Consider the following 57671-nt stretch of genomic DNA (forward strand, 5'->3'; position numbering starts at 1 on the left):
GTCTGTTATACCCTTAGAAGATGAGAAGTAAATCCCTGTTTTGCAGTTTGATGATGGTGTTTTTAATAGTTGGAGGTAGCACCAGTGTAAAAGCACAAGCGTTGATCAGAATGAGTAAGTATTATGTGGACAGCCAGAATGGAAATGACGAACATTCCGGTAAGTCGCAGAAATTGGCCTGGAAGTCTCTGGCCAAAGTGAATGCACAAACCCTGGTTGCCGGTGATAAAGTCTTTTTCAAAAGAGGAGGTAAATGGGAAGGTCAGCTTCTGCCAAAAGGTTCAGGGATGGAAGGTAAGCCCATTGTGATTAGCGCTTATGGCAAAGGGGATTTACCGGCAATCGCTGCTAATGGTAAATTTAAAGATGCAGTATTGCTTAAAAACATCAGTTATATCAGTTTGGAATATCTGGATATTTCTAATCTGGATACGGCAGTTAAAGTTCAAAAAACAGGCCCTACCGGAGTTAGGATTCTTTCAGAAAATATCGGAACAATTCGCAACATCCGCCTGTCTAATTTATATGTACACGATGTAAATGGCGACAATAAAAAAGGAAGTAATGAGGGCAATGGGATTTTCTGGGATTGTCAGGGACCTAAGCCAAGTAATATTGAAAACCTGCTCATTGAAAACTGTAAAGTGGTTAAGGTAGACCGGAATGGGATTCGTGGAAATGGCACCTTTGGATTTCGTAACAACTGGTTCCCAAACAAGAACCTGATCATTCGTGGCTGTACCTTGGAAGATATTGGCGGAGATGGTATTGTGGTTAAAGCTTTTGATGGTTCTTTAGTGGAGCATAATAAACTATTTCATATCAGAACCCGTGCTAAAGACAATGCGGTGGGCATTTGGCCACACAGCAGCGACAATACCATTATTCAATACAATGAAGTGGCTTACACTAAAAATCTGGACTGGTCTAATGATGGGCAGTCATTTGATATTGATGGGAATTGCAACAATACCATTATCCAGAACAATTACAGTCATGATAACGATGGTGGCTTTATGTTGGTGATTTCAGATGCTATCAATGCTAAAAGCAGAATGACTACTAATAGCATCATTAGGAATAACCTTAGTATTAATGATGGAAATAAACGCAAGCGCCTGTTCAATTTTGCTTTAGTAACAGATGACACTAGAATCAGCGGAAATGTTTTCTATAATAGTGGTTTAGATTCTGTGAAAATGGAATTGATAGATATCGAACATGGTGTTCCTAAAAACGTGGTTTTCGAAGATAACATCTTTGAATATGCTGGGTTATCTCAGGGGATTTTCAACAAATCTGCAAAACAATATGGAGCATTGAGCTGGACTGGAAACGTGTTTAAAGGAAATGTTATTGGAAAGGAGAAGCTATTAAATGTTAAAGAAGGGGCTCCTATAAAGAAAAAAAATCTGAAAGAATTTCCATGGAATTTCATAAAGGTGTTGAAAATTGAAAACGTTCTCTAAATTATTATATTTAAAGTATATACATAATCAATCATCCCTAAAACAAATTTATGAGAACCAAAATTTTAGCCCTTTGCCTCGTCCTGGCAACCAGTTTTGTTGCGTGTAAAAAATCCGAAGTCGCAACAGAACTAAGCACTGTAGAATTATCGACTGATACGGTGTACAGCAGTCCGCAATCCAGGAATTTGAACCTGGTTTATTTTGTGCCTAATGATCTGGATACCCTTCCTGCTTACGAACGACGCTTAAGCGAGTTGATGTTATGGACACAGAATTACATGAAGGAAGAAATGCTCCGCAATGGTTATCCAAACAAGACCTTTGGCATGTTTGCAGACCTGGCCATTAATCGTGTAAAGATCATCACCATCCGGGGTACTAAGCCGAAGAGCGATTATTCCTACTCTGGTGGTGCCGGCAATGTACAGGCAGAAATTAACGCCTACTTTACAGCCCATCCTACGGAAAAAACAAGCGAGCATATCCTGGTGATCCTGCCTAGATATGAATTCCGACCAGATGGTACCCCTAGTGGTGGACCATTCTACGGTATGGGAAAATGGTGTTTTGCCTTAGATTATGAAGGTATGGACATCAAGAACCTTGGGAAAACCGACACAGAAGGCAACCGATTCAGCGTATGGTTTGGTGGATTGGTGCATGAACTTGGTCATGGATTAAACCTACCACACAACTGCCAGAAAGTTTCTGAAAATGCTACGCTTGGTATGGCTTTAATGTGGGCAGGAAATGGAACGCTGGGTAAATCCAAAACCTTCCTGACCGCCGCAGATTGTGCGATTCTTAACGTCAACCAGATCTTTAACAACGACAGTAAAACCTATTATGGTGCTGTTACAGCAAGGGTAACTAAAATCCATGCAGACTATTCAGCTTCAAAAGCAGCGATTGTGCTTTCCGGTAGATTTACCAGTAATACCAAAGTAAACAGCATCGTTTATTATAATGACCCGAATGTGAACAACGAAGGAGTAGGGGTAAACAAAGATTATAATGCGGTAACCTGGGAGTCCAAAGCAATTGGCACAGACAGTTTTTATGTGGAAATGCCCATTACTGATTTTAAATATAAAGACGGTAGTCCTTATGAATTGCGTTTGAAATTGGTACATGAAAATGGTACGGTTACTGAGAATAGCTATGCTTATCAGTTTGTGAATGCTTTGCCGGTTTTAGACTTCAGTACTAAAGATGAAATCAGTAAAACGGGTTGGTCTATTGCGGGCTTCAGCTCTCAGCAAACCACTGCTGTTGCAGCAAATGTGATTGATAATAACTTGTCTACCGGATGGCATAGCCAATGGTCAGTGTCACCAGCCGCAAGTTACCCTCATTTTATTACCGTAGATATCGGATCTGTTAAAACCCTGGATGGCTTTACCATATTAAATGGCGATAGACGTGCCATTAAAAACACAGATATCTTGTATAGTACTGATGGCATCAACTTTACCCTGGCTTCGAATTTAAACATCCCTAAGCTGGGTTCTATTCAAAACTTTGCCTTTAATGCTCCATTAACCTTTAGATATTTTAAAATTCTAGCCAAATCAAGCTGGGATGGCGAACAATTCGCACAATTCGCCGAGATAGGCCTTTACAAAAATTAATATAATGCATCGACAAAAAATTATTGCCACGATCCTCTTCTTTCTGTTTCAACTGGCTGTGACTACAGCAAAACCTATTTCTAATGTACTAAATGGACGGGAAACCATTCCATTTAATACCAACTGGCAATTTTATTATGCTTACAATTTTGAAACTGGTATAAAAAAAGAAAGCGTAAATCTGCCACATACCTGGAATGCCAATGAGGTATTAGAAGGAGTGGCGGAGTACAAGCGAACTTCTGCGATTTATGAGAACAAGCTAAATGTTCCACAGGCATGGGCTGCTAAAAGGCTGTTTCTTTATTTTGAAGGCGCCAATAGTGTGGCTACCGTATTTGTAAACAACAAATCTGTGGGCGAACATAAGGGCGGTTATACAGGCTTTGCGGTAGAGATTACAGACTATGTAAAACCTGGCGACAATTCAATTGCTGTGCAGGTGAGTAATGCCTACCGTCTGGATGTGATTCCATTGCATGGCGATTTCAATATCTATGGTGGCCTGCATCGCCCGGTTTCCTTGATCGTAACGGAAAAGAATTGTATCAGTCCGCTGGATTATGGTTCTTCAGGAGTTTACCTGACACAGAAAGCGGTTTCAGAAAATTCAGCGGAATTGGAAATACTGACAAAATTATCTTTGTCTGATGCTAAAAAATTAACGCTTAAAACTACCCTTTTTGATCAGGAAGGGAAGGAAGTACGTTCCATCAGTACACCTGTAAATGGGGCTACGGAAATGAAAACAGCGATGCGCATTCAAAAACCGCATCTATGGAATGGGAAAGCAGATCCTTATTTGTATCGCGTATCCGTAGAACTGCTGCAGGATGGAAAAGTAATTGATCATATTGCTCAACCTCTGGGTTTACGCTATTATCGCGTAGACCCGGATAAGGGCTTTTTTCTGAATGGGAAATACCTCAATTTATATGGTGCCGGCAGGCATGAAGACTGGTCAGGGAAAGGTTCGGCTTTAACCGATGCCGACCATAATCAGGATATGGAGCTGATGAAGGAGTTAGGCGCTACAGCAGCAAGATTAACCCATTATCCACACAGCAAGCATTTTTACGACTTAGCAGATCAAAATGGCCTGGTACTATGGTCGGAAATTCCATTTGTTGGCCCTGGTGGATACACCGGAACGGGCTATGTCAAAGATCCGCAACTGGAAGAAAATACAAAGAAGATGTTAAAAGAGCTAATTCGTCAGAACTACAACCACCCATCTGTATGTTTCTGGGGTTTATTCAATGAGTTGAAACTTAATTATGACGATCCGCAGCCTTTTATCAAGGAGTTGAATGCCTTAGCTAAAGCGGAAGATCCGGGAAGGTTAACCACCCTGGCCTCCAATCTTGGCAGCAGCAATTTTACGGATCTGAGTGATTTGATGGGCTGGAATCAGTATTTCGGCTGGTATGGTGGCCGCTTTGATCAAGTTGCTAAATGGGCTGATCAAACTCACCAAACTTTGCCATCCAGACCGATTTCAATCTCTGAGTATGGGGCAGGTGCAAGTCCTTTCAAACACACGGAAGACTTAACTGCACCGGAACCAAAAGGACGCTTTCATCCGGAAGAATGGCAAACAGCATTCCATGAAAAACATTGGGAAGAATTGAAGAAACGTCCTTTTGTATGGGGTAAATTTATTTGGGTATTGGCTGATTTCGGTTCTGCGATCAGGACGGAAGGAGACGTTAACGGGATCAACGACAAAGGACTGGTTACCTATGATCGCAAGGTTAAAAAGGACGCCTTTTACTTTTATAAAGCAAACTGGAATCCGGAACCGATGGTGTATCTCGCAGAGCGAAGAAATACTGCACGTACTAAAGCGATAACCACAGTTAAGGTGTATAGCAATTTGCCGGATGCTGAGCTATGGGTCAATGGTAAAAGTATGGGCAAGAGAAAAAAGAACGCCATGAATACGATCCTTTGGGAAGAGCTAAAGCTGAATAAAGGAAAAAATGAACTGTTGGTAAAAGCAAAATCTGCTTCGGGAGTTTTGGAAGATACCTGTACCTGGGTACTTCAATAATTCCGGAATATTTTTATCCTTGGGAAACACTTCCTTTCAAGTCAGGTAGTACTAACAAAATGGCCCTTTGAAAATCTCAAAGGGCCATTTGTATTTTAGGGATGATCCCTTTTATAATTTAGAGGTGGTAACCCTGACTTTGCATTTCTGCTGCAATAAAGCGGTGGTATTGTTCCATGTTTAGTGGATAATCCCAACATCCCATTCTGTGGTATAACTCCCCACCGAAGCCGGTTTTAAACTTATAAAGACCATATAGGGGATGGGCAGGATCTGGCTGCGGTGCCACACCAAAAAAGTCGTATTCCAGACAACCTTTATTTTTAGCAATCTTCATTGCTTCCCATTGCAGGGCATAGGTGGCCATATAATTCCGGTTGCTGGAAGAAGAAGCGCCATAAAGATAGGTTCCTCTTTGTCCGGAAATTACCAGGAACATCGCGGCAAGTGGTTGCCCTTCGCAATCTGCCAGTAGCAATTCTACCTCTGCCGGCGAAGCAGTATCTTCTGCACGCGCCGCAAGCACGGTTCTGAAATACTCAATATCATTGATATGAATACGGTTTCTAATCGCAGTTTCCTGATACAAAGCATACCATACATGAAGGTTCTCCATTCCTACTCTGGTTACATTTACGCCTTTTCTATGAGAAAGGTTGATGTTGTACCTGGTTTTAGCTTTCATGGAATTCAGTAAGGTAGTTTCGTCCTTTTGCAGATCCAGGAAAATGGTATTTGAAGGCAGGATATCTGAATTTGTCTTTTTCAGGTTCCAATTGCTGGTGTTAAAGTTAAAACGGAACTCCTGATATTTCTTTTCAGGGGGACCATTCCAGATCCCGGATTCGTCATAACTATCATTTTCTTTTGCCCAATGGGATTCCCAGGCCAGGTCATACCTGATCAGGATACATTTTTCAGGAAGGTGTTCTCGGAGGTTCTCCGAAAGTTCTTCCAGGAATTTTCCCTGGTATTCTTCATTGGGTTCAATCTCCGGGCCGTATGGAACATAGGCAATGCTATGTTCGCTGTCTAAGGGCTGGAGTAATACTAAGAAATCAGCATGGGTATAAGTATTCGTTAAAGCATCATGATAAATGTCTTCATTGTTGACTTTAAAATTGAATGCTTTAGATTGGAGGCCTTGTTGGGTTTTTACTTCCGACCAGAATGCTGTCTGCTGAACAATTGAAGTCTCATAAACTTCTTTAATGTTTTTTTTATCAATGGCTATATTCATCTTTTTCCTTTCCAACCGCAAAGGTCGGGAATAATAAGATGATAAGCCAATTTAAGACAGATTAGTCTCTGGCATGGAAGCAAGGGCGACATCTCGGCTCATAGCTATCTTTCTCTCCCAGAAGTACTTTTGTTTGATTGGCTACGGTACGGTAAGAATAGGCCGCCGGACTGCCACAACGAACACATATGGCATTCACTTTGGTTACTAGTTCTGCGATGGCCATTAAATTTGGCATTGGGCCGAAAGGCTTTCCGCTGAAATCCATATCCAGACCGGCAACGATCACACGAATGCCACGTTGGGCGAGGATATTACATACTTCGGGCAGGTTTTCATCAAAAAACTGTGCTTCATCAATTCCCACTACCTGTACATCGGTATTCAATAACAGGATTGCTGCGGAGTTGTCTACAGGGGTAGAGTGTACGGAGTTTTTATCATGTGAAACCACATCATGATCATCATATCTGGTATCAGTGGCAGGCTTGAAGATTTCTACCTTTAGTTTAGCAATTGCTGCACGTTTTAATCTTCTTAATAATTCTTCCGTTTTACCTGAAAACATAGAGCCACAAATTACCTCTATACTCCCGCAAAACTCTCCTCTTCTGTAATTTTGTTCGCTGAATAACATCTATGATACTGATCTTTATAGCCCACTAATATCGAAATTTTGTAGTACTTTTGAGTAGCAAGTTACCAACATAAAACATCAAATTTGTCGTTATTAGCCTATGATGAACCAAGAAGATATTTTTAGAAAGATAGGATTGATTTTAGAAGAACTTCAAGATCAATACGCCTATTTGGCAAGAAACCAGCAACAGTTAAATGAGTTAGAGCTGGAACTATTTATGGCCAATGCCAACTTTTTATCAGATCATGTTCAGATTGTCAGGAAGTTAAATGCAGCAAAAGTTGTGAAGGAAATTCCTGAACATACGAGTCCGGATCCGGTTGCTGAAGCTTCCGCATCCTCCAAGCAAATGAGTTGGGAAAGTCCAGCTGCGGCTCCACAACAATGGAATTACCCTTCAGAAAATGTAATTCCGGTATCAGAAGAAAAGCCATTTCAAGAGGAAAACTTATTGACCGAAGCACCTTCGATAACCGAAGAAGTACCGGTACAAGAAGAAAAACCGATATTTCAAACTCCGGTAATTGCGGAAACACCAGCACACCCTAACGAATTGTTTACCGAATCTTCCTTTGAAAGGGAATCCTTTAAACTAGATAAAGAGCCTTCTACTTTTGAGTTCATCCTGAAAGATATTGGGGCAACGGATAAGTTTGAGTTCGAAGAGAAATCTGTGGACGACATTTTTGACCGCCCTTTGAGTCCGGAGGAAGAACAGATCATTGCGCAAAAGCAAAAATTAAGAGAACAGGAAGAACAGCAACAGACGAAGGAGACAGAATTAGAAGACGAGATTGGTCCTGAGCCCTTTTTGGTGGCTAAAGAAGAGGATATTGTTCCTCCTGCCCGTACAGAATTGCAGCCAGATCCTATTGCTGAGCAGATCGTAGTAGAAAAAATTGTAGTAGAAGAGGTTGTGGTAGCGGAAACTCCTGTAGAACCAGCCAAACCGATGTCTTTAAACGAGCGTTTGGCAAGTCAGTTGGGTACAAATCAAAATACAACCAATTCAGACCCGCAAAGAAACACCTTAACAGACCTGAAACATGGCATCAATCTAAACGATAAAATGCTGTACATAAAAGACCTGTTTAACGGTTATAACCTGGCTTATGCGGAGGTGATAGACCTGCTGAATAAGATGTCTGATTTTAATACTGCGGATTCCTTCCTGCAAAATAACTATGCAGAAAAGAACAATTGGGCAGGAAAATCTGCAACGGTTGCTAAATTTTATGAGTTATTACACCAGCGTTTCCCGACTAAATAAAGCCCATCCGGTTAGAGTCCAATTTTAAGAAGATAAACAGCAATACGGTGAAACTCCATAGCGAGGAACCACCGTAACTGATAAAAGGCAAAGGAATTCCGATCACGGGAATAATCCCGATGGTCATTCCTATGTTGATGAATACGTGGAAAAAGATGATACTGGCCACGCAATACCCATATACCCTGGAAAATGTAGAGCGCTGTCGCTCGGCGAGATTGATGATCCGCAGCAGCATAAAGATGTACAGTGCAATTACGGTAAAGCAACCTACAAAGCCCCATTCTTCACCAATGGTGGAGAAGATAAAGTCGGTACTTTGCTCTGGTACATAGCCATATTTCGTTTGTGTACCTTCTAAAAACCCTCTTCCGGTAAGCTGTCCTGATCCAATTGCGATCTTAGACTGAATTACGTTGTATCCTGCCCCTTTCGGATCTGTCTTAAGTCCTAGCATGATCTCAATCCTGGTGCGCTGGTGAGGCTCTAAAACCTTGTCGTACGCCACTTTTACCAGAAACAGGTAGCCAATTGCAATCACGGTTACGATGATACAAGAGATCATCACCTTATGTCTTCTTCTGTTCTGATAGATAAACAGACCACCTATAGCGAGGATGAGGGGAATTAATATTTGTGCAGGAACCAGGAAATCAGCGATAAACAACACGATCATTCCTAAAAATATCAGCAGGAAATAACCTGAAAGTCCTTCTCTGTAGAGTGGAAACATGAAGGATAAGAAGACCAATGCCGATCCCATATCCGGTTGCAAGAGGATCAGAAACAAGGGGATCCCTACAATTACAGCGGCAAAAAATATTGATTTTACATCTCTGAATTTAGGGTTAAAAGTACTCACATAACGGGCAATCAGTAGGGCAGTACCAAACTTTGCCAGCTCAGAAGGCTGGAGCCTAAAGCTGCCCAATGGGATCCAGGCCTGGTTTCCGGCTACTTTTCTTCCTACTACGAGTACGGCAATGAGCAGCAACATGGTGATCCCATAAACAATGGGGGAGAAGACGCTGAAAAACTTGGCATCCAATAATAAGATGGAAAAGCCCAGGATCAGCGCGGTAATGATAAAGATCAGCTGTTTCCCATAATTGGTGGCAAAGCTAAACTGGCTGGATTCCGCACCATTAAAGATTGAAGCATAGATGTTGACAAAACCAATGGTACACAAGGCCACATAGAGTAGGATGGTGATCCAGTCTACATTGAAAAAGAAACGGTTGCCTTGTTGTGTTGTCATTTATTTTATGATATGAATCGGTTTAACTGGACTGGTTACTATTTTACTGGGCACTGTTGTGGTGATGGCTGAAGGTGTTGTTCCTGCGGCTGCCGGTGCTGGTAATACCTTTGCCGGACTTAATGATTTGCTTGCGGAATCTTTTTTCAAGGAGTCGCTCAACAATGGTTTTAGTTTTGGCTTTGGTTTTTTCGGAACCGGTAAAATGACTTGTTTTTTCATCCATTCTACGCTGGCTCTTTTGTTGACCGCAATACTGTCTTTAAGGTATTTCTCCGCAATATAACTGGCAATTGGTGCAGCATAAGAACTTCCATAACCTGCATTTTCCACTACTACGGCAATAGCAATCTTCGGATTGTCACGAGGAGCAAAGCCGATAAATACGGAGTGGTTTTTCCCACGTGGATTTTGTACGGTACCCGTTTTACCACACATCAGGATATTTTCTATCGCTGATTGTCTGGCCGTACCCCATGGTGCATTTACTGCATCCTGCATTCCGTCAATTACCGGATCAAAATGTCGGGCATCTACACCTACATAATTTTTGCGGGCATATTCTTTTTTGATGACCTTGTTTTCACCGATTGCTTTAATCAGGTGGGGTTTCACGTAAAATCCTTTATTGGCAATAATGGCCATGATATTGGCCATCTGTAATGGCGTAGCATCCATCTCTCCCTGACCAATTCCTAAGGAGATCACCGTAGTATATCCCCAACGGTTGCCGTATTTCTTATTGTAGTGATCTGCAGCGTATAAATTTCCGGTACGTTCGGCAGGAAGATCTACGCCTAGTTTTTCACCAATACCAAATTTCCTTACCTTCTTTTGCCATTCTTCGTAGGCGATTCGTTGACTTTTGAACTTCTTTTGGGTGAGTAGTTTCTGGAATACATAAAGCGCGTAAGTATTACAAGACCTGGCCAGACCTTTTCTCAAACTGATATTTCCATCTACGTGTTCACATTTCACCCTGTGATTTCCGGCCATATAATAGCCTGGGCAATTGAAGGTGGTATTCGGATCAATTACTCCTTCCTGTAAACCCAATAATGCATCCAGAGGTTTAAACGAAGATCCTGGCGAATAGTAACCTTGGATCGGACGCACCGTAAATACGCGATTTGGATTTTTGTCCAGGTTAATCAGGTCCATATAGTTATTTCCCTGCTGACGGCCTACCATGAGGTTAGGATCGTAACCGGGGCTACTTACAAAGGCTAGAATTTCTCCGGTTGCGGGTTCAATGGCGACAATACTGCCCACCTTATTTTTCATCAACTCTTCACCTAGTTTCTGAATGCGGAAATCCAGGGAAGAAACTACTCTTTCTCCAGATTTGGCAAGGGTATCAAATTTTCCTTCCGCATAACTTCCTTTTGGAACATTTCTGGCATCATAAAGCATGTTGATGATTCCTTTTTCACCACGGAGAACATCATTATATTGTTTTTCTACACCTGCTTTACCGATATAATCACCGGGGCGGTAATAGCCGTTGCTCTCTTCAATATCTTTCTTGGATACCTCTTTTACATAACCGAAGAAATGGCCTGCGGCGCTGTCAGGATAATACCTAACTGTTCTACTTTGTACAAAAAAGCCTGGAAAACGGGAAAGCTGTTCAGATAAAGCGGCATAAATCTGTACGGAAAGTTGTTTCTCAAAAATGCTGGGTTGATACCGCGACTGCACCGTTGCTTTATTGAAACTTTTCTTAAAGCGTTTCATATCGATACCGATGATGTTGATCAGTGAGAGGGTATCAAATTCTTTCACCTGATTTGGGATCACCATCAAGTCATATACCGGCTCATTCTGAACCAATATCTTTTCATTTCTATCGAGAATTACCCCTCTTGCAGGGAAGGTGTAGATTTTGCGCAACACATTACTTTCCGCAGAAAGGAAATACTTGTCGCTGGCCACCTGAATGTAAAAAAGTGTGCCGAGTAAGATTAAGGCAACAGCGATAAATAAACCCTGAATAATGTATTTACGGTTAAACAGATTGTCCATTAGCGTGCCTTCCTGTTATAGAATATAAATTCTATGAGTATGATTAAAAATAGTGTAAAGATAGCGCTCAATAAACACCTTAACAAGGTGTAGGAGAATTCTGTTAAACGGAATGTTTCCAGGAAAAATAGCACCAGATGGTGTGCGAAGGTACAAAGGGTAGCGTAAATGCTAAACCATTTGAAGCCCATATTTCCAAGGGTAGGTTCTGGTTCGTCGAAATTGTCTTTGTTTACGGTTACAGCGATAAAGGAGATCCTGACAAATGCCAGGGTCACGCAGGCTGCGGTATGTACGCCTAATGTATCATAAAACGCATCCAATGTTAGACCTGTTACAAAAGCAATCAGGTAGAGCAGGAGGTTTGGTATTTTAAAAGGCAGTAATAGTAAAAACAGGATATAGACAAAGGGTGTTGCCAGGCTGTAAAAGCTCAGGTTTCTAAGTAATATGATCTGAATAAAAAGTAGTAAGAACCATCTGAAGATGTTTACCAATATTATTTTACTGTTCATTTGGCAATTTTGATTCTAAAGCTTTCTGTTCCTCTGCTAATTTGTCTTTGATGACATATACATATTGTAAGGTACTAAAATCATTGAAAAGATCGATTTCGATCGTCATGAAATTATCCCCTGTGGAGATGCCGGTATTGCTCACCCTACCTACGGGTATGCCTGGAGGGAAGCGGGAGAAACCAGAGGTCACCACTGTATCTTTTAAGGCAATTTTGAAGTGGTTGGGCACATCTTTGATATAGGCCTTTCTATAGTCAAAGTTCTTGGTTCCCCATACTAAAGTACCCAAGGCATTATTTTTCTTAAGGGTCACACTCACCTTAGTGTCTTTATGTAATAAAGATTCAATGGTGGCCAGGTGTTCTGAAACATCTCGTATGTACCCTACTACGCCTTTCCCCGGAGAGATCACCGCCATGCCACTGGCAATGCCATCAGCAGTACCACGGTTAATTGTGATGATATTATTCCTTAGTGTAATCGAATTCTTGATTACTCTTGCCGAGAGGTAGGTGTATTGAGTATTGTTGAGCGTGTCTTTAACGACTACATTTTTCGCACTGTCGATACTGTTAAGTGCAAGAAGTTCTGTTTTTAGCTTGGCATTTTCTGCTGCTAAGCTATCATTTACATCCCCTAGATTGAGGTATTTTTTTAATACGTTCAGGTTTTTATAAGCGGTACCGACTACTTCGTTGGTGGAGTTAACGGTTACGCTACGCTGATAGGAGTTATTACTCACTGTCAGATAAATTCCAATAGTAAAGAAAATGATAAAAAAGAAAAATGCGTTGTATCTGTTTATAAAAATCCAAAGGTTACGCATACTTTTCGATTCGGGGTTTTAGTTTGTAAACTGAGTTTAAGTTTTAAGTATCCTTAAAGGCTTGAGCCGGGAAATACATAAAACTTAAACTCAGGGTACTTTTTATTGCATTAAGAATTTATAACCACCAATGTTTTTCAGGGCGATACCTGTTCCACGTACTACCGCACGAAGAGGATCTTCGGCAACGTGTACTGGAAGTTTGGTTTTTGCCGCTACACGTTTATCTAAACCGCGCAATAGGGCACCACCACCTGTCAGGTAAATACCAGTCTGGTAAATATCTGCAGAAAGCTCTGGAGGAGTGATCTCTAATGCTTTAAGAATTGCTTCTTCAATTTTCGAAATAGATTTGTCCAGGCAATGTGCAATTTCAGTGTAAGAAACGGTGATTTGTTTCGGTACACCTGTCATTAAGTCTCTTCCCTGAACTGCGAAATCTGCAGGTGGATCAGTAAGTTCAGGCAGTGCCGCACCTACTTCAATCTTGATTTTTTCTGCAGTACGGTCACCGATCATAATGTTGTGCTGACGACGGATGTAATTCACAATGTCAGAGTCAAAGTTATCTCCGGCAACGCGGATCGACTGGTCGCAAACGATACCAGATAACGCGATTACCGCGATCTCAGTAGTACCACCACCTATATCGATGATCATGTTACCCATCGGCTCTTCTACGTCAATTCCGATACCTACAGCAGCTGCCATAGGTTCGTGAATCAGGTAAACCTCTTTAGCGCCTGCGATTTCTGCTGAATCTCTTACTGCACGTTTCTCTACCTCAGTGATACCGGAAGGGATACAAATTACCATTCTTAACGAAGGGAACATCCATCCTTTACCACCATTCAGCATGCGGATCATTCCTTTGATCATCGCTTCTGCGGCATTAAAATCGGCAATTACACCATCTTTCAGCGGTCTAACGGTACGAATATTATCGTGCGTCTTTCCCTCCATTTGCATGGCCTGACGGCCAATAGCGATGATTTTATTTGTTTGTCTGTCGAAAGCAACAATAGATGGTTCATCCACTACTACTTTGTCATTATGTATAATTAGAGTGTTAGCCGTACCTAAGTCGATAGCTACCTCTTGTGTAAACCAATTAAATAAACCCATTTATTAGGTGATAATTTAAGTATTAAAAATTCTGTATACTATAGTAATGTAAAACTACGTCTTTTTATTGTATTCGCAGTTAAATAAATTAGTGTTTGAAATGTCTAATACCCGTGGTAACCATTGCGATGCCTTTCTCATTCGCCATATTGATAGAGTCAGCATCTTTAATCGAGCCACCTGGTTGTAAAACTGCAGTAATACCTGCTTCAGCTGCAATTTCTACACAATCCGGGAATGGGAAGAATGCATCAGATGCCATTACTGAACCTTCTAATGGGAAGTTGAATGCATTTGCTTTAACGATGGCTTGTTTCAAGGCATCAACTCTTGAGGTCTGACCAACACCACTTGATAGCAACTGGTTGTTTTTTACAAATACGATGGTATTAGATTTGGTATGTTTAACAATTTTATTGGCAAAGAAAAGATCTTTAAGTTCTTCAGCAGTAGGCGTTTTCTCCGTTACTGTAGTCATTTGATCAGCATTTTCAATGATCAGATCTTTATCTTGTTCAATCACACCATTCAATAAAGTTTTGAATTGTTTTTTGCTCAATTCTACTTCATTTCTCTGTAAGATTACTCTGTTCTTTTTCGCGCGGAAAAGCTCAACAGCTTCCGGTTGGTAAGATGGTGCGATCAATACTTCGAAGAACAATTTGTTGATTTCAGTAGCTGTTGCTAAGTCGATTTCACGGTTAGCGATCAATACACCACCGAAAGCACTTACAGGATCACAAGCTAATGCAGTATCCCATGCTTCTTTGATGCTTGCTTTTGAAGCTACACCACAAGCATTGGTATGTTTTAAGATGGCAAATGTAGGCTCTTCGAATTCATCGATTAAAGCTACAGCAGCATCTACGTCTACCAGGTTGTTATAAGAAAGCTCTTTACCATTCAATTTAGTGAACATGGCATTTAAATCGCCATAGAATACACCTTGTTGGTGTGGGTTTTCGCCATATCTTAATACCTGAGCAGTATTGATGCTTTGTTTGAATACATTAAGAGGTTCTTCAGTATTGAAATAGTTGAAGATGGCCGTATCGTAGTGAGAAGAAGTATGGAATGCTTTTTTTGCATAAGCTTTACGCTGTGCAATTGTAGTTTCACCTTCTTGTTCTTCTAATTGATGTTGTAAGGTTGCGTAGTCGTCTTTTGAAGCCAAAATCACTACGTCATTGAAGTTTTTAGCAGCTGCTCTGATTAGAGAGATACCACCGATATCAATTTTCTCAATGATTTCTTCTTCAGAACCACCAGCTTTTAGTGTTTCTTCGAATGGGTATAAGTCCACAATAACCAGGTCGATTTCAGGGATCTCATATTCATTGATCTGCTCCTGATCTGAAGTCAGGCCTCTTCTGTTAAGAATACCACCGAAAACTTTAGGGTGTAATGTCTTTACCCTGCCTCCTAAAATAGAAGGATAACCTGTAAGGTCTTCCACTGCTGTAACCGGCAGATTTAGGTCTTTAATAAATTGTTCGGTACCACCAGTAGAGAATAACTGGACACCCTGTTTAGCTAACAGGCGAACTAAAGGTTCTAAACCATCCTTGTAATAAACTGAAATTAAAGCGTTTTTGATCTTTATCGATTGACTCATTAGAGAAAAATTTTGAGCCGCAAAAGTACCCATTTTTCTTTTAATGTCAAATGCTTATTTGCAGTATATTAAAGGAAGATTATCTTTCTAATCCCGGCGCTCTTTTTTACACCCTTTTTAGAAAGAAAACCTTCGGAAATTCCTGCTATTTTTTGATCTTTTTGATGATCGTTTCTACGATACGTGGATAGTGGTTATGCTCTAGTTGCTGACCTTTGAATTTGATCATTTCCAGGTTATCATCTTTTTCAATTCGATATTTTGCCTGGTAAATGTATTCTCCTTCATCGTAGTTTTCATCTACATAATGAATGGTAATGCCGCCTTCTGTTTCATTCGCTGCCATTACTGCATGGTGTACATGGTCGCCATACATGCCTTTTCCACCAAATTTAGGTAGGATTGCAGGGTGAATATTGACAATTCTTCCTGGATATTCCTGGATCAGGTTTTTTGGAATCAGCCATAAGAATCCCGCAAGGACAATTAAATCGATCTCTAAATTTTTCAACAAGCCAATGATCTTGTCGGTATGATAAAATTCATTCCTATCGAAGATATGAGAAGGGATTTCGAAATTATCTGCACGTTGTAATACGTAAGCGTCAGGATTGTTGGTTAGTACCAATGCGATTTCCGCTTCCGGGTGATGTTTGAAATGCTCCATTAGTTTCTGGGCATTAGAACCCGAGCCTGAAGCGAATATAGCGATGCGTTTTTTCATAGGTGCATTTAGATTTAATAGAAATCAAGCGGGCTCTGCCTATTTAAAAAGGCTGATAATATTTTTCAAAAATAGTATTTTAAGGCTTTATTGGAAGCTTTTTGTTGCTTTTTGTCTTTTTTGATCGGGGATAGGGAGTTGAGACTTGTTTTTATGCAGTGTGGACTACGTTTAAAAAAAATGAAAAGAGGATGGGCTCTGCCCGGGAAGAGTGGCAGGTTGGAATAGGGTTCGGAAGGGGTTGGCTTAGGGTTGGGTTAGGGTTGCTATAGTCGATAGGTATCCAGACCCTAACTGAACCCTAAGCCAACAGCTTCTGAACTCAGGTCTTTTCCGGGTGCCAGCCCCGGGAATTCCCTGCTTTTCCTAGTTTTTCTATTTATGTCGATTTTTCTGCTACCTTTGTCGCAGAATGCAAAACTACCTTATGGTATGGCGTATTCTCATTAGCGGATGCTTGATCAGGATTGAAATTTTTAAATCATGTGACCTTTCTAAAGTATTATAAATCAATAATTAAGATTTATTGAAAATATTTACGAGTTCATTTTGCATATTAAAAACATTAATTCTATATTTGCAGTCCGAAAAAAAGGAAAAACAAAAGGCTGGTAGCGGTTGGGTTTGTGCCCAATATTCTTGAAAGCTTTAAAAGGAATATTATAATATTGAAAAATGGCAAATCATAAATCTTCGTTAAAAAGAATTAGAGCAAACGCAACTAAACGTTTACGTAACAGATATCAGGCAAAAACTACTCGTACCTTTATCAAAAGGTTACGTGCTGCTGAAGATCAAAAAACAGGAAAAGAGTTATTACCGAAAGTAATCTCTATGTTAGATCGTTTGGCTAAGAAAAATGTTATTCACAAGAATAAAGCAGCTAACAACAAATCTAAATTGACTAAATTTGTTAATGGCTTAAAATAAGCATAGCTTTACAATATTATAGACGGGACTGCGTAAAGCATATCCCGTTTTTTTGTTTATGGCTATTTATGAACAGAAGATAGGAATTAAGCAATGGGCAGAGGCAGATCGGCCCCGGGAGAAGCTGATGCTTCATGGACGGAGGCACTTGACCGATGCAGAGCTGGTGGCGATTTTGATCGGTTCCGGCAATGCGGACGAATCAGCAGTTGACCTGAGTAAGCGGATCCTGGCTTCCTGTAATCAGGACCTCGATGCTTTAGGAAGGTTGAGCGTTCCTGACTTATGCAAGTTCCGTGGCATTGGAGAGGCAAGGGCTATCTCGATCATCTCGGCATTGGAACTCGGCCGAAGGCGTAAACCTGGTACTGCAGTGTTGCCAAAAATTAGCAGTTCACATGATTGCTATCGGGAGCTTTCTTCGGTAATGACCGATTTACCCCATGAAGAATTCTGGATTCTATTGCTCAATAGAGCGAATGAGGTGCTGTCCAAACAGCAGGTGAGTAAAGGTGGTTTAACCGGAACAATAGCCGACCCCAAAGTCATCTTTAAAATTGCACTGGAACACAATTCTGCCTATGTGGTGCTGGCACATAACCACCCATCGGGAAATCTGAAGCCTAGTCAGGAAGATCTGAAGTTGACCGCGAAATTGGTAGCGGCAGGAAAATTACTCGACCTCTACATTCTCGATCACTTAATTATTACAAACAAATCTTTCTTTAGTTTCAATGATGATGGCTTAATTTAGCCAGCCATGAAGAAAATCATCCAACTCAGCATTGCCTGCCTGCTATTGGTAGCAACGGCCAGCGCGCAACAGGGAAAATCGTTCAATGTGATGTCTTATAACATCCGGTTAAATGTAGCTTCTGATGGCGTAAATGCCTGGCCAAACCGAAAAGATGAAGTGAAAGCCTTAGTGCGCTTTCATGATGCCGATATTTTATGTGTGCAGGAAGCTTTGCCTTTGCAGGTAGATCAACTGTTGGAGAATACGAATTATGCGATGGAAGGTGTAGGCCGTGAAGACGGAAAACGTGCGGGAGAATTTTCTGCCATCTATTACGATAAATCCAGGTTTACGAGAAAAGATGGGGGAACCTTCTGGTTGTCGGAAACACCTGAGCAGCCTTCTAAAGGTTGGGATGCGGCCTTGAACAGGATTTGCTCCTGGGTAAGGTTATATGATCGCCTTAATAAAAAGGAATTTCTGGTGTTCAACACCCATTACGACCATATTGGTGTGCAGGCACGCATTGAATCTGCAAAGTTGATCAAGAAAAAAATCCAGGAAATTGCACCAACTTTACCAGTGGTATTGACTGGAGATTTAAATGTAACTCCTGATACGGAAGCCATTGCAACGATTAATTCCTTTCTAATAGATGCAAAAACTGCGACCCTTGAGCCTGCTTATGGTCCGGTGGGAACATTCAATAACTTTAAGTTCGACAGCCCTTTAAAGGATAAGATTGATTACATCTTTGTGAACAAAGCTTTTAAGGTGCTAAAGTTCGGTGTGTTATCAGATAGTAAAAATTTAAGGTATCCATCAGACCACTTACCAATTATTGCCCGTTTATCTTTCTAAGAGGTTTACACCGACGGCATTATTTTATATCTTTGCATTTTATACCGAACATATAACATGAAGATATCATACAAGTGGCTTACACAATTCCTGACAACTGATAAAACTCCTGAAGAACTTTCACTGATCCTGACCAATATTGGGCTGGAAGTAGAGAGTCTGGAAACCGTACAACCGATTGCAGGTGGTTTAGAAGGATTGGTAATTGGACATGTCATCAGTTGTGTGCAACATCCTAATGCTGATCGTTTACGCGTAACTACAGTAGATGTAGGTACGGGAACAAATATCCAGGTGGTTTGCGGTGCGCCAAATGTTGCCGAAGGCCAGAAAGTGGTAGTCGCTACAGTAGGTACTACCGTTTATCCTAATGATGGCGAACCTTTCAAGATCAACAAATCGAAGATCAGAGGCGAAGTTTCTGAAGGAATGATCTGTGCAGAAGATGAAATCGGATTGGGTGGTTCTCATGCAGGTATTATGGTACTTCCAGAAGATACTGTAGTAGGTGTTACCGCTAAAGCTTATTTTAACCTGGAAGATGACTATTTGTATGAAATCGGATTGACGCCTAACAGGGCTGATGCAGCTTCCCATTTAGGAGTAGCAAGAGATTTAGCGGCTTTTTTACGTACGCCATTAACTATGCCTGATGTTGCTGCCTTTAAAACAGCAAATGAAAGTCTGACAATCCCGGTAACTGTTGAAGATACTGAAGCCTGCCCAAGATATAGCAGTGTTTCCATCTCTGGAGTAACGGTGAAAACTTCTCCAGACTGGTTGCAGGACAAATTGAAAATTATCGGCATTCGCCCGATCAATAATATCGTTGACATTACCAATTATGTATTGCATGAATTGGGACAACCTTTACATGCTTTCGACGCTGATCAATTGACTGGTGGGAAAGTTATCGTGAAGAAATGTGCAGAAGGTACGCCTTTTGTAACACTTGATGGCGTAGAGCGTAAGCTTTCTGCAGATGACTTGGTGATCTGTAATGCAGATGCCCCAATGTGTATCGCTGGTGTATTTGGTGGTAAAAACTCAGGGGTTAATGAAACCACAACGAATATCTTTTTAGAAAGTGCTTATTTCGATGCTAAATCGGTGCGTAAGACTTCTAAAAGACATAATTTAAAGACGGATGCTTCTTTCAGATTTGAGCGTGGTACCGATCCGGATATGACTGTATTCGCTTTGAAGCGTGCGGCTTTATTAATTCAGGAATTGGCTGGTGGAGAAATTTCTTCTGCTGTTTCTGACATCTATCCGGCTCCTGTAGCAGCTTTTGATGTGGAAGTAAACTACAACAATATCAATAAATTGATTGGTGTAGAGATTCCTCATTCGGAGATTAAATCGATCATTACTTCATTGAGTATGGAAGTAGTGGCAGAAACTACTGAAGGATTATCGTTAAAAGTACCTAGCTATAAAGTAGATGTAACGCGCGAATGTGATGTTACGGAAGAAGTATTGAGAATATACGGTTACAATAATATTGAGATCCCAAATAAAGTGAATGCTTCTTTATCTTACAGTACTAAGCCAGATAAAGAACAAACACAACATGTGGTTGCAGATATGTTAACTGCAAATGGATATTTAGAAATCTGGTGTAACTCGCTTACTAAAGGTGCTTATTCAAAAACACCGGAAGAATCGGTGCAGATCCTGAATCCATTGAGTTCAGATTTGAACGTGATGCGTCAGGGTTTATTGATGCCGGCATTAGAAAGCGTTGCCTATAACCTGAACAGGAAAACCGCAGACATTAAATTCTATGAATTCGGTAAAACTTATCACCTGATCAATGAAAAATACGTAGAACGTCCGCGTTTGTTGATCGTATTGTCTGGTGCTAACCAATCGGAGCAATGGAACCATAAAGCATCACCAGTAACTTTCTACAATTTGAAAGCAGCTGTGGATGCGGTAATCGGACGTCTGGGAATTACTAATTACCAGTCGGAAGAGGTTAATGATGAAAACTTCGCCTATGGTTTGAAGTATTTCAGAGGCGACAAAGCGATCGTTACTTTTGGTGCGGTGACTAAAGCGGACTTAAAAACTGCCGATGTGGAGAAAGACGTGTTTTACGCAGATTTCGACTGGGCATTGATGTTGGACATCATTAAAAAGAATAAAATTGTGAACAAGGAAGTGTCGAAATATCCTGCTGTAAGGAGAGATTTATCGATGTTGGTAGACCTGGATGTGACCTTCGATCAATTGAAAACTATTGCTTTTAAAACAGAGAAGAGGCTGATTAAGAGCGTACAGGTATTCGACGTTTATGTTGGAGATCGCTTGCCGGAAGGAAAGAAATCTTATGCCTTAAACTTCACGTTGCAAGACGAGGAGCAGACCTTAACCGACAAGCAAATTGATGCGGTGATGCAAAAGATTATTTCTAACTTAGCGCAAACAGCAAAAGCGGAAATAAGAAAATAATTTATTGCTTTTAAATATTTTTTAGATTAGTACAAAAACTTTAATAACATGTCTTCGGTTGCAGATCAATTAAACTCCGTATTGCAGAAAACAGCTCAGGTAATAGAGCTCTGTAATGCCTTACAGGAAGAAAACGATTTATTAAAGCAAGAAAACCAATCTGTAAAAGTAGCACTGGATCACTCTAAAATTAAGAGCGCAGACCTGGAAGAAAAGCTCCGGGTATTGAAATTAGCGAAGAGTATTGAGGGTACAAGTGAAAAGGCACTTGATATAAAGCAAAAAATTAACGATTTTGTGCGTGAAATAGATAAGTGCGTGGTCTTACTGAAGAAGTAAGGAGAACAATAAAAGTGAAACAAAGCTAAGAAATGGGAGAAATCTCTATAAAAATAACTATTTCCGACCGTATCTACCCTTTAAAGGTAAATACTGAAGAGGAAGAAATTGTGAGGCGGGCAGCAAAGATTATCAATGAGCGCATAAAAGACTATCAGGAAAATTATGCGGTTAGGGATAAACAGGATTTGCTTTCTATGGCAGTGCTGCATTATGCAACGGCAGTACTGAGGGTAGAGAACAAAGTTCAGGATCAGGATTCTGCTGTAGCCGAAAAGGTAGAGGAATTGGATAGTTTATTAAATGATTTTTTCTCCAAATAGGATCGTTCTTTATATGAGTTAAGATTAGCACAACGATATAGCCGCAGCTAGATTTTTGAGTTTCACAATTTTAAAAACTTAACACTTCAATATTTATAGAATTAAGAGGGTGTATTTCATTTGCATTTTATGTACCTGAAAATGACCTAAATTCTAATTATAACTCGTTGAGGTTTTTAATACGTGGGACTTTTAAAGATTTAGTTGCGGTTTTTTTTAAAGTAAAAATTTACGTTGTCACAATGGGAAAAGAACACCAAGAGTTGTTCTGCCCAACTGGCAAGGGAAATATATAAATACAGATGAATTAAAATGGAAATAGTAGGAATAATTGGATATGTACTGGCCGGCTTAGTTGTTGGCGTTTTAGTAGGCAGGTACCTGCTGCGTAGCTTGCTTAAGAACCAGGAGATTGCAGCACAGACCAAGGTAAAAAAGATGCTTAAAGATGCAGAAAGTAAGGCTGAAATTCTAAGGAAGGACAAGTTACTGGAAGCAAAAGAGAAGTTTTTACAGTTGAAGTCTGAGCATGAGCAGGAAGTAAATACAAAAAACAACCAGATCAATCAGCGTGAAAACGCAATGAAGCAGAAAGAACAATCTGTGAATCAGCGTTTGGAAAACATGAACCGTAAGGAACAGGATCTGGACAACACTAAAAAGAACCTGGAGAAGCAAACGGAAGTAGCCGTTAAAAAGCAGGAAGAAGTAGACTTGTTGAAAAATCAGCATGTGAAACAGTTGGAAACCATTGCCGGTCTTAGTGCTGAAGAAGCGAAAAACCAGTTGGTAGAAAACATGAAGCAGGAAGCCCGTACACAGGCGATGATTCAGGTGAAGGATATTGTTGATGAAGCCAAGCTAACCGCAACGAAAGAAGCGAAAAAAGTGGTGATTCAAACGATTCAACGTACTGCAGTAGAAGCAGCGATTGAAAACACAGTTTCTATCTTCCATATCGAAAGTGATGAGATTAAAGGTCGTGTAATTGGTAGAGAAGGACGTAACATTCGTGCTTTAGAAGCTGCTACAGGAATTGAAATCATCGTGGATGATACTCCGGAAGCGATCATTTTATCAGGTTTTGACCCGGTAAGAAGAGAGATTGCCCGTTTGGCATTACACCGCCTGGTAACGGATGGCAGGATTCACCCTGCACGTATCGAAGAGGTTGTGGCTAAAACAAAGAAACAAATTGAAGATGAGATCGTAGAGATCGGTGAGCGTACCGTGATCGATTTACAGATTCATGGTTTACACCCGGAACTGATCAGAATGGTTGGCCGTATGCGTTACCGTTCATCTTACGGACAGAACTTGTTACATCACTCTCGTGAGGTGGCTAATTTCTGTGCAACGATGGCTGCTGAGTTAGGCTTAAATGCTAAAATGGCGAAACGTGCGGGATTATTACACGATATAGGTAAAGTACCTGATGACAACCCGGAATTGCCTCACGCAATCCTTGGAATGCAGTTAGCAGAGAAGTATAAGGAACATCCTGAAATTTGTAATGCTATTGGTGCTCACCATGACGAGATCGAGATGACTTCTATGATTTCACCAATCGTTCAGGCTTGTGATGCCATCTCTGGTGCGCGTCCAGGTGCCCGTCGTGAAGTAGTAGAAAGCTATATCAAGCGTTTGAAAGAACTGGAAGAACTAGCGCTTTCTTACCCTGGTGTAGAGAAAACTTTCGCCATTCAGGCAGGTAGAGAACTTAGGGTAGTAGTAGAAAGTGAAAGAGTAACGGATCAGCAGGCAGAATTGTTAGCAGCCGATATCTCTAACCGCATTCAAACAGAAATGACTTACCCAGGTCAGATTAAAGTCACAGTAATCAGGGAAACCAGATCTGTTTCTTTTGCGAAATAATTGACAATTAAGGCTTAAGCAATTAAGCACACGAATATTTAAATCGAAAGCGATGGAATTATCCATCGCTTTCTTTATTTTTAACAAAATCCAATATCGGATCGCTACAAAAGATGAAGAATCACATGAAGACGAAAGCAGTAGAGAAAAGCAAAGTGGATGTTCTTTTTGATAAATATGCAGAAAGCCATCAGAATCATACCAATGAGATGATCCATTGGATATGTGTACCATTGATTGTTTTTAGCCTGTTAGGTTTGGTATGGGCGATTCCTTTTCCGCACCTGGAATTCCTGGGTAAGTACAATGGATTTGTGAACTGGGCTTCTTTTCTGATTGCTTTTTCAGTGTATTACTATTATAAGCTTTCCCCAATCATGTCTTACCTGATGCTGCTATTGATCTGTCTGATGTCCTTCTTTATCGTGATGCTGGAGAAGTGGGAACTGGCAGGCGGACCGGCAGTTTGGTTGGTTTGTGCAGTGATCTTTGTAGGCGCATGGATTGGCCAATTTATCGGCCATAAGATCGAAGGAAAGAAACCTTCATTTTTAGAAGATGTTAAGTTTTTGTTAATCGGCCCTATTTGGTTATTGCACTTTATATGCAAAAAAATCGGGTTAAAATATTGAGCCAAACCCCATTTAACATGGAATTAACACTGTGATAAAGAAATGGTAATTACCAGCTAATATAGGCCTAACATTGTGGTAATAGATTTGCCTGAAATAAATAACAGGGAAAATTGAAATCACAACTAAATCTCAAAAAGGCATTAATTACTGTTTTATTCGTAATTATTGGCAGCACAGTGTTTGCTCAAACCGGCAAAATTTCTGGTAAAGTATCTGATAAAAAAACAGGAGAAACACTGATTGGTGTGACTGTTAAAATTGCAGGTACGACTAAAGGGTCATCAACTGATGTGGAAGGAAGATATATCATTAGCGGTCTTGCTGCTGGTAAATATATTGTAGAGGCTTCTTACATTGGATATACTACAAAAAGAATTACTGATATTGAAGTTAAAGGAAGCAATGCTACCAGTGTAGATTTTGTATTGGACGAGTCCTCTTCTAATAACTTAAATGAAGTAGTGATTTCTGCTAACGTAAGCAAAGAGTCTGTAAATACATTGTATGCCAATCAAAAGGCCAGCATTAGTATTTCCAGTGGTATCTCTGCAGAATTGATTCGTAAAAGTCCTGATAAGAATACCTCTGAGGTACTAAAAAGAATCAGTGGTGCGAGTATTCAGGATAATAAATATATTATTGTCCGCGGACTATCTGACCGATACAATTCGGCAATGCTAAACAATGCAGTATTGCCAAATACTGAAGTTGATAAAAAAGCATTTTCATTTGATATTTTACCTTCGAATCTGATTGATGCGATTGTGGTAAATAAAACAGCTTCGGCTGATATTCCAGGAGATTTTTCAGGTGGGGTGGTTCAGATCACTACTAAAGATTTTCCTGATAATCCATTTCTTAACTTTTCATTAGGAACATCCTATAATACCCAATCTACTTTTAAAGATTTCCTTTCTCCGGAAAAAAGCGGTAAAGAGGTGTTCGGCTTATACAGTAAGAAGAGAGAAATTCCTTCAAATTTCCCTTCGAGAACTGATTACCTTTCAAAACCTGAGGCTGAACGTTTCGCCCTTTCAAAAAGTTTTGCGAACAACTGGGGATATCATAATGTAAAATCGACACTAGGACCAATTTTTCAAGGGAACTATGGTACCAGTAAAGTTTTCAAAGATGGAAGTAAATTTGGAACGGTATTGTCATTGTCATACAGGTATGATGAGCGTTTGAAAGAAAGTGATCAGATTGCTTACACCGGACAGAGCATCGGAGATAAGTTTCATGACAACTCTTACAACTACAACACTACTATAGGTGGACTAGCTAATTTTGCATACTCATGGGGTACCAATAAAATTGCCTTTAAAAACCTTTATAACAGAGTTCTTGAAAGTCAATTTATCCAAAGAACTGGTAAAGATGAAAGCGGAAACGACTTCCTGAGAACTGGTGATTATTTATTGCAACGGTCTCTGTATACAAGTCAGCTGACAGGTAATCATATTTTATCTGCAACAAGTAAGATCAAATTGGATTGGGGATTGAACTTTGCAAATATTGATAGAAAAGAGCCTGGCTACAAAAGGATGGAATACAATGATGGTGGTGATGGAATCTTCCGTGCAAGTGTACCAACAGGTAGTGCTGCAGCAGGTTTAGGCGGTAATTTTTCTTCTGCATTGAATGAAAACAATTATGGTGGTTCATTTGATGTGACTGTACCTGTGAAATGGTTCAAAGACACTAACAAGTTGAAATTTGGATATTTCGGACAATATAGAAAAAGAGATTTTGCAGCAAGAAACATTGGTTTTATCAGAAATGGTGCTGACTTTAATAGTTCGATCTTAACCCAACCTCAGGATCAGATTTTTGCTCCACAGAACATTGGTCCGAACGGGTTCATCATTGATGAGATTACAAATGGTACGGATAAATACGATGCTAACTCTTTGCTGAATGCAGGATATGTAATGTTTGACGGATACCTTACTGAAAAACTACGATTGGGAATTGGTGCGAGGTTAGAAAGCTATAATCAACAATTGAATAGTATGGATAACTCATCTAGGCCTTTAAAAGTAGATACTACCTATACTAACCTTCTTCCTTCTGCGAACTTGATTTATAACCTGACTGATAAAGCAAGTATCCGTTTATCGGGTTCTCAAACTGTAGGAAGACCTGAGTTCAGAGAAATTGCTCCTTTTTCATTCTATGATTTCAACAAGAATGTGAATGTAACAGGTAACCCTAAATTAAAGCAATCGAAGACGACGAATCTAGACCTGGGTTATGCTTTGTATCCAGCTTCTGGTGAGGCATTCACGGTGTCCGCTTTCTATAAGTACTTTGAAACTCCGATAGAACAACAATTAGATGCTTCAGCTTCAGGAAGGTTATTCGGTTATTTTAATGCAGAATCAGCAACACTATATGGTATTGAAGCGGAATACAGAAAGACACTAGGTTTCGTTGGAGAGCAATTCAGTAATTTTACCTTTAGCGCCAATGCTTCTTATATTAAGTCTGAGGTAGCTGTACCTACTACTGTAAATGCAAGTGGAAAAAGACCAATGCAAGGACAATCTCCTTACCTGATCAATGCTGGTCTGCAATACAGTTCTAAAGCAGAAAATTCAACAGGAGTGAGTTTATTATATAACAGAATTGGAAAAAGGATCTGGGCTGTAGGAAACGTACGCGACCCGGATGTTTACGAAAACCCAAGAAATATATTAGACTTACAGGTTTCTCAGAAGTTTGCTAAGTCAAGAGCAGAGCTGAAACTGAATTTCGGTGATATTCTGAATAACAAAGCAATCTATTATCAAAAACCAAAGAACTCAGACCCAAATGCAGCTTTTGATCCTAAAACAGATCACATCAATATGCAGGATCGTTTTGGCTCTAATATCTCTATTGGCTTCTCTTACAAAATCAAATAGGCTTTACAATTAATTAATATATATACTGATCATTCTTAATTCATCCTTAATAATGGGTTAATATGGTCAGTATATCTTTGAGTAAATAAGACAAAGAAAATGAAAAACAAGTTAAATTTAAGTTTACTAGCTATTTTAGTTGCAGGTGCTACAGCGATTTCTGGTTGTAAGAAAAGCTCGAATCCTGCTGAACTACCAACTGTACCTGATTCTAATGAATCATTAGCAGATGCATTCTTTGATAAAGTGAGTTATAAAGGTGCATTCGGTACTACAGACTGGACTGCAACCTGGGCTAATTATACACCTAATGCTACAGTATATGGTGCGACTACAGATGTATTAACCGGAACTATTTCTACTAACACTACTTTAGACGCTAATAAAGTTTATTTATTATCTGGTTTTGTTTACGTTAAAGAAGGGGTTACCTTAACGATCCCAGCTGGTACGGTAATTAGAGGGGATAAAGTTTCTAAAGGTACTTTAGTGGTAACCCGTGGTGCAAAATTAATTGCTCAGGGTACTATTGATAAGCCAATCGTATTTACCTCTAACTTTGCTCCAGGTCTGAGAAATCCAGGTGATTGGGGTGGTGTTATCCTTTTGGGTAAATCAACAAATAACTATCCTGCTGGTCTAGGTGTGATTGAAGGTGGTATTTCAACACCAGAAGCAAATCACGGTGGAACAGATCCTCTTGATAATTCAGGAACACTTAAATTTGTTCGTATAGAGTTCCCAGGTATTGCATTTGTAAAAGACAATGAAATTAACGGTTTGACATTAGGATCTGTTGGTTCAGGTACCACGATTGATTACGTTCAGGTATCTTATTCTGGTGATGATTCATTCGAATGGTTCGGTGGTACTGTAAATGCAAAACACTTACTATCCATTGCAAATGTGGATGATGTTTTTGATTTTGATAGTGGATTTTCAGGTAAACTACAATATTTAGCTGCAACGAGAGATCCAAAATTAGCGGATCAGGCAGGACAATCAAATGGTATTGAATCTGATAATTCTGCTAATGATTTCACGGTAGGTCCAAGAACACGTCCGGTGATTTCAAACATGACTATTGTTGGTCCTGGAAACGAAAATGTAGATGGTAAATTTGAATATGCTAACCTTTGGAGAAAAGGTTCAAAAATGATTTTGGCTAACTCTATTTTTATCGGATGGAAATATGGTATTGATCTTCGAAATGTAGAGTCAAGCAATGCTTTAAAGGATGGTACTTCATTAATTAAGAACAATATCTATCAATCTTATACTCCCGACAGAGAGGTGGTTGCAGGAGGCCTTACTACAGGTGCTGCATCGTTTGCAAGTGCTGCTGAGTTTAGAACTTACCTTACCTCAAAAGGTAATTCAATTATTGATGCAACTGCTGCTGGAGCATTATTAGCAAATCCATTTAGTCTGACTGCCCCAAGTCTTGTTTTAAAAGCAGGATCAGCAGCTGCTACTGGTGCAACATTCTAAGAAGTATATTTCTAATCATAACAAAAACCGCCTTACAAATTTGTAAGGCGGTTTTTTGTTTAATCCCATTTGTTCTTGGCGTGTAGTAGAATTATATCTCTCAATTGGATGTACTAGCTCTAGAACAAATCCGTAAATTAAGAAAAGAGTAAACCTAAATCATAAAAACAAAAAATCCCCAACAGCTTATGTTGAGGATTTTGCTTTTAGAAGCGTTCTTCGTGTTTTTAGAAGTTTTTGCCAACCTTCTCCAGCATTTCTGCAGGAATGTTCTGCATATCTACCAGAAGGAATCCATCGAGGCAGTCGGAGAATTTAGGATCAATATTGAAACAGATGATCTTCGCATTCAGGTTCATGTATTGTCTTAACAATACCGGAATCTTAATGTGGGTATTCTCAATATCTGAAATCAAACTATCCAGGTCTTTTAAAGAATCACTGCTTTCTACCAATAGATTTTTATCAATGGCAGATAAGTCCGCTTTAAATTTGTTTTTAGGCTTTACGAGAGCTGCCAGTTCGTAATCAAAATGGTTCTTCGTAATGTAATCCACAATCAGTGATTTGGAGAACTTAGAGAAGTTATTACTGATACTTACCGGGCCAAACATATAACGGTATTGCGGATTGTCTAATAGGTATTTTAAAATTCCTTTCCACAATAAGAATAATGGTAATGGCTTTAACTGGTATTCCTTACGGATCCATGAACGACCAAGTTCTATTCCTTTTCTTAGGATTGGATAAAATGGCTCTTTGATTTTGAAAAGCTCAGAAAGGTAAAATCCTCTTCTGCCCATGGTATCCAAAATCTCATCACCTTTACCAATGCGGTAAGCACCTACAATATTTTCTTTTTCCTTATCCCAGATAAACAAGTGGTGATAATAGATATCGTAGTTGTCCAGGTCGATCTTTTTGTTGGTTCCTTCGCCAACTTCTCTGAAGGTAATCTCGCGTAAGCGGCCGATTTCTTTCAGGATATTGGGGATACTAGAGGTTGGTGTGATATAAACTTCATAGTTTTTCTCCTGCCATACCCGGAAGGTTTCCAGTTCTTCTATCTCAGCAACAATTAATGAACGCTCGGTTTCTTCAATTACAGGTTCCGGTTTCTTTTTAATTTTGAAAAGATTGATCGGATTGAATAGTTTTTTCTCTTGATCTAAACCTGTTCCTAAAGCATAGGTGCGTGCACGTAAGAAATCAAGCAGCTTGTTGGTATTGTTTCGGTAAGAGATGTCCTGGATATTAATCGGCTTTCCTATTCTTACCTTTATTTTAAGGCCTTGTTTATTCAGGAATTCTGAAGGAAGTTTGGCAGTTCTTAAAGTAGGGTGGATGAAACTTAGAATGTTAAAAAGAACACCATTGTTGCCATGGAAATAGATTGGTACTACAGGAACTTTTGCACGGGCAATTAGTTTACCTACTACCGGATGCCATAGGCGATCGGTAATTTCCTGCTTGTCCAGGCTAAAGGTAGAAACCTCTCCGGCAGGGAAGATCCCTATTGGTGTTCCGCTCTGCAGTAAATCGAAGGTTGCTTTCAGACCACTGATACTAGAGGTATGTTGTACGTTCTCGAATGGATTTACGGCAACAAAGAACTCACTTAGGTTAGGGATTTTTTTAAGAATAAAATTCACCATTACCTTCGCTTCAGGTCTAACTGTACATAGTAATTTTACGAGTGCTAAACCTTCGATACCACCATAAGGATGATTGGCGATTGCAATAAAACCTCCGGTTTTAGGAATGCTTTTCAGGTCGTCTTCATCAAAATCAATCGTGACGCCAATGGTTTCTAATATTTTGTCAACAAATTCTAACCCATTATAATGTTTGTTCTGGGAAAAAACCTTGTTGATGTCATTCAATTTCATCATCTCCATTAGCAAAGCTGCCAGGCCAGGCACGCCCAGCTTATCTATTTTTGTGGCCTCTGCAAATTCTTTAGTGGTTATGATCTTCATCTAATTTTTTGTGTGAATAATAAAGCAATTTCAAAAATAAGATTTATATTTTTAAATAACAGTACCTACATTGTGCAGGTGTTCAGAAAATGGCTAAATAACTACTTTGAATTTTCCAAAAGGGAATTTAATGGACTATTGGTCTTAATTACACTGATCGGTTTGGTTGCGATAGCTCCTGTAGTTTATCGGGCTTTGCAGCCGTTAAAGGAGCCAACTGCAGAGGAGGAGTTGGCCATACTGAAATTAGCACTGGCCAGCGCGTCTGAAACTGAGCGGTCCAGGCCAGATCATCAACGCTTTTATCCTCCGGTTTCAGGAAAAAAGAAATCTTCCCTATTTTATTTTGATCCGAATTTAATCGGGCAGGTAGACTGGCAACAGCTGGGTTTATCCGAAAAGCAGGCAGCAGCAATTTTAAACTATCGTAGAAAGGGAGGTGTATTTCGTAAGGCATCGGATTTAAAGAAGATGTATACGATTTCTGCAGACTTGTACCTGCAGCTGGAACCTTATGTTCAAATTCAGTTGCCGGAGAAGTCGGTTTCTGTCGAGGCAGATCGCCCGGTTCAGGCTATCGCCCCTAGGCAAATTATTATGGTGGCACTCAATACTGCGGATACCCTGGAACTGGACCGCATTCATGGAATCGGTAAGGTCTTTGCCAGAAGAATTGTTGCCTATCGGGAAAAGATTGGTGGTTTTTATAAAAAGGAGCAACTGATGGAGGTATTTGGCCTCGACAGTCTAAAGTTTATGGAGATCAAAGACCAGGTTTATGTAGAGCCTGCTTTATTGAGAAAGATCAATATCAACACCGCAACGGCTGCTGATTTCAAGCGACACCCTTATCTAAGGTATCAACAGATCAATGCTTTGATCGCCTATAGAAAACAACACGGAAATTATAGTAATATTGCGGACTTAAATAAGGTGGTGATTATGACCCCTGAACTCATTGAAAAATTGGCGCCTTATCTTATTTTTTAAAAAATGATAACAGAGAAAATTAAAAAAACAGTTAGAGACGTACATGATTTCCCTAAACCTGGAATTGTATTTAAAGACATTACGCCAATTTTAAAGGATCCGGACTTATGTCAGGAGATCCTTAAATCTTTAGCCCTGCAGTTGGCAGATGAAAAGATTGATGTGGTGGCAGGAATAGAAAGTAGAGGTTTTTTATTTGGCCCTGGATTGGCACAACTGTTAAATGTACCTTTTATTCCAATTCGTAAGGCTGGAAAACTACCTTATAAGACCATTAAAGAATCTTATGCCTTAGAATATGGAACAGCAACAATTGAAGTGCATGAGGATGCTTTATTTGCCGGACAAAGAGTATTGATTCATGATGATTTATTAGCTACCGGTGGAACTGTGGTTGCAGCCTCTAAACTGGTGATGCAATTGGGCGCAACTGTAGCGGCTTATTCCTTTATTATCAGCCTTGATTTTTTAAATGGAAAAGATCGCTTAACATCTTATGCGGCGAATGTACATTCCCTTGCGGGGTATTAATGTTTTCGGAGAAGAGTATGAATGCAATCCTAATCTAGTTAGGATTGCACATTCACAAATATAAATTGGGGGGAGTTATATACTAGCTGGTGATTTTACAGGCTTGGTAAAAGCAAAAAAGGAACAACACGATAGCGATTACCTTTAGCAGGACAATCGAGTATCGGGTTACATAGGATTTGTTGATGTTTTTTAGATACATGGTGTATTGTTTATATAGATAATTGATATGTTTTCTATATTCTTGGAATAGATTTTTGTTTATGTATTTATTTTGCCGTAAAATTACTTCTGGATAATAGGATTGTCAACTGAGAAAATACGCAGTTATGTCCTGTTGTCCAGTAATTCTTCTATAAAAAGAAACCATATTCCAATGAAAATGCAGTCGAGAGAGAACTTTGGGGATTATTCTAAAACATTTATTACAGATGTTCCTGCGGATTTGGAAAGTGAAACGGCCATTTTTTTTGCCCGGACTTTGCCCATATTCCCGGATGAAGCGATTTACATTTACTCTTTTAAATTAAACCGCATGATTTATGCCGGTGGATGGGAAGAGATTCTTGGCTATAAAGACAGTGAAATTAATATGCTGGCCCTTGTGAATATGTCGGCTCCGGAATTTGCTCCTTTCTCTCATGAGCTCAATGATAAAGCCCTTCAGTTTATTCATCAAAAAAGCAAAGACCTGGAGAAGTACAGTTTCAGTATAGAATTAAAGAAGATTCATAAGGATGGAACAGCGGTTCCTATATCTGCCAGGGTAGGGGTGTATAGTTCCGAAAATGGAAAGATCACTGCCATTATAGGTCGTTTTCAAGTGAACAGAAGTCTTATTTTTGGAAAGGTAATGCGTTATGCTGCTTATGGGCCGGAAAAGGAGAAATTTGAAGAGGAGTTGAATAAGATTTTATTCAGCTATCTGGCGATTTCAAATAAAGAACGGGAAGCTTTGGAGCTGGTGGCAAAAGGTTATTCCTTTAAAGAGATTGCTCATGACCTTAAGGTTTCTCATTCTGCCATAGAAAAGCGGATCATTCCTTTATATAAGCGTTTCAATGTGAAAAGTCTGACGCACCTTGTCAGCTTTGCCTACGACAATTCTATTTTGCCTTAACTTCATGTTGTAGGTCTAGGTTCACACGAAGTACATTTGAATCGGCGATGCCAATCTGTTTAAATAGATTTTCCCAGCGTTCTTCATGTTGCTCCGTGCTTTCTTCGTTGCCCATCACCCATATGGTATTCATTTTCTTTAGGTGTTCTTTGTTGAAAGGACCATATTCCGGGTTGTCTAGCAACTCATAAAATAATGGGGCACGTAGAATGTCTTTTTTGATCAGTCCGCCTGGATTGATGTCATCAATAATCAATAGGGAAGAATCATGCCAAGCCCATGATCCCGGCGAAATGGCTACCCGCTCTGCTTTTTCAAAAAACATAGACAATAATTTTGTGGCGGTAACATAACTGCATCTGTTGTTTTTAATCGATAGTTCTGTGGCTATGGCTACCGAAAGAGAGGTTTTGCCACTGCCTTTAGCGCCAAATAACAAAAGGTGTTTTCCGCTTTGCGGGTTTTTTACGAAATCAATAATTACCATTTTATGCTGTTCCTGGATTTTGAACTTCCATTGGCTAAGTCTGAGCTGGAAGGGATATCCTGCATTTTGAAGGTGCATTTTTGTGGAATACCAATAATAAGAAGGATAAATCACCAATACGGCAAGGATTAGGAAAGCCAGCATTGCAGCGGGGGTATAGACGCAGAGTAAGCTGCAGGCAAATGCACCTAAGCCAAAAAAACAGAGGTCGGTAAGGGTATCAAAAGTGATGTTCCCCCATTCGGGGTGAAAGATATAGGCTTTGTTTTGAAGGTCCTGATTTTTTTGGTTGACATTAAATAGAAGAGGCCCTAGGAAGTTGTATAGTTCAAATAGAATCCAACATCCCCAGATGATGCAGGGAGCCCAGATCTCAGGCCCGGATATTTCGGTTTTTCTGATGAGAAAGGTATATAATATAAACGTTGGAATAAAACCAAGGGAAAAATGACCAAACTGATTGGCCATCCAGGAGTAGCTGAGGGTTACGCCACGGTAGGCATCTTTTCCAATCAGGTCATTTTTTAACTGTTGGAAAATGTCTTTTCGGGTAATAAATCTCATGATCGCGTTTAATTTGTGGTCTTTTCAAAACTAAATTAAAAAAAAATATAAACAAGTATTCTATACGATTGCTTTCCTTAAAAATGATGGGGTACGGTTAATGAACTAAATACCGTTTCGTTCTATCAGGGAGCGAATTTTCAACTGTGGTTGTAAGCGGTTTTTTTCATTATAATTGTTCAAATTCAAACAATAAGATATGTTAGAAACGATGGATAGTTCTGTAGGATACAATTTTAGTATTTCAGAAAATCAGGAGATGATTAGGAAGATGGTAAAAGATTTTGCTGAAAAAAACATTCGTCCTCATGTGATGGAATGGGATGAAGCGCAACATTTTCCTGTAGAAGTTTTCAAGAAACTCGGCGGATTAGGATTGATGGGCGTACTGGTTCCTGAAATTTATGGAGGTTCTGGTTTTGGCTATCAGGAATATGTAGATGTAATTGTAGAGGTGGCTAAGGTTTGTGGCTCTATCGGTTTGTCCGTAGCAGCACACAATTCTTTATGTACCGGACATATTTTAGCTTTTGGTACGGAAGAACAAAAACATAAGTGGTTGCCTAAGCTGGCTTCAGCGGAATGGATTGGTGCCTGGGGCTTGACAGAGGCGAATACCGGCTCTGATGCTTTAGGTATGATGACTACTGCGCGTTTAGAAGGCGATGAATATGTTATCAACGGGGCTAAAAACTGGATTACTCACGGTAAAAGTGGTGATGTAGCGGTAGTCATGGTGCGTACAGGCGAAAAAGGAGATTCGAAAGGGATTTCTGCAATCGTAGTAGAACGTGGTACTCCTGGTTTTTCTGCTGGTAAAAAGGAGAATAAGCTTGGAATGCGTGCTTCGGAAACTACTGAGATGATTTTCGACAACTGTCGCGTGCCTAAAGAAAACCTGTTGGGTAATGTAGGTGAAGGATTTAAACAGGCCATGAAAGTATTGGATGGTGGCAGGATCTCTATTGCTGCTTTATCCTTGGGTATTGCAAAGGGGGCATATGAAGCTGCTGTTGCTTATTCAAAGGAACGTCATCAGTTTGGACAAGCGATCGCTAGTTTTCAAGGGATCAGCTTTAAGCTGGCAGATATGGCCACAGAGATCGAGGCTGCAGAGTTATTGATCAGACAGGCTGCTGATCTTAAAAATCGTGGATTACCGATGACTAAGGAATCGGCGATGGCTAAATACTTTGCTTCTGAAGTATCGGTGCGTTGTGCCACAGAGTCTGTACAGATTTTTGGCGGATATGGATACACGAAAGATTTTCCGGTAGAGAAGTTTTACAGAGATAGTAAATTGTGTACGATTGGGGAGGGAACCTCAGAAATACAAAAAATTGTGATTGCAAGGGAGATTTTAAAAGATTAATTTAATACCTTACAATTTATATAAAGCATATTCTAACCAAATATAACCAAGAACGGATACGGCGAATTTAGGTTCGCCGTATTTTTTTTAGTTTATCGAGATGATTTCGTAGACGACATAATTGCTGTAGCCTCTCCAGGGCAAGGCTCCCATGTATTCTTTATAACGTAGTTCGAACACTTTTCCACTATTCAGCATCATTTTCTCCGCTATTTCCGGATTATCTACTGAAAATTCAAACTCATTAGACTGGATGTTTCCTGTTTGCTTGGAGCGTATTCCAGATTGAATCAGTTTTCCTTCATAGGTCTTAAACAAATAACCTTTCTTAACGACATAGTTTAGCTCTCCGGCCTTTACGCCTTCTCCGAGTACAAAGTAGAAGCGGAAGTATAAGAAGCTACCCAAGCCCAGCAGGATAATGCCGAGGATAATGAAAAGCGTTTTTTTTGATTTCATAGGACGATGGTTAAGTATTAGATCATAGACAAAATTAACTGTGCTTTGTTTTAAATAAAAATACACTTATTGTTTTGATTCTCAAAACAAAACTCTATCTTTGCAATCCTAAAAACAACGAGAGGGGGTATATTACGTTATGATTATCATTAATATTAAAGACGGCGAATCACTAGATAAAGCCTTGAAACGTTTCAAAAAGAAATTTGAAAAAACAGGTGTGTTAAGAGAATTGCGTAGCCGCCAAGCTTATGAGAAAAAATCTGTAGCTCGTCGTACGTTAGTTAAACATGCTATTTACAAGCAGAACATGCAACTTGAAGGAACTGTATAGTTTCTAAAAAGTTTCTATGATATTAAAGCGCTATTGGTGAACCCAGTAGCGCTTTTTTATTTTTAATGTGAAAATTCTGACCATTTCACGCGGGATCTTTTGTATATTCACTTATCGTGTTTTACAAATAGTATGCCTATGGTTGTTGCGCAATTCCTCCTTTATCTCCAGCACGAGAAACGTTATTCTCCGCATACTCTGAACTCATATCAAACGGACTTGTTGCAGTTTAGTGATTATCTGTTGCAGTCCTTTGAATTGCCCTTACCGGAAGCCGGTCATGCGCAGGTGAGGAGTTATATGGTGTCCTTGATGGAAGAAGAGGTTTCTGAGCGTTCTATAGGAAGGAAGCTTTCTACGCTTCGTAGCTTCTATAAATACCTGTTGCGCGAGGGTTTGATCAAGGCCAGTCCGATGACGCTGGTTAGAGCGCCCAAAATACCCAAAAGACTTCCTGTATTTATAGAAGACCAGAAGCTGGATGTTTTATTGGACTCCGAAGAATTTTTTAATGATAGTTTCTCTTCTGTTCGGGATAAACTGGTGATTGAAACTTTGTTTGGAACGGGGATGCGTTTGGCGGAATTACTATCATTAACTGAGCAAAGCATTGATTTTTATGGCGCTACGATCCGTGTGATAGGGAAAAGAAATAAAGAAAGAATTATCCCCATCAGTAAACTCCTTGCAGATCAGCTAAAAGCTTACCTTGACTTAAAAACATTACAAAATTTTCATAACAAAATGGGCCCCTTATTCGTTACAGATAAAGGAGCCACGGCTTATCCTAAACTAATTTATAGGATCGTGACCAGTTATTTGACATATATATCCACACAGGATAAAAAAAGCCCCCATGTGTTGCGTCATTCGTATGCAACGAGCCTTTTGAATAGGGGGGCAGATTTGAATGCAATTAAAGAGTTATTAGGGCATGCCAGTCTCGCGGCAACTCAGGTGTATACCCATAACTCTATCGAGAGATTAAAATCAATATATAAACAAGCCCATCCAAAGGCATAAAAAAGGAGGAAACAATGAAAATTACAGTTCAATCGATCCATTTCAATGCAGACCAGAAATTGTTGGAGTTTATTCAGAAGAAAACAGATAAGTTAGATCAATTCTTCGACCAGATTATTAGTGGAGAGGTTTATTTAAAATTAGAAAATGTAGACGATGAAGCAAACAAGATAAGTGAAATCAAACTGATGGTTCCGGGCGTTACGATGTTCGCAAAGGAACAATGTAAATCTTTTGAGGAGGCGACAGATTTGGCAATTGAGTCGTTAAGGAAGCAAATCACTAAACACAAAGATAAAACACGAGAAAAATTAAGTGAACATAAAGCAATTTTAAATGCCGACGAAGTATCTGATTATTAGGATGATATTTTTGAGGTTTTCAATAAAAAGGGTGGCAGGATTAAGTCCTGCCATTTTTTTTTTAAAATAATTTTGGATCATATTAAAATTGGTGTACATTTGCAATCCCAATCAGAGAGGGCGTTTCTCTTAAAAGATTCGGATTAGTTCTGTGAAAGATTAAAATTGAAAAATCATTGTGCAACCATTGCAATGATCATATTAGCCTCCTTAGCTCAGCTGGTAGAGCAACTGACTTGTAATCAGTAGGTCATTGGTTCGATCCCGATAGGAGGCTCTTTTAACTTCGATACTGCAAAGTATTGGCAGGTTAAAGGTAGGGGGGGATACCAGAGTGGCCAAATGGGACAGACTGTAACTCTGTTGTCGCAAGACTTCGAAGGTTCGAATCCTTCTCCCCCCACAATAAAAAAGCGAAAGTAGCTCAGTTGGTAGAGCGATAGCCTTCCAAGCTATAGGTCGCGAGTTCGAACCTCGTCTTTCGCTCAAAATTGGAAAAGCTGGAGAATCGGCAAGGAATTGAGTAGTTCAATTCGAATATTAAAATTGAACTACTTAATTTAATTTAGATTGAAGCTGAGATTAAAAGCCGAAGTAGCTCAGCGGTAGAGCACTTCCTTGGTAAGGAAGAGGTCGTGGGTTCAAGTCCCATCTTTGGCTCAAGATAAAAACAAGCTTTGTTGAATCTGTCGTTTATAGCAGTTGAACAAGGTTTTTTGTGTTGAATTTGTATCAAAACAATTAATAAATAAAAAAGTTATAACCTACTAATAAGTATAAAAACATGGCAAAAGAAAAGTTTGACCGCAGCAAGCCGCACTTAAACATCGGCACAATCGGTCACGTTGACCACGGTAAAACAACCTTAACAGCAGCTATCACTAAAGTGTTATCTGATGCTGGTTTATCTGAGGCGCGTTCATTTGATTCTATTGACTCTGCTCCAGAGGAAAAAGAAAGAGGTATCACTATCAATACAGCACACGTTGAGTATTCAACAGCTAACCGTCACTATGCACACGTTGACTGTCCAGGTCACGCGGATTATGTAAAGAACATGGTTACTGGTGCTGCACAAATGGATGGAGCTATCATCGTTGTAGCTGCTACAGATGGTCCAATGCCACAAACTCGTGAGCACATTCTATTGGCTCGTCAGGTTGGTGTTCCTTCATTGGTAGTATTCATGAATAAAGTGGATATGGTTGACGATCCTGAATTACTAGAATTAGTAGAGATGGAAGTTCGTGAATTGTTATCTTTCTATGAATTCCCTGGTGATGATATCCCTGTAATTCAAGGTTCAGCTCTTGGTGGCTTGAACGGAGATCCTACTTGGGTTGCTAAAATCATGGAATTAATGGATGCTGTAGATAGCTACATTCCAATCCCTCCACGTTTAACTGAACTTCCATTCTTAATGCCTGTTGAAGATGTATTCTCGATCACTGGTCGTGGTACTGTAGCAACTGGTCGTATTGAGCGTGGTGTAATCAACTCTGGAGATCCAGTTGAGATCTTAGGTATGGGTGCTGAAAATCTTAAATCAACTGTAACAGGTGTTGAGATGTTCCGTAAGATCCTTGATTATGGTGAAGCAGGTGATAACGTAGGTCTATTGTTACGTGGTATTGAGAAAACTGATATCCGTCGTGGTATGGTAATCTGTAAACCAGGTTCAGTAACTCCTCACACAGATTTCAAAGCTGAGATCTATGTATTATCAAAAGCAGAAGGTGGACGTCACACTCCATTCTTTAACAAATACCGTCCACAATTCTATTTCCGTACCACAGACGTTACAGGTGAAATCACCTTAGTTGAAGGAACTGAAATGGTAATGCCAGGTGATAACGTTACTATCAATGTTAAATTGATCAACGCAATCGCAATGGAAAAAGGTCTACGTTTCGCAATCCGTGAGGGTGGTAGAACAGTAGGTGCTGGTCAGGTAACTGAAATTGTAAAGTAATTTAAAGCCAATAGGCATTAAATAACAAATAAAGCAAAGTAGTTGGGCTTTAAAAACCCACTACTTTGTTTCTAATAAAGCTGCTAAATCTTGGTTGAAGAGATAAAGCATAATATACACGGGAATAGTTCAACGGTAGAATAGAGGTCTCCAAAACCTTTGATCAGGGTTCGAATCCTTGTTCCCGTGCTAATAAAAGATTATGGCTAAAGTAGTTCAGTTTATTAAAGAATCGTATGAAGAAATGACCCAGAAGGTTACTTGGCCTACATGGGGAGAATTGCAAAATTCTGCAGTGCTGGTTCTAGTAGCTTCGTTTATCATTGCATTAGTCGTTTTTGCAATGGATAAGGGATCTACTTTTGTTTTAGATACTTTTTATAAATCACTTTCTAATTAATATAGCTAAATGGACGATCAGTTGAAATGGTATGTAGTTAGGGCGGTAAGCGGTAAAGAGAAGAAGGTAAAACAGTATATCGATTCTGAAATTAGCCGTTTAGGTTTTTCTCACCTTGTTCCTCAGGTATTGATCCCAATGGAGAAATACTATCAAATGAAAGAGGGAAAAAAGATTGCGAAAGAGCGTAACTTCTATCCCGGATATGTTTTAATTGAAGCGAATTTGGATGGAGAGCTGGAACACATTATTAAAAATGTTAATAGTGTAATTGGCTTTTTAGGAGATAAAGGCGGAAACCCGGTACCTATGCGTCAAGCAGAGGTTAATCGCATTTTAGGTAAAGTTGATGAGATGAGCCAACAAGGTGAAACCATGAACGTAACTTACTATGTTGGAGAGAACGTAAAAGTAATGGATGGACCATTTAATGGTTTTACCGGCGTGATCGAAGAGGTGAACGAAGAGAAGAAAAAACTGAAAGTAATGGTTAAGATTTTCGGAAGAAAAACTCCACTGGAGCTTAACTATATGCAGGTAGAAAAAGAATAGAAATATTATATAAGATCTTAAATGTTACTTGCTTCCAACATTATAACATTGAGTATTAAAATTAACAAAACAGAAAATGGCAAAAGAAGTCAGTGCACTTGTTAAGTTACAAATCAAGGGTGGAGCTGCAAATCCATCACCACCAGTAGGACCTGCATTAGGTGCTAAGGGGGTGAACATTATGGAGTTTTGCAAGCAATTCAATGCTCGTACCCAAGATAAGCCAGGTAAAGTATTACCAGTTGTAATCACTGTTTATGCTGACAAGTCTTTCGAATTTATCATCAAAACCCCTCCGGTTGCTATCCAGTTAAAGGATGCTACTAAATTAGCGAGTGGTTCTGCTGAGCCCAACCGTAAGAAAGTTGGTTCGGTGACTTGGGATCAGGTTAAGTCAATTGCTGAAGATAAAATGACTGATTTAAATGCTTTCACTATCGAATCTGCAATGAGTATGGTTGCAGGTACAGCACGCAGTATGGGAATCACCGTTAGTGGTGATGCACCTTGGACAAATTAATTAACAAAAAACAGTTTACAACAGTGGCTAAATTAACAAAAAATCAAAAAAAGGCACATGCTAAACTAGAATCTGGTAAAACGTATTCTTTACAGGATGCGGCTGCTTTGGTAAAAGATATCACTACTACTAAATTTGATGCATCGGTTGATATCGATGTAGCATTAGGAGTAGATCCACGTAAAGCCAATCAAATGGTACGTGGTATTGCTACTTTACCACACGGTACAGGTAAAACTGTACGTGTATTAGTTCTTTGTAATCCTGATAAGGAAGAAGAAGCTAAAGCAGCAGGTGCAGATTTTGTAGGTTTAGACGAATATGTAGCCAAGATTGAAGGTGGATGGACTGATGTTGACATTATTATCACTACTCCTGCTTGTATGGCAAAAGTAGGTAAACTGGGCCGCGTTTTAGGTCCACGTAACCTTATGCCAAACCCTAAGTCAGGTACTGTAACTAACGAAGTTGGTAAAGCAGTAACTGATGTAAAAGGCGGTAAGATTGATTTTAAAGTTGACAAAAGTGGTATTATACACGCTTCAATAGGAAAAGTATCATTCCCAGCAGAAAAAATATATGAAAACGCATTAGAAGTACTTCAAGTAATTTCTAAGCTAAAACCATCTGCTGCAAAAGGAACTTATTTTAAGAGCATTCATGTTTCTTCAACTATGAGTCCTGGAATTGCAATCGAAACTAAATCAGTAGCGGGGATTTAATTATGAACAGAGAAGAAAAACACGTAGTAGTTTCAGCACTTCTAGAGAAGATGCAGGAATTCGGTAACTTTTACATTGCCGATACATCAAGCTTATCTGTTGAGAAAGTAAACATCATCCGTCGCAAATGTTTTGAAAGCGGGATTGAAATGCAGGTAGCTAAAAATACTTTGATCAGAAAAGCGATCGAAGGATTAGAAGGCGATGCATCAGAAATCTTTGTAGCGCTTAAAGGTCAATCAGCATTATTATTCTCAACAGTAGGAAATGGTCCAGCTAAGCTGATCAAATCTTTGAGAAAAGGATCTGATAAGCCACAACTTAAAGCAGCATATATCGATTCAACAGTATTCGTTGGTGATAACCAATTAGATACTTTAGTGAGCTTGAAATCAAGAGAAGAGCTTATTGGAGACATCATTGGATTATTACAATCACCAGCTAAGAATGTGGTTTCAGCTTTACAGTCAAGCGGTAACAAAATTGCAGGAATTGTTAAAACTCTTCAAGAGAGAGAAGGTTAAGGAACACCTTAAAAGTTCAAATTATAAATTATTATTTTACGTAAAATTTTTTAAAATCTATAAATATGGCAGATTTAAAAGCGTTTGCTGAGCAATTGGTAAACTTAACAGTTAAAGAAGTTAACGAATTAGCTCAAATCTTAAAAGACGAGTATGGTATTGAACCAGCTGCTGCTGCAGTTGCTGCTGCTCCTGCTGGTGATGCTGCTCCTGCAGCTGAAGAAAAATCAACTTTTGATGTAATCTTGAAAGAAGCTGGTGGTCAGAAATTAGCAGTTGTGAAATTGGTAAAAGACTTAACTGGTCTAGGTTTGAAAGAAGCTAAAGATTTAGTTGATGGCGCACCAAAAGAATTAAAAGCTGGTGTTTCTAAAGACGAAGCTGAAGCTTTGAAAAAACAATTAGAAGAAGCTGGAGCTGTAGTTGAAATTAAGTAATCACTTAATTTTAATATAACTTTAAACATAGACTCCGACTGTATAGTCGGAGTCTATACCTGTTTATAAACATTTCATCTTGTTTGGCTGGTGAAAACGTTTAACGGCAAACCAAACAAATAGTTTATTCTTAAACTAAATTAACTTTAGTCCATTGGCAAATAAAGTCGACCAAAGAGTAAATTTTGCACGTAGTAAGCACATCATAGATTACCCGGATTTTCTAGATGTACAGTTGCAATCATTCAGAGAATTTTTTCAGATCGAGACCACTTCAGATAACCGTCACACAGAAGGTTTATTTAAGGTGTTTGCTGAAAACTTCCCAATCACAGATTCTAGAAATATCTTTGTTTTAGAATTCCTAGATTATTTTATTGATCCACCGCGTTATGATATACCTGAGTGTATTGACCGTGGGTTAACGTATAGTGTTCCATTAAAAGCGAAGCTGAAACTTTCTTGTAATGATGCAGAACACGAAGATTTTGAAACCATCATTCAAGATGTGTACCTGGGAACTATTCCATATATGACCCCTAAAGGTACCTTCGTAATCAACGGTGCAGAGCGCGTAATTGTTTCGCAATTACACAGGTCGCCAGGTGTGTTCTTCGGTCAAAGCCGTCACACAAATGGTACTAAGCTTTATTCTGCGCGTGTGATTCCTTTCAAAGGTTCATGGATCGAGTTTGCTACTGACGTAAATAACGTTATGTATGCTTACATCGACCGTAAGAAGAAATTCCCGGTAACTACATTATTGCGTGCTATCGGTTACGATTCTGATAAAGACATCCTTGAATTATTTGATCTTGCTGATGAAGTAAAAGTTAGCAAATCAGGTTTAAAGAAATACATCGGACGTAAACTTGCTGCAAGAGTTCTAAGAAAATGGGTTGAAGATTTTGTGGATGAAGATACCGGCGAGGTAGTTTCCATTGATCGTAACGAAGTAATCTTAGATAGAGATACTGTTTTAGAAGATGAGCACATTGATATGATCATTGATGCAGGTGTTAAAACGATCATCTTATCTAAAGATGATGGTGCCAGCCAAGCTGATTATACCATTATCTATAATACATTACAAAAAGATACATCTAACTCTGAAAAAGAGGCTGTTGAAAACATCTATCGTGCTTTGCGTAACGCAGAACCACCTGATGAGGAAACTGCAAGAGGTATCATTGAGCGTTTGTTCTTCTCGGATAAACGTTATGACTTAGGAGATGTAGGTAGATACCGCATCAACCGTAAGTTGAAAATGGATACTCCTGATCACGTTAAAGTATTGACAAAAGCAGATATTATTGCGATTGTTAAATACCTGATCAAATTGATCAACTCTAAAGAAGAAGTGGATGATATTGATCACTTGTCGAATCGTCGTGTTCGTACAGTAGGTGAGCAATTATACGCTCAATTTGGTGTTGGTTTAGCGCGTATGGCTCGTACCATTCGTGAGCGTATGAACATTCGTGATAACGAGGTGTTTACACCAACTGACTTAATTAATGCCCGTACTTTATCGTCGGTAATTAATTCATTCTTTGGTACCAACCAGTTGTCGCAGTTCATGGACCAGACGAATCCTCTGGCAGAGATTACGCACAAGCGTCGTCTTTCAGCCCTAGGCCCAGGTGGTCTTTCACGTGAACGTGCCGGTTTCGAGGTGCGTGACGTTCACTATACTCACTACGGTCGTCTTTGTACGATTGAAACTCCGGAGGGTCCAAACATTGGTTTGATCTCTTCTCTTTGCGTTCACGCGAAGATCAATAACTTAGGTTTCATTGAAACTCCATACAAAAAAGTTAAAGACGGAATTGTTCAGGTAGATGAGGATGTGATTTACCTGTCTGCAGAAGATGAAGATGGTAAAACTATTGCACAAGCGAATGCTGCTTATGATGATCAAGGTAATTTCACCACTGCACGTGTTAAAGCACGTTACGAGGGTGACTTCCCGGTTATTGAGCCTGAGAAATTAGACTTAATGGACGTGGCACCTAATCAGATTACATCGATCGCTGCTTCGTTGATTCCTTTCCTTGAGCATGATGATGCGAACAGGGCCTTGATGGGATCCAACATGCAACGTCAGGCCGTACCATTGTTACGTCCTGAAGCACCAATCGTTGGTACAGGTTTAGAAGGTCGCGTAGCCCGCGATTCAAGAACACTGATCAATGCTGAAGGTGAAGGTGTAGTAGAATATGTGGATTCAAATGAGATCACTATTAAGTATGTTAGAAACGATGCAGATCGTTTGGTTTCATTCGAAGGTGATAGCAAAACATATAAATTAATCAAATTCAAGAAAACCAACCAGAATACTTGTATCAACTTGAAACCAATCGTTAAGAAAGGTCAGAAAGTAGTTAAAGGACAAGTACTATGTGAAGGTTATGCTACTGAAAATGGTGAATTGGCGTTAGGAAGAAACTTAAAAGTTGCTTTCATGCCTTGGCAAGGATACAACTTTGAGGATGCGATCGTAATTAGCGAGCGTATTGTTCGTGAAGATATCTTTACTTCATTACACATTGAAGAGTTTGAATTAGAAGTGCGTGATACGAAACGTGGAGAAGAGGAATTAACACCAGATATCCCTAACGTTTCTGAAGAAGCTACTAAAGATTTAGATGAAAACGGTATCATCCGTGTAGGTGCTGAAGTTAAAGAAGGAGACATCCTGATTGGTAAGATCACTCCTAAAGGAGAATCTGATCCTTCGCCGGAAGAGAAATTACTACGTGCGATCTTTGGTGATAAAGCAGGTGATGTGAAAGATGCATCCTTGAAAACTCCTCCTTCGATCAAAGGTGTGGTAATTGATACTAAGTTATTCTCAAGAGCTAAGAAAACTACTAAAGCTGAAGAAAAAGCAGCGATAGAGAAATTAGATAAGAGATATGACCTTGCAACTACTAATCTGAAAAATGAGCTTGTAGATAAATTATTCCAGATTGTAAACGGTAAAACATCTCAAGGTGTATTCAATGTTTACAAGGAATTATTATTCCCTAAAGGCGCTAAGTTTACACAGAAAAGTCTTGCTGATCTGGAGTATGCTCACATCAACCCATACAAATGGACTACTGATGACGAGAAAAATGACCAGATTAAATTGCTATTGCACAACTATGGTATTCGTGTAAACGAAGAATTAGGTGCTTACAAACGTGATAAATTCGCCATCAGTGTTGGTGATGAATTACCATCAGGTATTGTACAAATGGCTAAGGTTTATGTAGCTAAAAAACGTAAATTAAAAGTAGGTGATAAGATGGCTGGTCGTCACGGTAATAAGGGTATTGTAGCCCGTATCGTTCGTGATGAAGATATGCCATTCTTAGAAGATGGAACACCTGTTGATATCGTGTTGAACCCACTGGGTGTACCTTCACGTATGAACTTGGGCCAGATCTATGAAACTGTATTGGCATGGGCCGGTAAAGAATTGGGTGTGAAATTTGCAACTCCAATCTTTGATGGTGCTAAACATGACGAGGTAGAAGACTGGATCGCTAAAGCTGGTGTACCTGCTTCAGGTAGAACTTACTTACATAACGGTTTAACGGGTGAGAAATTTGACCAGCCAACAACTGTAGGTATTATCTACATGTTGAAATTAGGACACATGGTTGATGATAAGATGCACGCTCGTTCAATCGGACCATATTCATTAATTACACAACAACCATTGGGTGGTAAAGCTCAATTCGGGGGTCAGCGTTTTGGTGAGATGGAGGTTTGGGCATTAGAGGCATTCGGTGCGGCTAATATCCTACAAGAGATCTTAACTGTTAAGTCAGATGATGTGATCGGTAGGGCCAAAACTTATGAGGCGATTGTAAAAGGCGAAAACCTTCCTACGCCAGGTGTACCAGAATCATTCAATGTATTGGTACATGAGTTACGCGGATTAGGTTTAGATATTACGTTAGACTAATGTTGAATTTTTTAATGCTGGAACGGACCACAGTTAAGCTGGTGTCCGTTCCGGCTTTTTAAATTTTCAAATTCAAACAAAAGAGCTATGTCTTACAAAAAGGATAATAAATTAAAAAGCAATTTCACCTCGATCACCATTAGTTTGGCATCGCCGGAGGCTATTTTAGAGCGCTCTAGTGGTGAGGTGTTAAAACCTGAGACGATAAATTACCGTACTTACAAACCTGAGCGTGATGGTTTGTTCTGCGAGCGTATTTTCGGTCCGGTAAAAGATTACGAATGTCATTGTGGTAAATACAAACGTATCCGTTATAAGGGTATTGTGTGTGACCGTTGTGGTGTTGAGGTTACGGAAAAGAAAGTACGTAGAGAGCGTATGGGACACATCAATTTGGTGGTTCCTGTTGCGCATATCTGGTATTTCCGCTCTTTACCAAATAAAATTGGATACTTATTAGGATTGCCTACAAAGAGATTAGATTTGATCATTTACTACGAACGTTATGTAGTAATCCAAGCTGGTTTCATGGCAGAAGAAGGTATTCAATACATGGATTTCTTAACTGAAGAGGAATATCTTGATATTCTTGATAAGTTGCCAAAAGAAAACCAATATTTAGACGATAAAGATCCTAATAAATTCATCGCCAAAATGGGTGCTGAAGCATTAGAGGATTTATTGAAACGTATTGATTTAGATACTTTATCTTATAACCTACGTCACCAGGCTGCAAACGAAACTTCTCAGCAACGTAAAAACGAAGCTTTGAAACGTTTACAGGTAGTGGAAGCTTTCCGTGGTGCAAGAACCCGTATTGAGAATAACCCAGAGTGGATGATCATCAAGATTGTTCCAGTTATTCCACCGGAATTGCGTCCGTTAGTACCTCTTGAAGGTGGTCGTTTCGCGACTTCAGATCTAAATGATCTATACCGTCGTGTGATTATCCGTAACAATCGTTTGAAACGTTTAATCGAGATCAAAGCGCCGGAAGTAATTTTACGTAACGAAAAACGTATGTTACAAGAAGCGGTAGATTCGTTATTTGATAACTCACGTAAAGTAAATGCAGTTAAAACTGAAGGTAACCGTGCTTTAAAATCTCTTTCAGACATCCTGAAAGGTAAACAAGGTCGTTTCCGTCAGAATTTATTAGGTAAACGTGTGGATTATTCTGCTCGTTCGGTAATTGTTGTAGGTCCAAACCTTAAATTACATGAATGCGGTTTACCTAAAGATATGGCTGCTGAGCTATTCAAACCGTTTATCATTCGCAAGATGATAGAAAGAGGTATCGTTAAAACAGTAAAATCTGCAAAGAAAATTGTAGACAGAAAAGATCCATTAGTTTGGGATATTCTGGAGAATGTTTTAAAAGGTCACCCGGTATTACTGAATCGTGCACCAACACTACACAGATTGGGTATCCAGTCTTTCCAACCTAAATTGGTGGAAGGTAAAGCGATCCAATTACACCCATTAGTATGTACCGCATTTAACGCGGATTTTGACGGTGACCAGATGGCAGTACACTTACCATTAGGACACGCCGCAATCTTAGAAGCACAAGTATTAATGCTTGCTGCCCACAACATTCTAAACCCTGCAAACGGAACTCCAATTACTGTACCTTCACAGGATATGGTTTTGGGTCTTTACTATATTACTAAAGGCCGTAGAACAGACGAAAAACGTGTAGTTAACGGACAAGATTTCTCATTCTATTCTCCTGAAGAAGTAATCATTGCTTACAATGAGAAGAGAATTGATCTTCACGCGTTTATCAAAGTGAAGGTAAATGTGAAATTGGAAGACGGAACAATCGTTAATAAATTGTTGGAAACAACTGTAGGTCGTGTGCTATTTAATCAAATGGTTCCGGCAGAAGTTGGTTACATCAATGAACTATTGACTAAAAAATCTCTTAGAGATATCATTGGTCACGTAGTGAAAATTACCGGTATGTCTCGCGCAGCAAGATTCTTAGATGATATCAAAGAATTAGGTTTCCAAATGGCATTCAGAGGAGGTTTATCATTTAATTTACAAGATGTAAACATTCCTGTTGAGAAACAAGCGCTATTGGAACAAGCTTCTGCTGAAGTTGAAGAAGTAAGGAATAACTATAACATGGGATTCATTACCAACAACGAGCGTTACAACCAAATTATCGATATCTGGACTCGTATCAATAACCGTTTAACATCATTCGTGATGACTCAGTTATCGAGCGATAACCAAGGTTTCAACTCAGTTTACATGATGTTGGACTCTGGAGCCCGTGGTTCGAAAGAGCAGATTCGTCAGCTATGCGGTATGCGTGGTTTGATGGCTAAGCCTCAGAAATCAGGTTCAGGTGGTGAGATTATTGAAAATCCGATTCTATCTAACTTTAAGGAAGGTCTATCGGTATTAGAATACTTTATCTCTACTCACGGTGCGCGTAAAGGTCTTGCGGATACGGCGTTAAAAACGGCGGATGCGGGTTACTTGACACGTCGTTTACATGATGTAGCACAGGATATGATCGTTAATGCAGAAGATTGCGGTACTTTAAGAGGTATGTACACTACTGCATTGAAAGATAATGAAGACATCGTTGAGCCATTATACGACAGATTATTAGGTCGTATCTCTCTACATGATGTATTCAATCCTTTGAATGGTGAATTATTAGTTGGAGCCGGAATGGATATTGATGAAGATATTGCGAAAGCAATTGAAGAATCACCATTAGAAGGTGTTGAAATTCGTTCGGTATTAACCTGCGAAAATAAACGCGGAGTTTGTGCGCTTTGTTACGGTCGTAACTTAGCAACTGGTAAACGTGTTCAAAAAGGTGAAGCTGTCGGTGTAATTGCTGCACAGTCGATCGGTGAGCCGGGTACACAGTTAACACTTCGTACGTTCCACGTTGGGGGTACTGCATCGAACATCGCTGCAGAATCTCAAATCAATGCTAAATTTGATGGTATCATCGAGTTTGAAAATGTTCGTACAGTAGAGAATGATACTGAAGATGGCGTAAAACAAATTGTTTTAGGTCGTTCAGGTGAGTTCAAAATTGTTGAGCCTGGTACAAACAAAGTGATCATGACCAATAACATTCCTTACGGTTCATTCTTATATGTTGAGGATGGTGCTAAAATCACTAAGGGTGATAAGATTTGTTCATGGGATCCATATAATGCGGTAATTATCTCTGAGTTCGCCGGTAAAATTGAATTTGATGCAATCGTTGAAGGTGTAACCTTCCGTGAGGAGTCAGATGAGCAAACTGGTCACCGTGAGAAAGTAATTATCGATACACGTGATAAAACTAAAAACCCTTCTGTACGGGTTGTGGATAAAAAAGGTGAATTGATCAGAGGATATAACATCCCTGTTGGAGCCCACATCGCTATCGATGAAGGTGACGCAGTTAAAACTGGTCAGATCCTTGTTAAGATTCCTCGTGCAACTGGTAAAACTAGAGATATCACGGGTGGTTTACCACGTGTAACTGAGCTTTTCGAAGCACGTAACCCTTCAAACCCTGCTGTAGTAACAGAGATTGATGGTGTGGTAACCTTAGGTGGCGTTAAACGTGGTAACCGCGAAATGACGATCGAATCTAAAGACGGAGAAGTTAAAAAATACCTTGTTCCATTGTCTAAACACATCCTGGTTCAGGATAATGACTTTGTGAAAGCAGGTATGCCTCTTTCTGATGGTTCTATCTCTCCAGCGGATATCTTAGCGATTAAAGGCCCTGCGGCTGTACAAGAATACTTAGTAAATGGTATCCAAGAGGTTTACCGTTTACAAGGTGTGAAAATCAATGATAAACACTTTGAGGTGATTGTACACCAGATGATGCAAAAAGTTCACATTGAAGATCCAGGAGATACCACTTTCTTAGAGAATAATCTTGCAGATCGTTGGGACTTCATGATTGAGAATGACGAGATCTATGACAAAAAAGTTGTTGTAGAAGCTGGTGATTCAAACACAGTGAAACCAGGACAAATCCTTTCTCTACGTAAATTAAGAGACGAAAATTCTCAATTGAAACGTAAAGATTTGAGACAAATTGAAGTTCGTGATGCAAGACCTGCAACTGCGAGTTCAATGTTACAAGGTATCACACGTGCTTCATTAGGAACGAAATCGTTCATCTCTGCAGCATCCTTCCAGGAGACGACAAAAGTGTTAAACGAAGCAGCAATTGCTGGTAAACGTGATAACATGCTTGGATTAAAAGAAAACGTAATTGTTGGACACTTAATTCCTTCAGGTACAGGTGTACGTGGATACGAGCGTATCATTGTAGGTTCTCAAGAAGAATACGATAAATTATTAGCTTCGAAACAAGAAGAAGTAGATGCTTAATATTTAAATATTTTTTGAAAAGTCCCCCTTCTGTTAAAAGTCGGGGGACTTTTTTTATGCGTTTAGGTTTGGAAAATAATTGGCGATCTGCTACCTCTGTATGGATTAAAGTAATAGTTTTGTGCTATGGAAGAACAGCAAAACGAAAACCAATTAAATATTGAACTTTCTGAAGAAGTTGCAGAAGGGATTTTTTCAAACCTGGCGATCATCACGCATTCTAATACGGAGTTTGTTCTGGACTTCATCAGAGTGATGCCGGGAGTGCCTAAGGCAAGAGTGAAATCAAGAATTATCCTGACACCAGAACATGCTAAAAGATTAATGGTGGCAATGCAGGATAATTTGGAGAAATATGAAGCTGCTTATGGCAAAATTAAAACACAGGATGAGCCTCCTGGGTTTCCAATGAATTTTGGCGGACCAACAGCTCAGGCTTAAGATTTTAATACCTCATTGATATGAAGGATGACGGCTTTGCTTTTGTTTGGTTCAAACCAGGCAGTGTTGTCATCCCTTCTAAACCAGGTGAGCTGCCGCTTTGCAAAACGACGTGTGTTTTGCTTGATCTTGTCTACCGCAGTCTCTAACGGAAGATGACCATCCAGATAATCGAACAATTCTGAATAGCCTACTGTATTTAAGGCATTATACTTTCTGTAGTCCTGTAGCCCCTTTACCTCTTCCAGCAAGCCTGCATCCATCATCTGATCAACTCTATGGTTAATGCGCTGATATAACGAAGCACGGTCCATATTAAGCCCTATTTTGATGATATTGAAAGGTCTTTGTTTTTTGCTGTTGGTTTGGTAGGAGGAGAGTTTTTTACCAGTAGAAAGGAAGAATTCCAAGCCTCTGACCATCCGTTGCGGATTGGCCTGATCCACCTTTTCATAATACTCAGGATCGTGGATTTTAAGCTGTTGTTTAATGGATTCAATACCTTCTTCTTCCAGCTGTTGTTTTAATTGTTCGCGGATATTTAGGTCTGTATCGGGAAGATCATCGAGGCCATTACAAACGGCATCGATATATAAACCGGATCCGCCGACCATAATCAGCAGATCCTGTTTTTTAAAAAGTTCTTCCATCAGCTGTAACACTTGTATTTCAAAGTCGCCGGTGCTGAATAGGGTTTCTATACTATGGGAATTAATGAAATGATGAGGGGCTGCATTTAGTTCTTCCGGGGAAGGTTTTGCAGTCCCAATTTCCATTTCCTTAAAGAATTGACGTGAATCAGCCGAAATAATTTCAGTAGAAAAGTGTTTTGCCAGCTCAATAGCCAGGGCAGTCTTTCCTATTCCGGTAGGACCGACAATTACAACTAAGGTTTTATCCAATAACATGTTCGAATATTAGTAATCGTCGTCTTTGCCACCGTATTCATCATCTTCATAGCTGTCGTCGTCGCTACCATACTCATCTGAATCAGCGGAATCATCATCTGAGTCATCATCAATCGTTTTTTCCTCTGTATTGATGCCTCTTCCATCCATAGCTGCCAGTTCTTCCGTATCTCCAGGAACAAAATCCAGTTCATTCAGAAAATCAAATTCAGTAGATGCTTCAGTCGATGATACTGCAACAGCATTAAAATTGTCTTTATCGATGATTTTAGGGGCTTCTCCCTGACTTTTAACCAATACAGGGTATTCGAGGTTAGGATCAGTTTCCAGAATGATCTTGATCAACTCTACATGAAAGTCAAAGGGACGATCGAAATTGTAGATATAATAGAATTTCTGATGTGGATCTTCAATAAAACTGCTCAGTTTAGCCTTTTCCATTAAAGTGACCCCTCTGTCTGCTTTACGTTGATTAGGTAAGTAGGCAATTTCGTCTCCTTTGATCCAATGATCAGTACTTACATAAAAAGAAGAGGATTTTTCAGCAGAATATCCTGTTGAGCGATGTATCGCACGATGTAAATCTTCAAATGTCTGGTTTGGTTTGATATCGATTTCCCTAACTACCTCATCGAAATCCTCGAAACTTATTCTAAATCTATAAATTGCCATCTGAGCTTTTTTTCTAGCTATAAAATTATAAAATATTATTGTACTTTGTGTATTAGTGCTTTACGGGTTGCAGGCCAAATTCTTTAGCTTTTTCCAGCATGAACTGCAAAGCCTCCTCGTAGTCGTTTTTGATCTCTCCTTCAAGAATTGCTTCCCGAATGGCATTTTTAATCAGTCCAACTTCTTTACCTGCAGTTAAACCGAAAACTTCCATGATATGGGTACCGGTAATTGGAGGTTGCCAATTTCTCAGCTTGTCGCGTTCTTCCACATCTTTCAGCTTTTGCTTAACCAGCTCAAAGTTATTCCGGTATTTTTTTACTTTGTACTCGTTTTTTGTGGTAACATCGGCATTGCAAAGCATCATTAAGCTCTCTATATCTTCACCGGCATCAAATAACAACCTTCTGACTGCAGAATCTGTAACGACTTCTTGTGCCAGCACAATAGGTCTGAGGTGAAGTTGTACCAATTTCTGCACCAATTTCATCTTCTCATTTAATGGAAGTTTCAATTGATTAAAGATTTGAGGTACCATTCTCGCGCCTTTGTCCTCATGGCCATGAAAAGTCCAGCCATGTCCTTCTTCAAAACGTTTGGTTGCCGGTTTGGCAATGTCATGAAGAATCGCTGCCCAGCGAAGCCAAAGATCGTCGGTAACCTCACAAATATTATCGAGAACCTGCAAGGTATGATAAAAATTGTCTTTATGCCCTTTTCCATTAATGATGTCTACCCCGTAAAGGTTGGCCATTTGTGGAAATACCAGGTGTAATAGACCAGTATCAAACAGGTATTTGAAACCTATAGAAGGTGTTTTTGAAAGAATGATCTTGTTGAGTTCATCAGTGATGCGCTCTTTTGAAACAATGCTGATTCTTTCTTTCTGCTTTTTTATGGCATTGATCGCAGTTTCGTCTATGCTAAACTCTAATTGAGTAGCAAAACGGATGGCCCTCATCATCCTTAATGGATCATCCGAAAAAGTAAGTTCAGGATCAAGAGGGGTTCTGATGAGTTTTTGCTCCAGGTCATTAATTCCGTCAAAGGGATCAACAAGCTGGGCATAATTGTCTTTATTCAGGGAGATGGCCAGGGCATTGATTGTGAAATCTCTTCTCAGCTGGTCGTCTTTGATGGTGCCGTTTTCTACGATAGGTTTGCGGGAATCTGAACGGTAGGACTCTTTTCTGGCCCCTACGAATTCTATTTCCAGATCGCGTGTTTTTATCATGGCCGTGCCAAAGTTTTTAAATACCGCTACCTTGGTTTTGAGTTGTTTACCTACTAATTCGGCAAAGTCAATCCCATTCCCCAATACTACGATGTCGATGTCTTTAGAGGGTCTTTTTAAGAAAATATCGCGGACATAGCCACCTATTACGTATGCTTCAATCTGATGTGTTTGAGCAATATCGGCAAGGACTTTAAATATTGGATTTTGTAAATGTTTTTCCATTAATGAGTTACAAAAGTAATAAAACTTACTTTCTTATAAAGGAAAATTGACCTCCGGGAGCTAATTTCATGATGGTAGAAGGTTTCTTCGGGGCCTGTAGCTCTTGTTCCCAATCGACTACGTAATCTACTGCGGCTTTAATTTCTTCAGAAATCTCGTCAAATATGAGGGGAGAAGGTTCTCCTGATTTATTCGCAGAAGTAGAAGTTATCGGCTTACGGAAGCGTTGAATGAGCTGCTGACAGAAATCATGCTTCACAATTCTGATGCCTACACTACCATCTTCATTGATTACATTTTTAGCCAGGTTTTTTGCCCCTGAGAAGATAATGGTCAATGGGTTTTCTGCATACTCGATCAAGTCATAAGCTACGTCAGGGATCTCTGTTACATAACTTTGGAGTTTTGAATCATTGTCGAGCAGGACGATAAAGCTTTTATCTGTGCTGCGTTGTTTGATTTCATTTATTTTGGCTACTGCTGCTTCATTTGTAGCGTCGCATCCTAATCCCCAAACTGTGTCTGTAGGATAAAGAATCACCCCTCCGTCTTTTAATACCTGAAGGGTCTTTTCAATTTCTGTTTTAAGCATAACCTTTTATTTCTGGTGATTGGAAAGTACCTGGGTATAAATTTTAATCATTTCTTCTGTGAGAACCCGGGTATCAAATTTTTTAGCATATTCCAGTCCTTTTACTGTCATCTCTGTGGCGAGCGCAGGGCTGTTTAATACTTTATTTATGGCATCGGAGAGTGCCTGATGGTCATAAGGGGCCACATACAAGCTGTTCTCGCCTCCGGCTTCTTCTAAACAAGAACCTGTTGCTGCAATAACCGGGACAGCGGAATACAAAGCTTCAATGATAGGAATACCGAATCCTTCATATAATGATGGATAAACGAAGGCTGTAGCCATTTGATAAATAGAAGGTAAATCCCCGAAAGGTACATTTTGTAAAAAGGTGACCCTGGATTTTAAGCCCAATGCCTCAATTTCTTTGTTGACCAGGTCGGTATAGGCTGTTTTTTTTCCAACAACTACGAGCTGATAATCCGGATGAATCTCTGGCAATGCTTTAATTAGCGTTAACAGGTTTTTCCGGCTTTCAATCGTTCCTACATTCAGAATATATTTTTCTGGTAACTGGTGTTTATCCCTGACTTCCTGCCTTTTCTTTTGATCAGTTACAGACTTGAAACTGTCGTCACAACTTTGGTAAACGACTTCAATTTTATCAGGATTGGTATGGAAAAAATGGACAATGTCTCTTTTTGTACATTCACTGATGGCGATGATCCTGGCTGCGTGTTTGCAGGCATAGCGAAATTTCAATTGATAAATGAATCGATCTATCCTTCCGTAATATTGAGGGAACCTGAGAAAAATCAGGTCATGTATCGTCACTATACTTGCAATTCCGGAATCTTGAATCCCCAATGGGATCTCATGACTCAAGCCGTGAAACAAGTCAATCTGGTCTTCTAATAGTTGTTTTTTGATTCCAGAAGTTCTCCAGAACCATCCCGGACGATCAGGAAGCTCAGTTTTAATCCCTTTGATTTGCAAAAACCGGGAGATTTGTGGATGCTCCTTTACTTTTGGGGTATAAACAAAGTATTGGTTTTGAGGGAAAAATTCTGCCAGGTGGGTGATTAAAGACCTGCTGTAATTTCCCAGTCCTGTTAAGTTATTCGCTGCTCTCTTTCCGTCAAAACCAATCTTCATTCTATTATACTGCTACATTATTTTCTCTCAATGCATCATTTAGAGAGGTCTTTTTATCTGTTGATTCTTTACGTTGACCGATGATCAATGCACAAGGAACCTGGAATTCACCAGCAGGGAATTTCTTCGCATAGCTACCTGGGATAACCACTGAACGTGCAGGAACGATACCTTTATATTCAACTGGTGTGCTTCCTGTAACGTCGATGATTTTAGTAGAGGCAGTTAAAACTACGTTTGCACCTAAAACAGCTTCTCTTTCTACACGAACACCTTCTACAACAATCGCTCTTGAACCAACAAAAACGTTGTCTTCGATGATTACCGGAGCAGCTTGAATCGGCTCTAATACACCACCAATACCCACACCACCACTTAAGTGAACGTGTTTACCAATCTGCGCACATGAACCTACAGTAGCCCATGTATCTACCATTGTACCTTCGTCAACGTAAGCACCGATATTCACATAAGAAGGCATCATGATCACACCTTTGGCTAAATAAGCGCCATAACGTGCGATACCATGAGGTACAACTCTTACACCTAATTCTTTATAATTGGTTTTCAATTTCATTTTATCATGAAATACAAAAGGACCAACTTCAATTTCTTTCATTTCTCTGATTGGAAAATAAAGGATTACCGCCTTTTTAATCCATTCATTCACAGCCCACGAGTTCAGTACTGGTTCAGCAACGCGCAATTCACCTTTATCAAGTTGCATAATTACCGTTTCTATTGCCTCGCAATATTCACTATATCCTAATAAAGTTCTGTCTTCCCAAGCGGCTTCTACTAACTTTTTTAATTGTGCTATCATGTTTTAAGTTAT

49 protein-coding genes and 5 tRNA genes are annotated in these 57671 nt (G+C 39.6%); 36 read left to right on the top strand and 18 right to left on the bottom strand.

The window, feature by feature from the left end; genetic code table 11:
• Positions 1-20 precede the first annotated feature (20 nt).
• From R2S10_RS16740 to R2S10_RS16750, 3 genes are read left to right on the top strand one after another with little or no spacing between them, the layout of a single operon-like run.
• Entirely contained in the window at positions 21-1469 is a 1449-nt protein-coding gene (locus R2S10_RS16740; protein WP_316841567.1) for a hypothetical protein, read from the top strand.
• Positions 1470-1519: 50 nt separating this feature from the next.
• On the top strand, positions 1520-3103 hold the full coding sequence (locus R2S10_RS16745; protein ID WP_316841568.1) for a discoidin domain-containing protein: 1584 nt from the start codon (positions 1520-1522) through the stop codon (positions 3101-3103).
• A 4-nt stretch (positions 3104-3107) separates the two neighbouring features.
• Positions 3108-5156, top strand: coding sequence for a glycoside hydrolase family 2 protein (locus tag R2S10_RS16750; RefSeq protein ID WP_316841570.1), 2049 nt, complete (start codon positions 3108-3110; stop codon positions 5154-5156).
• Positions 5157-5274: 118 nt separating this feature from the next.
• Here R2S10_RS16750 and R2S10_RS16755 read toward each other — a convergent pair whose 3' ends face one another.
• Complete coding sequence (locus R2S10_RS16755; RefSeq protein WP_316841571.1) at positions 5275-6396, bottom strand: lipid II:glycine glycyltransferase FemX; 1122 nt, start codon at positions 6394-6396, stop codon at positions 5275-5277.
• A gap of 61 nt (positions 6397-6457) precedes the next feature.
• On the bottom strand, positions 6458-7033 hold the full coding sequence (locus R2S10_RS16760; protein WP_316841572.1) for a thymidine kinase: 576 nt from the start codon (positions 7031-7033) through the stop codon (positions 6458-6460).
• Between the two features lie 100 nt (positions 7034-7133).
• Between R2S10_RS16760 and R2S10_RS16765 the strand changes: the two genes are divergently transcribed.
• Positions 7134-8306 (top strand): hypothetical protein, encoded by a 1173-nt coding sequence (locus R2S10_RS16765; RefSeq protein WP_316841573.1) that lies wholly within the window; start codon positions 7134-7136, stop codon positions 8304-8306.
• Here the strand turns inward: R2S10_RS16765 and rodA are convergent.
• The 7 genes from rodA to purN all read right to left on the bottom strand — a co-directional run bounded on the left by rodA (position 8299) and on the right by purN (position 16397).
• Positions 8299-9564: a rod shape-determining protein RodA gene (rodA, locus tag R2S10_RS16770; RefSeq protein WP_316841574.1), complete on the bottom strand. Its 1266-nt coding sequence runs from the start codon at positions 9562-9564 to the stop codon at positions 8299-8301. The genes R2S10_RS16765 and rodA overlap by 8 nt on opposite strands.
• Positions 9565-11589, bottom strand: a complete 2025-nt coding sequence (gene mrdA, locus R2S10_RS16775; RefSeq protein ID WP_316841575.1) for a penicillin-binding protein 2 — start codon at positions 11587-11589, stop codon at positions 9565-9567.
• A complete protein-coding gene (gene mreD / locus R2S10_RS16780; protein WP_316841576.1) occupies positions 11589-12104 on the bottom strand; it encodes a rod shape-determining protein MreD in 516 nt (171 codons plus the stop codon). The genes mrdA and mreD overlap by 1 nt, the downstream gene beginning before the upstream one ends.
• Positions 12094-12933 carry a rod shape-determining protein MreC gene (gene mreC, locus R2S10_RS16785; RefSeq protein ID WP_316841577.1) on the bottom strand — a complete coding sequence of 280 codons (840 nt, stop codon included), beginning with the start codon at positions 12931-12933 and terminating at the stop codon, positions 12094-12096. Before mreC ends, mreD begins: the two co-directional genes overlap by 11 nt.
• Positions 12934-13035: 102 nt before the next feature.
• Entirely contained in the window at positions 13036-14058 is a 1023-nt protein-coding gene (locus R2S10_RS16790) for a rod shape-determining protein (RefSeq protein ID WP_008246482.1), read from the bottom strand.
• A gap of 88 nt (positions 14059-14146) precedes the next feature.
• Positions 14147-15673 carry a bifunctional phosphoribosylaminoimidazolecarboxamide formyltransferase/IMP cyclohydrolase gene (gene purH / locus R2S10_RS16795; RefSeq protein ID WP_316841578.1) on the bottom strand — a complete coding sequence of 509 codons (1527 nt, stop codon included), beginning with the start codon at positions 15671-15673 and terminating at the stop codon, positions 14147-14149.
• Positions 15674-15818: 145 nt separating this feature from the next.
• Entirely contained in the window at positions 15819-16397 is a 579-nt protein-coding gene (gene purN / locus R2S10_RS16800) for a phosphoribosylglycinamide formyltransferase (protein WP_316841579.1), read from the bottom strand.
• A gap of 675 nt (positions 16398-17072) precedes the next feature.
• Here purN and rpsT point away from each other — a divergent pair.
• From rpsT to R2S10_RS16850, 10 genes are all read left to right on the top strand, one after another.
• A complete protein-coding gene (rpsT, locus tag R2S10_RS16805) occupies positions 17073-17327 on the top strand; it encodes a 30S ribosomal protein S20 (RefSeq protein ID WP_062550312.1) in 255 nt (84 codons plus the stop codon).
• A gap of 58 nt (positions 17328-17385) precedes the next feature.
• Positions 17386-18081 (top strand): RadC family protein, encoded by a 696-nt coding sequence (radC, locus tag R2S10_RS16810; protein ID WP_316841580.1) that lies wholly within the window; start codon positions 17386-17388, stop codon positions 18079-18081.
• 6 nt (positions 18082-18087) lie between these two features.
• A complete protein-coding gene (locus R2S10_RS16815; RefSeq protein WP_316841581.1) occupies positions 18088-18924 on the top strand; it encodes an endonuclease/exonuclease/phosphatase family protein in 837 nt (278 codons plus the stop codon).
• 57 nt (positions 18925-18981) lie between these two features.
• A complete protein-coding gene (gene pheT / locus R2S10_RS16820; protein ID WP_316841582.1) occupies positions 18982-21381 on the top strand; it encodes a phenylalanine--tRNA ligase subunit beta in 2400 nt (799 codons plus the stop codon).
• Between the two features lie 48 nt (positions 21382-21429).
• Positions 21430-21720, top strand: a complete 291-nt coding sequence (locus R2S10_RS16825) for a hypothetical protein (protein ID WP_316841583.1) — start codon at positions 21430-21432, stop codon at positions 21718-21720.
• A 32-nt stretch (positions 21721-21752) separates the two neighbouring features.
• Positions 21753-22043, top strand: a complete 291-nt coding sequence (locus R2S10_RS16830; protein WP_316822349.1) for a cell division protein ZapA — start codon at positions 21753-21755, stop codon at positions 22041-22043.
• 312 nt (positions 22044-22355) lie between these two features.
• Positions 22356-23918, top strand: a complete 1563-nt coding sequence (gene rny / locus R2S10_RS16835; protein ID WP_316841584.1) for a ribonuclease Y — start codon at positions 22356-22358, stop codon at positions 23916-23918.
• Between the two features lie 125 nt (positions 23919-24043).
• The gene (locus R2S10_RS16840) at positions 24044-24550 is read left to right on the top strand and encodes a DUF962 domain-containing protein (protein WP_316841585.1); all 507 of its coding nucleotides are present in this window, start codon (positions 24044-24046) and stop codon (positions 24548-24550) included.
• 113 nt (positions 24551-24663) lie between these two features.
• Entirely contained in the window at positions 24664-27459 is a 2796-nt protein-coding gene (locus R2S10_RS16845; RefSeq protein ID WP_316841586.1) for a TonB-dependent receptor, read from the top strand.
• A gap of 99 nt (positions 27460-27558) precedes the next feature.
• Entirely contained in the window at positions 27559-28950 is a 1392-nt protein-coding gene (locus R2S10_RS16850) for a hypothetical protein (RefSeq protein ID WP_316841587.1), read from the top strand.
• A 227-nt stretch (positions 28951-29177) separates the two neighbouring features.
• Here R2S10_RS16850 and R2S10_RS16855 read toward each other — a convergent pair whose 3' ends face one another.
• A complete protein-coding gene (locus R2S10_RS16855) occupies positions 29178-30929 on the bottom strand; it encodes a lysophospholipid acyltransferase family protein (protein ID WP_316841588.1) in 1752 nt (583 codons plus the stop codon).
• Positions 30930-30941: 12 nt separating this feature from the next.
• On the opposite strand from R2S10_RS16855, the gene R2S10_RS16860 reads away from it, so the two are divergent.
• The 3 genes from R2S10_RS16860 to R2S10_RS16870 all read left to right on the top strand — a co-directional run bounded on the left by R2S10_RS16860 (position 30942) and on the right by R2S10_RS16870 (position 33570).
• Positions 30942-31919 carry a helix-hairpin-helix domain-containing protein gene (locus tag R2S10_RS16860; protein ID WP_316841589.1) on the top strand — a complete coding sequence of 326 codons (978 nt, stop codon included), beginning with the start codon at positions 30942-30944 and terminating at the stop codon, positions 31917-31919.
• A gap of 3 nt (positions 31920-31922) precedes the next feature.
• On the top strand, positions 31923-32450 hold the full coding sequence (locus R2S10_RS16865) for an adenine phosphoribosyltransferase (RefSeq protein ID WP_316841590.1): 528 nt from the start codon (positions 31923-31925) through the stop codon (positions 32448-32450).
• A 376-nt stretch (positions 32451-32826) separates the two neighbouring features.
• Entirely contained in the window at positions 32827-33570 is a 744-nt protein-coding gene (locus R2S10_RS16870) for a LuxR C-terminal-related transcriptional regulator (RefSeq protein WP_316841591.1), read from the top strand.
• Here R2S10_RS16870 and R2S10_RS16875 read toward each other — a convergent pair.
• Positions 33557-34621: an ATP-binding protein gene (locus tag R2S10_RS16875; protein ID WP_316841592.1), complete on the bottom strand. Its 1065-nt coding sequence runs from the start codon at positions 34619-34621 to the stop codon at positions 33557-33559. The two genes, R2S10_RS16870 and R2S10_RS16875, sit on opposite strands and share 14 nt — an antisense overlap.
• Positions 34622-34820: 199 nt before the next feature.
• On the opposite strand from R2S10_RS16875, the gene R2S10_RS16880 reads away from it, so the two are divergent.
• Positions 34821-35993, top strand: coding sequence for an acyl-CoA dehydrogenase family protein (locus R2S10_RS16880; protein ID WP_316841593.1), 1173 nt, complete (start codon positions 34821-34823; stop codon positions 35991-35993).
• A gap of 87 nt (positions 35994-36080) precedes the next feature.
• On the opposite strand, the gene R2S10_RS16885 is transcribed toward R2S10_RS16880, so the two are convergent.
• Entirely contained in the window at positions 36081-36452 is a 372-nt protein-coding gene (locus R2S10_RS16885; RefSeq protein WP_316841594.1) for a hypothetical protein, read from the bottom strand.
• Positions 36453-36591: 139 nt separating this feature from the next.
• On the opposite strand from R2S10_RS16885, the gene rpsU reads away from it, so the two are divergent.
• From rpsU to R2S10_RS16975, 18 genes are all read left to right on the top strand, one after another.
• Positions 36592-36786 carry a 30S ribosomal protein S21 gene (gene rpsU / locus R2S10_RS16890; protein ID WP_062551169.1) on the top strand — a complete coding sequence of 65 codons (195 nt, stop codon included), beginning with the start codon at positions 36592-36594 and terminating at the stop codon, positions 36784-36786.
• Between the two features lie 138 nt (positions 36787-36924).
• Positions 36925-37809, top strand: a complete 885-nt coding sequence (locus R2S10_RS16895) for a tyrosine-type recombinase/integrase (RefSeq protein WP_316841745.1) — start codon at positions 36925-36927, stop codon at positions 37807-37809.
• A 14-nt stretch (positions 37810-37823) separates the two neighbouring features.
• On the top strand, positions 37824-38171 hold the full coding sequence (gene hpf / locus R2S10_RS16900) for a ribosome hibernation-promoting factor, HPF/YfiA family (RefSeq protein WP_316841595.1): 348 nt from the start codon (positions 37824-37826) through the stop codon (positions 38169-38171).
• 204 nt (positions 38172-38375) lie between these two features.
• Positions 38376-38448 (top strand) — tRNA-Thr (locus R2S10_RS16905).
• A gap of 43 nt (positions 38449-38491) precedes the next feature.
• Positions 38492-38574: transfer RNA gene (locus R2S10_RS16910), tRNA-Tyr, on the top strand.
• Between the two features lie 10 nt (positions 38575-38584).
• Positions 38585-38657 (top strand) — tRNA-Gly (locus tag R2S10_RS16915).
• Between the two features lie 102 nt (positions 38658-38759).
• Positions 38760-38831: transfer RNA gene (locus R2S10_RS16920), tRNA-Thr, on the top strand.
• A 124-nt stretch (positions 38832-38955) separates the two neighbouring features.
• On the top strand, positions 38956-40143 hold the full coding sequence (tuf, locus tag R2S10_RS16925; protein ID WP_062550293.1) for an elongation factor Tu: 1188 nt from the start codon (positions 38956-38958) through the stop codon (positions 40141-40143).
• A gap of 118 nt (positions 40144-40261) precedes the next feature.
• A tRNA-Trp gene (locus R2S10_RS16930) sits at positions 40262-40332 on the top strand.
• A gap of 13 nt (positions 40333-40345) precedes the next feature.
• Positions 40346-40543, top strand: coding sequence for a preprotein translocase subunit SecE (gene secE / locus R2S10_RS16935; protein ID WP_062550292.1), 198 nt, complete (start codon positions 40346-40348; stop codon positions 40541-40543).
• Between the two features lie 9 nt (positions 40544-40552).
• On the top strand, positions 40553-41095 hold the full coding sequence (nusG, locus tag R2S10_RS16940; RefSeq protein ID WP_062550291.1) for a transcription termination/antitermination protein NusG: 543 nt from the start codon (positions 40553-40555) through the stop codon (positions 41093-41095).
• A 76-nt stretch (positions 41096-41171) separates the two neighbouring features.
• The gene (gene rplK, locus R2S10_RS16945) at positions 41172-41615 is read left to right on the top strand and encodes a 50S ribosomal protein L11 (protein ID WP_037443979.1); all 444 of its coding nucleotides are present in this window, start codon (positions 41172-41174) and stop codon (positions 41613-41615) included.
• A 23-nt stretch (positions 41616-41638) separates the two neighbouring features.
• Positions 41639-42337, top strand: a complete 699-nt coding sequence (rplA, locus tag R2S10_RS16950; RefSeq protein WP_062551168.1) for a 50S ribosomal protein L1 — start codon at positions 41639-41641, stop codon at positions 42335-42337.
• A 2-nt stretch (positions 42338-42339) separates the two neighbouring features.
• The gene (gene rplJ, locus R2S10_RS16955) at positions 42340-42861 is read left to right on the top strand and encodes a 50S ribosomal protein L10 (protein ID WP_316841596.1); all 522 of its coding nucleotides are present in this window, start codon (positions 42340-42342) and stop codon (positions 42859-42861) included.
• Positions 42862-42926: 65 nt separating this feature from the next.
• Positions 42927-43298: a 50S ribosomal protein L7/L12 gene (gene rplL / locus R2S10_RS16960; protein ID WP_316841597.1), complete on the top strand. Its 372-nt coding sequence runs from the start codon at positions 42927-42929 to the stop codon at positions 43296-43298.
• 154 nt (positions 43299-43452) lie between these two features.
• Positions 43453-47256 (top strand): DNA-directed RNA polymerase subunit beta, encoded by a 3804-nt coding sequence (gene rpoB / locus R2S10_RS16965; protein WP_316841598.1) that lies wholly within the window; start codon positions 43453-43455, stop codon positions 47254-47256.
• A gap of 87 nt (positions 47257-47343) precedes the next feature.
• Positions 47344-51630: a DNA-directed RNA polymerase subunit beta' gene (gene rpoC / locus R2S10_RS16970; RefSeq protein ID WP_316841599.1), complete on the top strand. Its 4287-nt coding sequence runs from the start codon at positions 47344-47346 to the stop codon at positions 51628-51630.
• 126 nt (positions 51631-51756) lie between these two features.
• Positions 51757-52071, top strand: a complete 315-nt coding sequence (locus R2S10_RS16975) for a DUF3467 domain-containing protein (RefSeq protein ID WP_265840822.1) — start codon at positions 51757-51759, stop codon at positions 52069-52071.
• On the opposite strand, the gene miaA is transcribed toward R2S10_RS16975, so the two are convergent.
• Genes miaA through R2S10_RS17005 form a run of 6 tightly spaced genes read right to left on the bottom strand, consistent with a single transcriptional unit; the run spans position 52068 to position 57659 of the window.
• Positions 52068-52979, bottom strand: coding sequence for a tRNA (adenosine(37)-N6)-dimethylallyltransferase MiaA (miaA, locus tag R2S10_RS16980; RefSeq protein WP_316841600.1), 912 nt, complete (start codon positions 52977-52979; stop codon positions 52068-52070). The genes R2S10_RS16975 and miaA overlap by 4 nt on opposite strands.
• Positions 52980-52988: 9 nt before the next feature.
• On the bottom strand, positions 52989-53651 hold the full coding sequence (locus tag R2S10_RS16985) for an IS1096 element passenger TnpR family protein (RefSeq protein WP_316841601.1): 663 nt from the start codon (positions 53649-53651) through the stop codon (positions 52989-52991).
• Positions 53652-53703: 52 nt separating this feature from the next.
• Positions 53704-55110, bottom strand: coding sequence for a CCA tRNA nucleotidyltransferase (locus R2S10_RS16990; protein WP_316841602.1), 1407 nt, complete (start codon positions 55108-55110; stop codon positions 53704-53706).
• 25 nt (positions 55111-55135) lie between these two features.
• Positions 55136-55702 (bottom strand): L-threonylcarbamoyladenylate synthase, encoded by a 567-nt coding sequence (locus R2S10_RS16995; RefSeq protein ID WP_316841603.1) that lies wholly within the window; start codon positions 55700-55702, stop codon positions 55136-55138.
• Between the two features lie 6 nt (positions 55703-55708).
• Positions 55709-56836, bottom strand: a complete 1128-nt coding sequence (locus R2S10_RS17000) for a glycosyltransferase family 1 protein (protein WP_316841604.1) — start codon at positions 56834-56836, stop codon at positions 55709-55711.
• 4 nt (positions 56837-56840) lie between these two features.
• Complete coding sequence (locus R2S10_RS17005) at positions 56841-57659, bottom strand: 2,3,4,5-tetrahydropyridine-2,6-dicarboxylate N-succinyltransferase (RefSeq protein ID WP_316841605.1); 819 nt, start codon at positions 57657-57659, stop codon at positions 56841-56843.
• Positions 57660-57671: the final 12 nt, after the last annotated feature.

Origin of the sequence: Pedobacter gandavensis (assembly GCF_032678745.1) — a bacterium.
In the GTDB taxonomy this organism is placed as follows: domain Bacteria; phylum Bacteroidota; class Bacteroidia; order Sphingobacteriales; family Sphingobacteriaceae; genus Pedobacter; species Pedobacter gandavensis_C.

Bases quoted from the DNA above. Each gene is read 5' to 3' on its own strand.
- R2S10_RS16740 (WP_316841567.1), top strand. From the start codon at position 21: ATGAGAAGTAAATCCCTGTTTTGCAGTTTGATGATGGTGTTTTTAATA.
- R2S10_RS16745 (WP_316841568.1), top strand. From the start codon at position 1,520: ATGAGAACCAAAATTTTAGCCCTTTGCCTCGTCCTGGCAACCAGTTTT.
- R2S10_RS16750 (WP_316841570.1), top strand. From the start codon at position 3,108: ATGCATCGACAAAAAATTATTGCCACGATCCTCTTCTTTCTGTTTCAA.
- R2S10_RS16755 (WP_316841571.1), bottom strand. From the start codon at position 6,396: ATGAATATAGCCATTGATAAAAAAAACATTAAAGAAGTTTATGAGACT.
- R2S10_RS16760 (WP_316841572.1), bottom strand. From the start codon at position 7,033: ATGTTATTCAGCGAACAAAATTACAGAAGAGGAGAGTTTTGCGGGAGT.
- R2S10_RS16765 (WP_316841573.1), top strand. From the start codon at position 7,134: ATGATGAACCAAGAAGATATTTTTAGAAAGATAGGATTGATTTTAGAA.
- rodA (WP_316841574.1), bottom strand. From the start codon at position 9,564: ATGACAACACAACAAGGCAACCGTTTCTTTTTCAATGTAGACTGGATC.
- mrdA (WP_316841575.1), bottom strand. From the start codon at position 11,589: ATGGACAATCTGTTTAACCGTAAATACATTATTCAGGGTTTATTTATC.
- mreD (WP_316841576.1), bottom strand. From the start codon at position 12,104: ATGAACAGTAAAATAATATTGGTAAACATCTTCAGATGGTTCTTACTA.
- mreC (WP_316841577.1), bottom strand. From the start codon at position 12,933: ATGCGTAACCTTTGGATTTTTATAAACAGATACAACGCATTTTTCTTT.
- R2S10_RS16790 (WP_008246482.1), bottom strand. From the start codon at position 14,058: ATGGGTTTATTTAATTGGTTTACACAAGAGGTAGCTATCGACTTAGGT.
- purH (WP_316841578.1), bottom strand. From the start codon at position 15,673: ATGAGTCAATCGATAAAGATCAAAAACGCTTTAATTTCAGTTTATTAC.
- purN (WP_316841579.1), bottom strand. From the start codon at position 16,397: ATGAAAAAACGCATCGCTATATTCGCTTCAGGCTCGGGTTCTAATGCC.
- rpsT (WP_062550312.1), top strand. From the start codon at position 17,073: ATGGCAAATCATAAATCTTCGTTAAAAAGAATTAGAGCAAACGCAACT.
- radC (WP_316841580.1), top strand. From the start codon at position 17,386: ATGGCTATTTATGAACAGAAGATAGGAATTAAGCAATGGGCAGAGGCA.
- R2S10_RS16815 (WP_316841581.1), top strand. From the start codon at position 18,088: ATGAAGAAAATCATCCAACTCAGCATTGCCTGCCTGCTATTGGTAGCA.
- pheT (WP_316841582.1), top strand. From the start codon at position 18,982: ATGAAGATATCATACAAGTGGCTTACACAATTCCTGACAACTGATAAA.
- R2S10_RS16825 (WP_316841583.1), top strand. From the start codon at position 21,430: ATGTCTTCGGTTGCAGATCAATTAAACTCCGTATTGCAGAAAACAGCT.
- R2S10_RS16830 (WP_316822349.1), top strand. From the start codon at position 21,753: ATGGGAGAAATCTCTATAAAAATAACTATTTCCGACCGTATCTACCCT.
- rny (WP_316841584.1), top strand. From the start codon at position 22,356: ATGGAAATAGTAGGAATAATTGGATATGTACTGGCCGGCTTAGTTGTT.
- R2S10_RS16840 (WP_316841585.1), top strand. From the start codon at position 24,044: ATGAAGACGAAAGCAGTAGAGAAAAGCAAAGTGGATGTTCTTTTTGAT.
- R2S10_RS16850 (WP_316841587.1), top strand. From the start codon at position 27,559: ATGAAAAACAAGTTAAATTTAAGTTTACTAGCTATTTTAGTTGCAGGT.
- R2S10_RS16855 (WP_316841588.1), bottom strand. From the start codon at position 30,929: ATGAAGATCATAACCACTAAAGAATTTGCAGAGGCCACAAAAATAGAT.
- R2S10_RS16865 (WP_316841590.1), top strand. From the start codon at position 31,923: ATGATAACAGAGAAAATTAAAAAAACAGTTAGAGACGTACATGATTTC.
- R2S10_RS16870 (WP_316841591.1), top strand. From the start codon at position 32,827: ATGAAAATGCAGTCGAGAGAGAACTTTGGGGATTATTCTAAAACATTT.
- R2S10_RS16875 (WP_316841592.1), bottom strand. From the start codon at position 34,621: ATGAGATTTATTACCCGAAAAGACATTTTCCAACAGTTAAAAAATGAC.
- R2S10_RS16880 (WP_316841593.1), top strand. From the start codon at position 34,821: ATGTTAGAAACGATGGATAGTTCTGTAGGATACAATTTTAGTATTTCA.
- R2S10_RS16885 (WP_316841594.1), bottom strand. From the start codon at position 36,452: ATGAAATCAAAAAAAACGCTTTTCATTATCCTCGGCATTATCCTGCTG.
- rpsU (WP_062551169.1), top strand. From the start codon at position 36,592: ATGATTATCATTAATATTAAAGACGGCGAATCACTAGATAAAGCCTTG.
- R2S10_RS16895 (WP_316841745.1), top strand. From the start codon at position 36,925: ATGGTTGTTGCGCAATTCCTCCTTTATCTCCAGCACGAGAAACGTTAT.
- hpf (WP_316841595.1), top strand. From the start codon at position 37,824: ATGAAAATTACAGTTCAATCGATCCATTTCAATGCAGACCAGAAATTG.
- tuf (WP_062550293.1), top strand. From the start codon at position 38,956: ATGGCAAAAGAAAAGTTTGACCGCAGCAAGCCGCACTTAAACATCGGC.
- secE (WP_062550292.1), top strand. From the start codon at position 40,346: ATGGCTAAAGTAGTTCAGTTTATTAAAGAATCGTATGAAGAAATGACC.
- nusG (WP_062550291.1), top strand. From the start codon at position 40,553: ATGGACGATCAGTTGAAATGGTATGTAGTTAGGGCGGTAAGCGGTAAA.
- rplK (WP_037443979.1), top strand. From the start codon at position 41,172: ATGGCAAAAGAAGTCAGTGCACTTGTTAAGTTACAAATCAAGGGTGGA.
- rplJ (WP_316841596.1), top strand. From the start codon at position 42,340: ATGAACAGAGAAGAAAAACACGTAGTAGTTTCAGCACTTCTAGAGAAG.
- rplL (WP_316841597.1), top strand. From the start codon at position 42,927: ATGGCAGATTTAAAAGCGTTTGCTGAGCAATTGGTAAACTTAACAGTT.
- rpoC (WP_316841599.1), top strand. From the start codon at position 47,344: ATGTCTTACAAAAAGGATAATAAATTAAAAAGCAATTTCACCTCGATC.
- R2S10_RS16975 (WP_265840822.1), top strand. From the start codon at position 51,757: ATGGAAGAACAGCAAAACGAAAACCAATTAAATATTGAACTTTCTGAA.
- miaA (WP_316841600.1), bottom strand. From the start codon at position 52,979: ATGTTATTGGATAAAACCTTAGTTGTAATTGTCGGTCCTACCGGAATA.
- R2S10_RS16985 (WP_316841601.1), bottom strand. From the start codon at position 53,651: ATGGCAATTTATAGATTTAGAATAAGTTTCGAGGATTTCGATGAGGTA.
- R2S10_RS16990 (WP_316841602.1), bottom strand. From the start codon at position 55,110: ATGGAAAAACATTTACAAAATCCAATATTTAAAGTCCTTGCCGATATT.
- R2S10_RS16995 (WP_316841603.1), bottom strand. From the start codon at position 55,702: ATGCTTAAAACAGAAATTGAAAAGACCCTTCAGGTATTAAAAGACGGA.
- R2S10_RS17000 (WP_316841604.1), bottom strand. From the start codon at position 56,836: ATGAAGATTGGTTTTGACGGAAAGAGAGCAGCGAATAACTTAACAGGA.
- R2S10_RS17005 (WP_316841605.1), bottom strand. From the start codon at position 57,659: ATGATAGCACAATTAAAAAAGTTAGTAGAAGCCGCTTGGGAAGACAGA.